The organism is Rahnella victoriana, from assembly GCF_004330295.1.
In the GTDB taxonomy this organism is placed as follows: domain Bacteria; phylum Pseudomonadota; class Gammaproteobacteria; order Enterobacterales; family Enterobacteriaceae; genus Rahnella; species Rahnella victoriana.
On record NZ_SJOJ01000022.1, the window covers coordinates 1 to 57,403 of the forward strand.

The following is a 57,403-nucleotide window of genomic DNA, read 5'->3' on the forward strand; positions in this document are numbered from 1 at the left end:
GCCCTCCCCTTCGCAGGGGAAGGAGCAAAGTCAGTGTGCAGAATATGCGCGAACCTGCCCGCCTAATCCACTCAGCTGTTGCAGTTGCGGCAATGAGGCTTCGAGTTTCTGCTTCGAGGCATCCGGGCCGACGTACAGGCGCGTGATCTGCCCCTGAACCGGTGTGGCCGGAACGGTGTAAGCACGGAAACCTGACAGGCGCAGATTCGCCACAATTTCATTGGCTTTAGCGGCATTTTTCAATGCGCCAAGCTGAACCACATAAGACTGCCCTGCCGGTGCTTTTTCTTCCGGTGCAGGTTTCGGCTGTTCAACCGGTTTAGGTTGTTCGGCAACTGCCTTCGGTTGTTCGACCGGTTTCGGCTGCTCCACAGGCTTCGGTTTCACCGTGGGCTTAGCTTCCACCATCGGTTTAGGTTCAATCGTTTTTGGCTTCTGCGGCGCAGGTTTGACCGGCGCGGTCTGTACCGGTTTTTTCTGCTCAGGCAGTGTGGTGGCCGGCGGAGCTTCTATGGTGGTGTTGCCGGGTGCCACATTGCCCTGATTCGCGGCATTGGTATTGTTGGCTGAACTCTCCGCGTCCGGTTCGCCGTTCATGGCCTGATCGGCACCTTCCGGCGGCTGAGCAGGCAAAGATTGCGTGACCGGTGGCACCGAGTCCTGTTCTTCAACATCACCTGGTTTTGGCACCAATGGAATAGACGCAAATTCGTCTTCGTAATGCTTTTTCTTGCCGTCGAGTAAACCGGGCAAAATGATGACGCCCAGCGCCACCAGAATGACCGTCCCGACCAGACGATTTTGAAACTTACTTGCCACTGGTTTTCCCCGTGTCTAAAGCATCCATTACGTGAGCTACGGTATGGAACGAGCCGCAGACAATCACAATATCCTGAGGAGCCGCCTCCTGCATAGCCTGTTTCCAGGCAGACTCCACATCATCAAACTGGTGCGCCTGAGGCAGATGCGTCGTCAGTTCTTCGACACTGGCCCCGCGCGGTCCTTCCAGCGGCGCGCAATACCATTCATCCACCTGCGGCGACAGGCAAGCCAGCGTACCGGCAATATCTTTGTCTTTCAACATTCCGACGACGGCGCGAACTTTGCCGCCATTTCTCGGCTGTTCCGCCAGACGTCCGGCCAGATACGCCGCCGCATGCGGGTTATGCGCGACATCCAGGATCAGGCGTGGCGATTCACTCACCGTCTGGAAACGTCCCGGCAACGCCGCGCGCTGTAAACCACTGCGTAACGCGGCTTCAGGAACAGCCAGTGCGGAATAATGCAGGGCAGCCAGCGCGGTCGCCGCATTGGCCAGCGGCACATTCGGCAACGGTAAACCTTCCAGCACGTTCACCTCGTTGCCCTGTTCCAGCGCCGCCCAGCGCCACTGTCCGACATCGGCAGAAAAATGCCAGTTCACATCACGGCGATGTAAATCAGCGTGTTTTTCCTGCGCAACGGCAGCAATGGATTGCGGCATATCAGGCTCACCGACCACGGCCGGTTTACCGCCACGGAAAATACCGGCTTTTTCGCGGCCGATGCTTTCGCGATCCGAACCCAGCCAGTCGGTATGATCGAGCGCAATACTGGTGACCACGGCGACACTGGCATCGACGATATTGGTCGCGTCCAGGCGTCCGCCCAGCCCGACTTCGAGGATCACCACACCCAGCTTCGCCTGTTTGAACAGGTGCAACGCCGACAATGTGCCGTACTCAAAATAGGTCAGCGAGATATCACCACGACCGGCTTCCAGCACCGCGAAGGATTCACAGTGCGCGGATCCCGGCAGCTCTTCACCCTGAATGCGCACCCGTTCGGTGTAGCGCACCAGATGCGGGGAACTGTAAACGCCCACGCGGTATCCGGCCGCCATCAGGATGGACTCCAGCGTGGCGCAGGTGGTGCCCTTGCCATTGGTTCCGGCGACGGTAAACACAAACGGTGCTGGCGTCAGTAAATCGAGTTTCGTGGCAACCGCTTTCACGCGGTCGAGGCCCAGTTCAATGGCCTGAGAATGGAGATGTTCGAGATAATAAAGCCACGTGGCCAAAGGCGACGTGGCTTGGGGGATAAGTTGATTTTGCATGAGTCCCGTTCAACCTTGTCAGGTTCACTTCGACACTACATCACCAGACTGTGACAGCAGGCAATGCCCTCTTTGTCAGATCTCACCAACAGAGTAAAAGCACGGGCTGCCTGTTTTGCAGAAAAACAGTGTGGGCGGCACAACAACCGATGGCCGCCCCAATTACTGACCGGCGTTTACCCTGTCTGATCAGGCATCCTGGTTGTCAGCGGCGGAACCGTTGACAGCAACATGGACGTCAGCCACATTCGGCTCCGGTTGCCCGGTCAGTTTCGCCAGCACGCTGCCCAGTTTGGCACGCATATCCGGACGACGTACGATCATATCAATCGCACCTTTTTCGATCAGGAACTCACTGCGCTGGAAGCCCGGCGGCAGTTTTTCGCGCACGGTTTGCTCGATAACGCGTGGACCGGCAAAACCGATCAGCGCTTTCGGCTCAGCGACGTTGATGTCGCCCAGCATCGCCAGACTGGCAGAAACACCGCCCATGGTCGGGTCAGTCAGCACAGAAATGTACGGCAGGCCGCGTTCCTGTAATTTCGCCAGTGCAGCACTGGTTTTCGCCATCTGCATCAGCGACATCAGCGCTTCCTGCATACGGGCACCGCCACTGGCAGAGAAACACACCAGCGGACAGTTATCTTCCAGCGCCTGCTCAACGGCACGCACAAAACGCGCACCCACCACGGACGCCATTGAACCGCCCATGAAGGCAAATTCAAATGAAGCCACCACGATTGGCATGCCGAACAGCGTGCCTTTCATGACGACCATCGCGTCTTTTTCGTTGGTTTCTTTTTGTGCCGCAACCAGACGATCTTTGTATTTCTTGGAATCTTTAAACTTCAGAACATCTTTAGGCTCAAGCTCGCTGCCTAATTCAACCTCACTGCCCTCGTCCATGAAAGTGGCCAGACGCATACGCGCGGTAAGACGCATATGGTGGTCGCACTTAGGGCACACCATGAGGTTGCGCTCAAGCTCGGCGCGGTAAAGGACCTGCCCGCAGCTGTCGCATTTAGTCCAGACGCCCTCAGGAATACTTGCCTTACGGGTTTGCGAGTCGGTGCTCTTACTAAGAATTCGTTCAATCCAGCTCATCGATAACCTTTCTGTTTGAACCCGGCCGAAGCCAGTCCGCTGTTCATGCTGTAACAAGTCCCCTGAAACCTACCCAAAATCACCTGTGCGCGGCGTGATAAAAAACCTCACACACCGCGTCACAGAAGGGTTGTTCGCAGGAACAGACCATAAATTGTCGCTCATTAAACCATAACGGCCAGACACTGTGGATAAAAAACTGGTCTTACCCTCGGGTTTAATGCCTTAAATTTTAACGCGCTTGCGTAAAAAAACGTCAGGGATTACTCCTGCTGACGCTTTTCTTTTGCGGCTGCGCGTTTGTGCCGCCAGATTTCAACCACACCCGGCAGGATGGAAACCACAATGATTGCCACGATCAGTAATTTCAGATTTTCCTGAACAATCGGCAGATCGCCGAAAAGGTAGCCAGCATAGGTAAATAACAGCACCCAAACCAGCGCCCCAATCACGTTATAGGCCGCAAAATGGCGGTAAGACATATGCCCCATACCGGCCACGAACGGCGCAAACGTGCGGACGATCGGCACGAAGCGCGCAAGAATAATCGTTTTGCCGCCATGTTTCTCGTAAAACTTATGCGTCTTGTCTAAATAACTGCGACGGAAAATCTTTGAGTCCGGATTACTGAACAGTCGTTCACCAAACACCCGTCCGATAGTGTAGTTCACCGCATCCCCGAGGATCGCCGCGACAGCCATCAGCAATGCCATCAGATGGACATTCATATCGTTGCCCGGCAACGCCGCCAGCGCACCTGCCACGAACAATAAGGAATCGCCCGGCAGGAAAGGTGTCACCACCAGACCGGTTTCGCAGAACAAAATCAGGAACAAAATCCCGTAAACCCAGACGCCATACTGCGCAACCAGTTCCGCCAGATGCACATCAATATGCAGAATGAAATCTATGACAAAGTGAATAAAGCCCATCAGTTCCTCCACCTCTTCCTGGTCAAAAAACGCCGTTGTGAATAAACGTTAATGCAACAATCGCTAAAAATGTTCCTTAATCTTCCAGGAACAGTGGCCCCATATTTACCTGAGGTAATGAAAATTTTTCCGGATAATCAACCGAGACCAGATACAACCCCTCCGGTTTCCCGGTAGCGGCGGCAAGGTTACGATCTTTTGCCGCCAGCAGGTCGCCCATCCAGCTCACCGGCTGATTGCCCGCGCCGATTTCCACCAGGCTGCCGACAATATTGCGCACCATGTGATGAACAAAAGCGTTAGCTTTGATATCGACCACCACATAGTTGCCGTGACGGCTGACATTCAAATGCATCACGTAGCGCCACGGCGTGCGCGACTGGCACTGCGATGCGCGAAAAGAGGTAAAGTCGTTCTCCCCCAGCAACGCCTGACCGGCAAGCTGCATTTTCTCCACATCGAGCGGCATATGAACGTGGGTCACGCCGGTATGCAAAATCGCTGAGCGGTAACGGTTGTTATAAATAACGTAACGGTAGCGGCGGGCGGTGGCGCTGAAACGGGCGTGGAAATCTTCCGCCACGTTCGCGCACCAGCGCACGGCAATATTTTTCGGCAGATGGGTATTCACCCCCATCGTCCACGCCGCATCTTTACGCAGCACCGGCGTATCAAAGTGCACCACCTGTCCGGTCGCGCTGACACCGGCATCCGTACGACCGGCGCAAAACACCACGATCGGCGTATTCGCGACACGGCTCAGCGCCTTTTCCAGACATTCCTGCACGCTGGCGACGCCCTGCTGACGCTGCCAGCCAAAGTAGGCACTGCCGTCATATTCCACGCCTAACGCCACACGCCCGGCAACCGGTGCCGCGCTGATGTCAGCGATCACATCTTCGGACATAATCAGTACCAGTACTCGTTAATCAGCTTCTCTGCGGTTTCCACCGCCATCAGGGCACCGCCGAAACGCACATTGTCGGCCACTGACCAGAATTGCAGTAACTCAGGAATGCCGTAGTCATTACGGATACAACCGATGCTCAGGTTGGCATTGCCGGACGCATCGCTGACCTGCGTCGGGAAATCATCTTCATCGCTGAGATTAATGTCATCAATTTGTTCCAGTTCGGTGCGCGCTTCATCGGCAGACAGCGGGCGCAAGCCTTCCAGATGCACCACCTGCGCGTGACCGTAGAACACCGGCGACTGCACGCAGCTGACCGAAATCGGCAGGCCATCGTCCTGCAACACTTTGCGCACCTGATCCACCAGCCGGCGTTCCTGACGCACACTGCCCTCTTCATCACTGACCAGCGGTAACAGGTTGAATGCCAGTTGTTTGCTGAAAATACCTTCTTCTGCCGGAATGCCGTTCAGCAGGCGGGCACTTTGTCCGGCCAGATCGTCAACGGCCGCTTTACCCAGCGCCGAAACGGACAGCAGCGACGTGACGTGCAGACGGGACAAACCGGCCTGTTCGGTCAGCGGTTTGATGGCCGTCAGCAACTGACTGGTCAGGCTGTCGGCCACAGCCACGATATTACGGTTGCGGTAATGAGACAGCGCGTCAGGGTTCACGCCCGGCACCACCAGAGGAATGTCATGCTCAAGGGAGAACAGGCCGCTGCTGTCGATCACCAGACACCCCTGATTTGCCGCTTCTTCGGCATACAACGCTGAAGCCTCAGAGCCTGCGACAAAGAACGCCAGCTGAACCTGCGACCAGTCAAATTCAGACGCCTGCTGCACGCGCAGGCTTTTACCGTTAAAACGCACGGTCTGACCGGCGCTGCGTTCACTGGCCAGCGGGAAGAGCTCACCAACGGGGAACTGACGATCAGCCAATAATTCCAGTAACGCATCACCGACTGCGCCCGTTGCGCCAAGCAGCGCAATATTCCAGCCATCAGACATGTTGGTATTCTCCAGAAATAAAAGTACAAAATACAAAGGGGCGGTGAAACTCACCGCCCGGCTATCAGAGTAATATTGCGTGAATGTACAGTGAAAAGATTCAGGTTGGCTTAACTCAACCTAACTGGCTGTTAAAGCCCAGTTTTTTCAGCACATCTGCGGTCGCTGCATCGTCGCATATCACCCGTAAAGAGGACCACTCACGACGTTCTTCATAGAACTTACGCAGCTTGTCGAATTCGCCCGGTTTACCGGCGACACGGCGCAAAGGCCGGTCATCGCGGCGCACATCATACACTAAGTGAATAAGACGCAGCAGTTTGGCTTCGCTCAGCGCGCCACTCAGGGTCACTTCGGCAAATTCAGGCGCAGGGAGCAAGGATTCCAGCGGCACGGTTTGTGGCTGACCGATAAACTGGCTGAATGCTTCGAACACCTGCGTGGTGCCGCGGGCTTTGCCTTCCAGGCTGTAACCGGCGATGTGTGCCGTACCGATAGCCACTTTATCCAGCAGCGCCAGCGATAAATCTGGTTCCGGTTCCCAGACATCCAGCACGGCGGTCAGTTTTTTACTGCCGTTCAGCGCCTCGAGCAGCGCGGCGTTATCCACCACTTCGCCACGGCAGGCGTTAATCAGAATGCGGTCAGCGGGCAGACGCGCCAGTAAATCTGCATCCACCAGATGATGCGTGGCATACGGGCCGGACATATTCAACGGCGTGTGGAACGTCAGAATATCTGCTTCAGCGACCAGTTTTTCCAGCGGCCAGAATTCACCGGCGTCACCGCGATCGGCGCGTGGCGGATCGCACAGCAACGTACGAACACCGAGTGCTTCAAGACGCGCATTCAGACGCGAGCCGACATTCCCCACGCCGATGATCCCGACCGTTTTATCGCGCAACTGGAAACCGTCGCGTTGCGCGAGGATCAGCAGGGATGAGAAAACGTATTCCACTACCGCAATCGCATTACAGCCCGGCGCGGCGGAGAAACCAATCCCGGCGCTGGCCAGCCATGCATCATCCACGTGATCGGTTCCCGCCGTGGCGGTGCCGACAAATTTCACCGGTTTTCCCGCCAGTAAACTTTCGTTCACTTTGGTCACAGACCGCACCATCAGCGCATCGGCATCATTCAGGGCATCTTGCGGAATAGGACGGCCGGGCACAGCCTGCACGTTACCCAGACGGCTAAAAAGCTCGACGGCATACGGCATATTTTCATCAACCAGGATTTTCACGTTTGTCTCCGGCAGCATGGCCTAAAGAAAGAATAGAAAATAAAGAGGGCATTGATTTTGCCACGATACCGGGTCAGATCCCAACTTTCAGGGCACAGGTTTACCTGTCGTTACGAAAACGCTGCGGTGTGGTACCGGAAACCTGCTGAAACATAGCGATAAAGGCAGACGACGAGCTGTAACCCAGTTCGAGTGAGATATCCTGCACCGTCTTCCCCTGCTCAAGCAATGAGATGGAATGCAGAAAACGCAGCCGCTGACGCCACTGCGCAAAGCTCATCCCCAGTTCCTGCTGGCATCGCCGCGACAATGTCCGTTCGGTGGTATACACCTGCGTCGCCCAGTGCGCCAGCGGCGTATTATCCGCCGGATTCTTTTCCAGCGCGCTCAGGATCGGAGCCAGTAATTTATTCTCTGACGTCGGCAGATAGGTGTTCTGACGCGGTGCCAGACTGATCTGATCGAGCAACACGCGGCACATGCGCAAATCCGCCTCACTCTGCGGCTCGGTCATGTTTCGTGAGAAGCAGTCATCAGCGATGGCATTAAAAATGGCCGTGGGCGTCAGCAGACAAGGTTCGGCAGGCAGATGGGTGTCCAGTTCCGGCGCAATATCGATGGCACAAAAACGGGTTGTTTTGCGGTTATAACTGGAATGCTCCACGCCCGCAGGCACCCAGATAGCGAATTCACGCGGGGCCAGATAACGCTGACCGGCCACCAGCATGGCCAGTACGCCGGATTTGACGCAGATAATCTGGCTCCAGGGATGCGAATGGCGCACATACTCCGAATTCCCCTCAACGATTTCGCCGCGAAAAAGCAGCGTAACCGGCATCTTTTCGGGTAATGGCGGATAATAACGGGGTGAGGAAGAACGTGGCGAACGCATAAAAACCTTTTTGTCTGTGAGCCGCACGGGATTGTCCGGATTGCACGACGTATTGTCTGATTATCGTTATATCTAACAAACAAGACAATCGTACACTGACGTGACGATTTACTGAGGAATATTATGTCATGAATGTGCTCTTTCCCCTGCTCGCCGTCCTGATCTGGTCACTGAACGCGGTGGTCAGTAAAGCCTCGGCCAGCGCGATTGATCCGGCTGCCATTTCGTTTTACCGCTGGCTGCTCGCCCTGCTGACGCTGACTCCGTTCATTTTGCCCGGTGTGCTGCGCAACCTTCAGGCGATAAAACAATACTGGTGGAAACTGCTGATCCTCGGCCTGCTGGGCATGGTGCTTTATCAGAGTCTGGCCTATTACGCCGCCCACAGTGTCAGTGCGCTGTTTATGGGGATCCTCAACTCGCTGATCCCGCTGCTGACCGTGCTGATTGGTCTGTTTGTGCTGAGCGTGGTGCCGACCGTCGGCGTGGCGTTGGGCAGTATGATTTCTCTCGGCGGCCTGGTCTGGCTGGTCAGTGCCGGTGATCCAGCGCAACTGCTGCAACACGGGATTGGCACGGGTGAGCTGATGATGTTTGCCGCTTCGGCGTCCTACGCATTGTATGGCGTGCTGACCAAACGCTGGGCGATCCCGCTGCCGAACTGGCAGTCGTTATATGTGCAGATCATTTTCGGTGTGTTACTGCTGCTGCCGAATTTCCTGATGGCGAAGGATGTCAGCCTGACGGTACACAATATTCCGCTGGTGTTGTTCGCGGGGATCCCGGCCTCGATCATTGCGCCGTTTTTATGGATCCAGGGCGTTATTCGTCTCGGCGCCAACAAAGCGTCCATTTTCATGAACCTGTCGCCGATTTTCACCGCCGTGATCGCCGTGTTGTTCCTGCACGAGCAGTTGCACAGCTACCATCTTATCGGCGGGGGTATCACCCTCGCCGGGGTGATCCTGGCGCAGCGTTTGCGTAAACCGCTGTTCAGCCGCGCCGTCCCAGCGGCACAAAAAAATCCCCGCTAAATCCTCGTGCCATCTTCCGGAAAGAAGATGGCACTTGCCTGTTTTCTGCTTTCGCGCCCCGCCAGACATTTTTATCTGCCGTTTTAGGAAACAATCTCCCCAAGAATCTTACTCAGCCTGCTATTCACGGTGTCGATTAATACACTTTGCAGGTATGATGAGCCGCTTCCGCGCTCTGCGCCGTGCTTTTTACTTTTCATTAAGTTCAGGCAACGTTTTAAATTTCCAGCGAAGGACGGTGATATGCAACCTTTGAGCGGCCCGGGCATGCCGGTTGGCGACAACAGAACACAGCCCCAGGGTCAGACCGTTCCGGTTAAAACAGGCGCTGAACTGCCATTAACCCCGGTACAGCGCACCACGCTGGAAAAACTGATCGTCAAACTGATGGCGCTCACGCCGATTAAATCGGCTGAGATCTGGGCGAATTTGCGCCACGACCTGGCGCTGCCGCACGGTGCAGAAATCACCTCGCAGCAGTTCCCGCAGGCCGAAACGCTGTTGCAGGGGAAACTCACGCAAGCGCAGGACAGCCATGCCTCGCGCCAGCTGATGTTGCAACTGACCGAACTGCTGCCGCAGGGCAATAACCGTCAGGCGGTGAGTGACTTTATCCGCCAGAATTTCGGACACACCGTACTCAGCCAGCTGACGCATCCGCAGCTGCAACAGGTGCTGGATCTGATCCAGACCCGTCAGATGAATATCCCGCAACCGCAACAGACGCCGGTGACCGATCGTCCGTTGCTGCCTGCCGAACATAACAGCCTGCAACAGCTTGTCACGCGCCTCAGCGCGGCAACCGGCGAAGCACCGGTAAAAGTCTGGCAGGCGCTGTTTACGCTGGTGGGTGTGAAAGTGGGCGAGCCAATACCGGCGAAGCATTTTCAGGTGCTCAGCCAGTTTTTGCAGGTAAAAGCCTCGCTCAGCCAGCAGACGACGCCACCGACGCTGACAACGCTGCTCAGTGTGCTCAAACAACCTGCCAGCACGCATGAAATCCATCAGCTGACGGAATATGCGGAAAACCGTTTCAGCGCGACATTATCCACGCCGCTGACGCCGGTTCAGGTCAGCGATCTGATTGGTGTGCTGTTCAGCCAGCGGGTTGACCGTTCACCGCGTGCGGATGAAACCGACGATACATTCACGACCGTGTCGCGCACCGACCCGCAACCAATCATGAATCCGTTCATCGCGATGTTGCCGCCCTCCATGCAGGCGATGGGCGGCAAACCGCTGCTGTTTATTGCGTTCGTGGTGGTCGTGCTGCTGTTGTGGTTACTGTTTTAAGCGCGACTTTCAGCAACCGCACTCCTGCGGTGCCTGTTCCGGCGCATACTGTCCGCGTTCTTCACCTGTTGCCAGCGGGTGCTGATCGCGGATCCAAAAATCCAGCCCGCCAATCATTTCCTTTACCCTGAACCCCAGTTTTGCCAGCTTGTACGCGCCCTGCGTCGAGCCGTTGCACCCGATGCCGTCGCAATAGGTCACATACACCACGTGTTTGCTCAGCTCGCGGGTGCTTTCTGCCGTCATATGTTTATGCGGAAAACTGACCGCGCCGGGCACATGACCGCGTGCATAATGTTCAGCAGAACGGGTATCAATAACCACAATGCCGTCGATGCCGTTTTGTAAATCCGCCGCGACTTCCGCCGCATCGGTATAAAAACTCAGTTTGGACAACAAATACGCGGCACTGATTTCCGGTGACGGCGGTGCAAATCCCAACACATAAGACGCCTGTTGCATAAACGCTTCCTCATAAAGTGATGTGTCTGAAAACAGTTTCATCATCGCTGTTTTTGGTCTTATGATTAATGCCAATTTCCGGTTAACACTAAGACCCATTATGCCCGCGCAGCCCCAGCCACCGGATCTGATTACGCTTTTTGAAAATACAGCGACCCCGGCAGGTCTGCGTGACAGGCTGTGTGCCGCGTTGCGGCAGGCCATCAGCAGCGGAGCACTGACGGCCGGAGAGCGTCTGCCCTCTTCCCGTCTGCTGGCCTGCGATCTGAATCTGTCACGGGTCACGGTTGAGGCGGCTTATGCGCAGGTGGAGGCGGAAGGTTATCTTCAGCGTCACACCGGCAAAGGCACCTTTGTCAGCCAGTCTCTGCCCCGCGCGCCGTCTGCACGCAAAAGCAAAGTCGTCAAACCCGGTCTGGCGAGAATATCAGCCAGAGGGCAGAAAATTGTCGCCACCGGCGGATGCCGTGACCCGCAATCCCCCGTCGCCTTTGCCGCCGGTTCGCCAGACCTTCGCGCTTTTCCGCTGAAAATCTGGAAACAGATGACCGCCAGACAATTACGTGTCGAAGGAGAACGTCTGCTGGGATATGGCGATCCGCAAGGGTATTTGCCGCTGCGTGAGGCGCTTGCCCGTTACCTGCAACAGTCGCGCGGGGTGAGCTGCACCGCCGCGCAAATCCTGATCACCACCAGTTCGCAACAGGCATTGCAGTTACTGGCGATGCTGCTGATTGATCCGGCGGATAGCGTCTGGCTTGAGCAGCCGGGGTATCCCGGTGCGCGCAATGCGTTTGCCAGCGCCGGCGCCGACATTTGCGCCATTCCGGTGGATGATCAGGGAATGGCGCCGGATCCCGCATTCCCCATTCCGCGCCTGATATACCTGACGCCTTCGCATCATTACCCGACCGGCGTCAGCCTGAGTCTGCCCCGCCGCTTACACCTGCTTGAGTTTGCCCGGCGGCACGGCAGCTGGATTATAGAAGACGATTACGACAGCGAATTGCATTACGACGGACGGCCGCTTCCCGCCATGCAGGGGCTGGATAAACATCAGCAGGTGATTTATCTCGGCACCTTCTCGAAAGTGTTGTTCCCGTCATTACGGCTGGCCTATGCCGTTTTGCCGCCGGCACTGGTGGCTCCGATGGTCACATTGCGCACCGTGAATGACGGCCACTCTTCACAACTGATGCAGGCGGTGACCGCCGAATTTATGCACACCGGCCATTTCGCTTCTCACCTGCGTTTTTCGCGTCAGCTTTATCACAGCCGCCGCGATCATCTGCTGGCACAGATTGGGCAGAAGATTGACTGGCTGATACCTCAGGTGTCAGCCGGAGGATTGCAACTCGCCGCTCATCTGCCTGCCGGACAAGAACAGTATTTCAGCACGCTTGCCGCACAGGCGGGCATTGAGACTCCGCGTCTTTCGCCGCTGTTTACCGGCAATGGCGGTTCACCGGCGCAGCATCAGGATGGCTGGCTGCTCGGCTTTTCGGCCTTAACGCCGTCTGAAATCACCACCGCGGTAAACCGGCTGGCCTCGCTGAAAGTGCCTGCTATTTCGCAAACAATGCCAGCAGTAACCAGCCAGCCCCGCCGCTGAACAGCAGGAACGGGAAGGAGTAGTAGTGAAAACGGAGCCAGATTTTTTTGTCACCCGCCATGCGCAGTGCGATCAGGTTGGCCAGCGATCCTATCGCCAGCCCGAAACCCCCGGCATTCACGGCGTAAGCCAGCAGCGGGCCGGACGGTAAATAGTTGATCATCAGGATCGTCGCCGGCACGTTGCTGATCACCTGCGAAAGCCCGATGCTGAGAAGATAATGTCCGTAATCCGGCAGCCCGTGAATATGGGTAAACGCAGGCTGCAAGGCGTGCAGCCCGACCAGCAAACGCACATCAATAAACATCACGATAAACACCAAAATCAGCGGCCAGTCGATACGCAGCAGAACGTTACGTGCCAGCAGTAAAAAGCACACCACTACCGCCAGCAGGCCATATAACGCATACCCCAGATCCACACAGGCAATAAACGCCACGTACAGCACCACGCAACTGATCAGCAGACGTTTCTTAAACGGATATCCCTGATTATTCTCCAGCTTTTTCAGGCTGTGCGACGGAAAACACCACCAGGTCACCACGAATAAGGCGGCCAGGGTCACCAGCGCCAGCGGTGCCATCTGCCCGATGAAATGCAGGAATGACTGACCGGACTTATTCCATAACAGGATATTTTGCGGGTTACCGATTGGCGTGAGCAGCGAACCGGCGTTCACCGCCAGCGCTTCAAAGATGATCAGCCGCGTCACCGGCAGCGACGTCAGTTTTTTCAGGGTAATGGTCAGCGGAATAACGATAAACAGCGCGACGTCATTGGTCATAAAGGTCGCCAGCACCGCCGCCGCACTCACCAGGAAAAGCGCCAGCCGCCGTTCATTGTCGATGGCGTTAATCATCTTGCGGCCAACAAAATCAAAGTAGCCGCTGACCTCCACGCCCTTGGTCAGCATCAGCAAACCCAGCAGCGTGACGATAGTGTTCCAGTCGACAAACTGCGGAAACTGCATGATTTTCGCAGGCTGGAACAGTGTCAGAATGACGCCAAGTATGATTAACAGATGCAAAAATCTGTCACGTAAAAAAGGCTTAAAGACTGAGCCGAGTGCCGCCATCAACATGTTTTTTTCTTCGCTGATCAGAATGCGCTGACGTTACCCGAAGAAATTCGCCGCTGCCAGCGAATAACATCGATCAGCAGGAAAATCAGCAGGCTGATGCCCATCACCGGTAATGAAATCGCCAGCCCGAGCGTGATGACAAACACCGGACATTGCAGGCTGAACGGGAGCGATGTCCAGGTTTGCAGCAGCGTCACCGCCGGATTGCTGCCGTCGTTGCTGACGCTTCTGCGCAGCCACCACAAGCGATATCCCCAGGCAATCATCACGCATAATCCGGCACCAAAAATCACCAGAATGGCCTGATTCCAGACGCCGAATAAAATCCCCATATGGGCATCGACGCCCCAGCGGGTCAGTTTGGCGAGCAGCGGAAAATCAGCAAACCGCACGTGATCGACAATCTGCATTGAGCGGGGATTCACCGAAACCGCATCTACCTGCGTCGGCCAGCGGCGATCGACTTCCGTCACCGTCCAGGCTTTTCCTGCATCCCCGGACGGACGGATTTCAATCTTATCTGCCGTGATGCCAGACTCCCGCGCCGCCTGAAGTACCGCGTCGAAAGTCTGTGCGGAAACCGTTACCGCAGGCATTGCGTGCGCGGACATGTCCATGCCGGGCATACCCGCCATCTGCGCATGATGCTCCGCATGTTCGTCAGCCGGTGCGGCCACTGTTTGCCCGTCCAGACGGGTATTCACCGCAGGGGTCATCCAGCCCATGTACGCGCGCAGCACGCTGATATTGTCCCCCGCCCATTGTGACCAGGTCAGACCGGTGGCCGAGAAGAACAGCAATCCGGCGAGTAACAACAGGCCGAGCGTGCTGTGCCAGCGGCGGCTGTGCTGCTGTTTTTCCACTTTCCCGCTGACCTTACGCAACTGACGGGGTTGGCGACGTCCGGTAAACCAGAGCACCACACCACCCAGCGCCGCCACCCATAACCATGACGCGGCCAGTTCGCTGTAAACGCGTCCCGCATCGCCGAGTAACAGGCCGCGATGCAAATCGTCCAGCCAGGTACGGAACGGCAGAATGCCGCTGGTGCCGTACACCGTCATATCGCCTTTCGCCGCCAGCGTGACCGGATCGATGAAAATCGCCCGGGTTTTGGATGCCCCAAGTTGCGGATCAGAAAACATCACCCGCGTGGTCTCCCCGGCAGACGGTGCCGGTCTGACGGCGTAAATTTGTTTCTCCTGACCGGCCACTTTTTGCGCCGCATCCACCTGACGTGATAACGGCTGCGCGGTGCCTTCTGAGCGGGTAAACAGCGCATCAGCATAGAGGTAATTTTCGAACTGAGGCGTCAGCACATACAGGGTGCCGGTGAGTGCGGCGACAAAAATAAACGGCCCGACAAACAGACCAATATAGAAATGTAAGCGGCGCAACAGCGCCAGAAAAGCCGCCTGCGCAGGCAGTTTTTTAGCCGGATAGACAGGTTGGTTCATAAATACGGATCTCAAAATTTCAAATAGCACGCCGTCAACCGCTGTCAGTCTGGCGGTTAACCTGAAGAGAAATGTTGTATTACGCGGTTATGAAAAAACGGGCGGTGCGCGGGGTTGGGAATCCGTGAAGAACAGTGAAGGGATAAGACGTTGTATGAGTGCACGCGGAGGGGCACGGCTGGAGAAATCCAGCGACCACAGCATCGGCATGGCCTGTAAATCAAGCATCGGCAGATGCACCAGCAGCACGCAATATCCGCAGGCGGCATCGCTCATGTCACCGGCAAGCAGCGCCTTAACGGCATCGTGCGGCGCGGATTTACAGGTTTGCTTGTCGCAATGTTCCATCGATGATGAGTGATGGCCTGACATATTCATGTCAGCCATATCTGCGTCCGGCATCTCCATGTCCATATCGGACATCATCATGCCGGGCATCATCATATGCTGCGCACCCTCTGCCACCCGTGATTTGGAAATCACCGGCGCAATAAACAACATCAGTATCGCCACCATCCCGAGCCAGGCCGGGAAGTGCAGGTGTCGATGATGGATGTGTCTGAGTGAGAGCATTATGTCAACAAGGTGAAAATAAGAAGCGGCGAAATTGTACCTGAATTGTAGAGAAACATATCCAAAATCATTCGAGTTGCATCAAGGCGGCTTGAAGGATGATGGATACAAAAAAGCCCGCTCGGAAGCAGGCTTTTATTCAGGTATTAACGACGGAGATTATTTGTCGTTTTTCAGCTTACGCATGACCAGCGTGGCGTTGGTGCCACCGAAGCCGAAGCTGTTAGACATCACCGTCGTCAGCTCGCGCTGAGTCGGTTTAGTGATGATGTCCATGCCTTCTGCCTGCTCATCGAGGTTTTCGATGTTGATGCTTGGCGCGATGAAGCCGTGCTCTGCCATCAGCAGGGTGTAGATCGCTTCCTGAACGCCAGCGGCACCCAGAGAGTGACCGGTCATGGCTTTGGTGGAAGACAGTGCCGGGGTTTTATCGCCGAACACTTCACGGATAGCACCCAGTTCTTTCACGTCGCCGACCGGAGTTGATGTTCCGTGCACGTTAACGTAGTCGATTGGGGTATCCACGCCGTTCATTGCCATTTTCATGCAACGCACTGCGCCTTCACCGGATGGTGCCACCATGTCTGCGCCGTCAGACGTTGCGCCGTAGCCAACGATTTCTGCGTAGATGTGTGCGCCACGGGCCAGAGCGTGTTCCAGCTCTTCGACAACAACCATACCGCCGCCGCCTGCGATAACGAAACCGTCACGCGCTTTGTCGTAGGTACGGGAAGCTTTGTCTGGAGTTTCGTTGTAGCTGGTGGACAGTGCGCCCATGGCATCGAATTCACACGCCATTTCCCAGCACAGTTCTTCACCACCACCGGCAAACACCACATCCTGTTTGCCCAGCTGAATCATTTCTACCGCGTTACCGATGCAGTGTGCAGAGGTGGCGCAGGCAGAGCTGATGGAATAGTTAACACCGCGAATTTTGAACGGGGTCGCGAGGCAGGCAGACACGCCAGATGCCATCGCTTTGGTCACCATGTAAGGACCCACGCCGCGCAGCCCTTTGGCGCGCATACCGTCGGAACCCGCAACCTGGTTGCGTGGAGAACCACCGCCGGAACCTGCGATCAGGCCGGTACGTTCGTTGGAGACCATTTCAGGGGTCAGACCGGAGTCTTCAATCGCCTGCTGCATGGACAGGTAAGCGTAGATCGAGGCATCACTCATGAAACGCACAATCTTACGATCGATAAGGCCTGCGGTGTCTAATTTGACATCACCCCAGACGTGACTACGCATCCCGGCATCTTTCAGCTCTTGCGAGAAGGTGATCCCAGAGCGACCTTCCTGCAGAGATGCAAGAACTTCCTGCTTGTTGTTACCGATGCTCGAGATGATACCCAGGCCAGTAATCACTGCACGTTTCATTTAATACCTCTTGTACTATTCACCATTTGGGATTTCGTCACGCACTCTAGCGTACAGTTGTACGCCGAACAAGTCCGATCAGCAATTCCTTGTGTAAATCGTGGTAAATTTGCGCAGGGTCAAACGCAGCGTTAAACTCCGGCATCGCCTTGAACTGAGAGAGTTTCACGTGAGCCATAACCCGATCACGCCCGCTGAATTAAGCTGGAACGAACAGGGTACACCTGTTTCCCGACATTTTGATGACGTCTATTTTTCCAACCAGAACGGCCTGCTGGAAACCCGTCATGTTTTTCTCAACGGCAACCATTTTCCGGCGCGTTTTGCCGCGCACCCTCGCCCGCTGTGTATCATCGCGGAGACCGGTTTTGGCACCGGTTTGAACTTTCTGTCGCTGTGGCAGGCCTTTGACGCCTTCCGCGAAGCACACCCCGACGCCACGCTGCAACGTCTGCATTTCATCAGCTACGAAAAATTCCCGTTATCTGCCCGTGATCTGGCGACAGCGCACACGCAGTGGCCCGAACTCGCTGCGTATTCCGCACAGCTTTGCGAACAATGGCCGATGGCCTTTTCCGGCTGTCACCGCCTGTTACTGGCAGGCGGACGCATCACGCTGGACCTGTGGTTCGGTGATGTGACTACCCTGCTTCCGGCATGTGACACCAGTATGAATCAGCAGGTTGACGCCTGGTTTCTCGACGGCTTTGCCCCGTCCAAAAACCCGGATATGTGGACGGAAGATTTATTCCGCTCTATGGCGCAAATGACCCGTCCGCAAGGCACCTTTGCCACCTTCACCGTGGCCGGTTTTGTCCGCCGGGGATTGCAGGACGCCGGTTTTGACATCGGCAAGGTGCCGGGGTTCGGCGAAAAACGGCATATGTTAGCGGGCGCGTTACCGGCAGGCATTGACGTACCTCATCCTGCGCCGTGGTATGCGCGCCCGGCGGCGAAAAATGCCACAGAATTTGCGGTAATCGGCGGCGGTGTGGCCAGCGCCGTGTTGTCGCTGGCGTTGCTACGCCGTGGTTACGCAGTCACGCTGTATTGCGCTGATGAAAAACCGGCGCTTGGCGCTTCCGGTAACCGTCAGGGCGCGGTATATCCGCTGCTCAATGGCCGCGGCGACACGCTGGAAAACTTCTTTGCTCATGCCTTCACTTTCGCCCGCCGCCAGTATGCGCAGCTCGAAAAACGGGATGTGCCTTTCGACCACGGCTGGAGCGGCGTCACCCAGCTCGGCTATGACGAAAAAAGTCAGGGCAAAATTGACGGCATTATCAGCGGCGGCTGGCCGGAAGATCTGGCAAAAGGGCTGACGGAAGAAGACGTGGAGGCGCTGTGCGGATTGCCCTGCGGCAGCGGCGGCGTAACCTATCCGCTCGGCGCGTGGCTTTGTCCGGCACAGCTGACGGCTTCGCTGATTGCGCTGGCCGAAACACAGGGTTTAACGGTGCATTATCGCCAGCGCGTGACAGCGTTAAATTCCGACGCAGAGTCTCAGTGGACGCTGACCTTTGCCGACGGCCATGTTGCACGTCATCAGGCGGTGGTGCTGGCCAACGGCGCGGACATTACCGATTTCAGTCAGAGTGAAAAACTGCCGGTTTACGCGGTCAGCGGTCAGGTTTCGCATATCCCGACCACTCCGGCGCTGAGCAAGCTGAAACAAGTGTTGTGTTACGACGGGTATATGACGCCGGTCAGCCCGCAAAATCAGCATCATTGCATCGGCGCCAGCTATCACCGTGCGGATAAAGGCACGGATTACCGGGAAGAGGATCAGCAGCAAAACCGCCAGCGTCTGATCAGCTGCCTGCCGGAACAGCAATGGCCGCATGAGGTGGATGTCAGCGAAGGCGAGGCGCGAAATGGTGTGCGTTGCGCCACCCGTGACCATCTGCCGATGATCGGTTCGGTGTCGGATTACGATGCCCTGCTGGAGAGTTATAAAAAGCTGGATCTGGACATTCAGCGTCATCGCCCGATTGCAGAAGCGCCGGTCTATGAAAACCTGTTCCTGTTTGGCGCACTCGGCTCACGCGGCCTCAGTTCTGCCCCGCTCGGCGCAGAAATTCTGGCGGCGCAGATAGCCGGTGAACCGATACCTCTGGACAGCGACACACTGTCGGCGCTGAACCCGAACCGCATGTGGGTCAGAAAACTGCTGAAAGGCCGCCCGGTCGAATCGCATTAATCCGCCCCTTTTCAGGCAATAAAAAAGCGCAGCCGGTTAACCCGTCGCTGCGCTTTTTTTTTACTGAAAAGAGATTACTGAGGGAGAGATGCCTGATAGAGATTTTCCCACATCCCCTGCACCAGAAGCTGATCGCGCGGCGACAGTTCACCGGCTTTGATGGCTTTGTCCAGGCCGTCCTGAACACGGAGTTTCAGCGCTTCGGCGGTGTGTTCACCGTTTTCTTCCGCTTCTGCCACGGCGACAGTCAGATGGCCCCGCAGATAACCACTGGCAAACAGTTCGTCGTCACTGGCGCTTTCGACCATATCGTCGATCAGCGTTAAAATCCGCGTTTCAAATTCTGCGATCATTACTCTTCCTCTCGTATCCGGTATTTATTCAATCGGCTGCAACGCCGGGAAGTCCGCAGGCGTCAAAGGGGGCGTATTGTAAAACGATTGTAACGCGTTAATAAAGCGCGCCGGTCTTTCAGGAATACCCTGTTCCAGCATGCGCAGCACTTCTTCACGCACTTTGTTCTGGAAACCCACGCGGTCCGGCTCGCAATCGCCGCTCAGGTTGTCGCAACTGACATTGAAACGGAAACCTGCCGCCGCGCAGAACAACCATTCGTAAGACTGGGGTTTGATTTCGACTTTCTCGAATTCACTTTGTGTTTGCGCATCGCGGCCGTCCGGGCAATACCAGTAGCCGAAATCCACTCGTTTACGACGCTCAGCACCGGCCACGCACCAGTGGGAGATTTCATGCATACCACTGGCGTAATAACCGTGCGCGAACACAATGCGGTTAAAGGATTCCTGTTCATCGGCAGGCAGATAGATCGGCTCGTCGTCGCCTTTGACTAAGCGAACGTTGAATTCCTCAAAGAAGCAGGAATCAAAAATGTCGATCAATTGATGATAGTTATGTGTTGCAGTCGAATCTGACATAAAAGCTGTGAAACTCAGTAAGTGAGAAAGGGCGACAATATACCCTTGTTTAAACACCCGATTTCATGACCTCAGGCAAGCATTTTGCTGCTCCTGACATTATAAATGCAGGCTTAACCAGTGCATGATTTCAGTGCCGTGATTATCATAAATTAACTTACAGCTCATCACGACGGAAACGGTCACCACCATCGGGCGGATCATCTTCTGGCCTTTACTCAGCACCATCCGCGCGCCCAGCCGTGCGCCGATAAACTGCCCTGCCATCATCACAAAGCCCAGCACCCACACCACTTTGCCGCCCAGAATGAAAAATAACAGGCCGCCAAAGTTGGAAGTGAAATTCAGCACTTTCGCATGCGCCGTGGCTTTTGCCAGATTAAACCCGCATAAGGTCACGAAAGCCAGTGCGTAGAAAGACCCGGCACCGGGGCCGAAAAAGCCATCGTAGAAACCGACGCAGCCCCCCGCCACCAGCGCATACGGCAGCGCATTCAAACGTCTGGCGCGATCGCTTTCACCCAGACGCGGTGTCAGCAGGAAATACAACCCGATGCAGATGATCAGCAGCGGCAGAACCTGACGCAGCATGTCGGCGCGCAGATGCTGGATCAGGATCGCGCCGATCACCGAACCGACAAAGGTGCAGGCGATATTCAGCTTCTGATCATTGAGATCCACCACCCCGCGCCGCACAAAGTACAGGCTGGCGGAAAAAGACCCGCCTATCGATGACAGTTTATTGGTCGCAATCGCCTGCGCCGGAGGAACCCCCGCCGCGAGCAAGGCAGGCAGGCTGATCAACCCGCCGCCACCTGCTATGGAATCGATGAAACCGGCAAAAAGTGCAACGAAAAATAAAACAACCAGAACCCACGGGGCAACAATCAACCAGTCCATTTTCTGTCAGCTCGCTATGCATGGCGAAGAGTAAGTGAAACCTGTTAAAGAACGTGTTTATCCAGCAGCGCCTGACATGACGGCGGCAGCGGAGGCGGCTCTTTTTTCACCGGCTTGCCTGTCGAAGGCTTCGGAGGCAGGAACCAGCTTTGCAGTTCCGCACCACAGCCATCTCCCGGCGGCGGCGGTGCCTGGTTTTCACATTCCAGATTACCGACCGGGCAACGCAGACGTACGTGCATGTGCGCACGATGACCAAACCACGGACGCACTTTATGCAGCCATTCGCGATCCGTTCCGGCATCGAGGCAAAGTTGCTGTTTGATGGCCGGGTTGACGAAAATCCGCACCACGTCTTTATCCTGCGCCGCCATTTTGATCAGCGTTTCGATGCGTGGCTGCCACTGGCTTGCCACAATGGATTTGCCATTCGCGCTGACCAGATCGATAGGTTGCGGCCTGAGCAGCATTTGCTCACTCCAGCGCTGACGCGGCAGTTGCAGCCAGATGTCCACATCCAGCCCCGACTGATGGCTGGCATGACCGCTGCTGAATCGGCCGCCCGCAGGCATCGCCATATCGCCGATCAGCATGGTGCCCAGCCCTTTTTGCTGCGCCTGCGTGCCGAGACGGGTGATGAACGCCAGCAAATCCGGTTGCCCGAAATAGCGGCGCTGATCGGTGCGCATCACCTGATAATCAGGCGAATTCAGCGGCAATGGCTGCGCGCCTACCTGACAGCCATTGGCATAACTGCCAATGGCCTGCGGGACACCGGCAACCGGCTGGGTGATTTTCTGCCACGGCGTGGCCGCCATCGCAGGGGCGCACAGTGCAAGCGCCAGAAAACTGGCGCAGACAGCACGAAACACAGGAAGCGTACGTGAGGATTTCATCGGTTGGATTACCAGCGTGGCACGGTGGAATGAACGTCGCCGTTCTGAGCGCGCTGACGCAGCAAATGATCCATCAGCACGATCGCCATCATCGCTTCAGCGATCGGCACCGCGCGGATACCGACACAGGGATCATGACGGCCTTTGGTGATCATCTCTACCTGCTCACCTTCACGGTTGATGGTGCGACCCGGAACGGTGATGCTGGACGTCGGTTTCAGCGCCAGATGGGCAACCACCGGCTGACCGCTGCTGATCCCGCCGAGAATGCCCCCCGCGTGATTGCTTTCAAAACCGTTCGGTGTGATTTCGTCACGGTTCTCGCTGCCGCGTTTGGCAACCACAGCAAAACCGTCACCGATTTCCACGCCTTTCACCGCGTTAATGCTCATCAGTGCATGCGCCAGATCGGCATCCAGACGGTCAAACACCGGCTCGCCGAGACCGACCGGCACGTGATCCGCCACAACCGTGATTTTGGCACCGATGGAATCGCCTTCTTTTTTCAGCGCGCGCATCAGTTCATCCAGCGCTTCCAGCTTGCTTTCATCCGGGCAGAAGAACGGGTTGGTTTCGACCAGATCCCAGTCTTTCAGCTCGCAGGTGATATCGCCCATCTGGGACATATAACCGCGCACCTTAACGCCGAATTTTTCCAGCAGGTATTTCTTCGCCACGGCACCCGCCGCCACACGCATGGCGGTTTCGCGGGCAGAAGAACGGCCGCCGCCACGGTAATCGCGCACGCCGTATTTCTGCTCGTAGGTGTAATCCGCATGTCCCGGACGGAACACGTCTTTGATGGCACTGTAATCCTGCGAACGCTGATCGGTATTCTGGATCACCAGACCGATGCTGGTGCCGGTGGTCACGCCTTCAAACACGCCCGACAGAATTTTCACTTCGTCGGCTTCGCGGCGTTGCGTGGTGTAACGCGAAGTGCCCGGACGACGACGGTCGAGATCGTGTTGCAGGTCTGCTTCGGTCAGCGCAATGCCCGGCGGCACGCCGTCAATAATACAGCCCAGTGCCACACCGTGGGATTCGCCAAAAGTGGTGACGCGGAAAAACTGCCCAATACTGTTCCCTGCCATCACGGCTCCTTAACCATTATGTTGATGGATTGCAGAATAGCCGGCGCTATGCCGGCCATCATTGTCAGAGGCGACTTTTAGTCTTTGTATGCGTGGAATGTTTCCGCGCAATCGAGGAGTTGCTGTTTGGTCAGCATAAAGACACCGTCGCCGCCGTTTTCAAATTCCAGCCAGGTGAACGGGATCTCAGGATATTGATCCATCAGATGCACCATGCTGTTGCCCACTTCACAAATCAGCACGCCGTTGTCGGTCAGGTAATCCGGCGCACAGGCCAGAATGCGGCGGGTCAGTTTCAGACCGTCAGTGCCGGAAGCCAGACCCAGAACCGGCTCGTGGCGATATTCCTGCGGCAGATCTGACATGTCTTCTTCGTCCACATACGGCGGATTGGTCACAATCAGGTCGTATTGCAGCGGAGGCAGTTCGCGGAACAGGTCAGAGCGGATTGGCGTAACCCAGTTCTCGATGCCATGCGTGTCGATGTTGCGTTCTGCGACGGCCAGCGCATCGGCAGAAATGTCGACAGCGTCAACTTCGGTTTCCGGGAATGCATAAGCGCAGGCAATAGCGATACAGCCGCTGCCGGTACACATGTCCAGAATGTGCTGCGGTTGCTCACTCAGGATGCCGGAGAAACGGTTGGTGATCAGTTCACCAATCGGCGAGCGCGGCACCAGAACGCGTTCATCGACATAAAATTCCATGTCGCAGAACCAGGCTTTATTGGTCAGATAGGCCACCGGGATGCGCTCGTTAACGCGGCGGATCACACGTTCAACGATACGGTGACGCTCGCTGGAGGTCAGGCGCGCGGTGTGCATATCTTCAGGAATGTCCAGCGGCAAAAACACGCTTGGCAAGACCAGTTGCACTGCTTCGTCCCACGGGTTATCGGTGCCGTGACCGTAATAGACATTGGCCGCGTTCAGGCGGCTGACGGTCCAGCGCAGCATATCCTGAATGGTATGCAGTTCACTGACAGCTTCGTCGACGAAAATTTTGTCCAATTTTATTCTCCAGGCAGTGCACGGGTTTTTAACAGACGTTTAACCCATTATTTGCCGCATAGTTTGCCACGAAGCCCGCCACAAATCAGCAGCTAGTCAACGCACTTGCGCGATGTCTCGAAGAATTTAACCCTGAGTTTTCTTTAAACCGCAGGGCGACGGAAGGTACACTGTGTGAATTGAGCGAAAATGACGATGAAAAGATGAAGAAAAAACACCTGCTCAGCCCGGAAGAAGCCGCGTTATTCCGCGAGGCCGTACCGGGCGTCAAGCGCCTGAAAAACGATACGATTACTCACCGTCCGCCACGGAAAAAGGTGGCCGAACTGTCACCTAAAAAGCTGATTCAGGAGCAGGTGGACGCAAGTTATTATTTTTCTGATGAATTCCAGCCGATGTTGCAGGAAGAAGGCCCGGTTCGTCACATCCGGCCAGACATCAGTCATTTTGAACTGAAAAAATTGCGGCGCGGTGATTACTCACCCGAGCTGTTTCTCGATTTGCACGGTTTAACGCAGAAAGAAGCCAAACAGGAACTGGGCGCGCTGATCGCCGCCTGCCGTCGCGAACATGTCCACTGCGCCTGCGTCATGCACGGTCACGGCAAGCATATTCTCAAACAGCAAACGCCTTTGTGGCTGGCACAGCACCCTGACGTCGAAGCCTTCCATCAGGCCCCGAAAGAACTCGGTGGCACCGCCGCCCTGCTGGTGCTGGTGGAGCTGGACGACAAAATCAGCTGACCCCACCCCAACCATCAGAAACGAGAAAGGCACAGCCGAAGCTGTGCCTTTCTTTTGTCTGTCGCTGAACTGTCTGTCTCAGAACAGATCCCCTAAATAATTCGGATTGCAGGAAGGCGGCAAGTGAACGCATCCCCGGGAGCATAGATAACTATGTGACCGGGGTAAGTGAGCGCAGCCAACGCATCTGCAATGCGAAGTATGACGGGGATTATACTTTGGCCATGACCTGGCATGGGCTGAACTGCCAGTCAAACGTCCCCTGACCGGTTTCCCCGTTCAGCTCGATGCTGGCCATGGCTGATGTGGCAAACATCGGCGGGCAGACGCCCGGACACAGTTCTGCCACCAGATAACCGACCAGCGGCAGGTGAGAGACCACCAGCACGGCACTGACGCCGGTCAGCGCCAGATGTTGCAGTTCACTGGCGACCAGAGCAGGATCACCGCCCGGCGTCAGCTCTTTCAGAATATCAATTTCAACGTTTTCAGGCAGAGCCAGACACTGGCGCACTTTTTCAAGTGTCTGCTGCGCACGCAGGTACGGACTGACCAGAACACGGTCAATGTTGACGCCACGGCCATTCAGCCAGGCAGCCATATGTACTGATTCGTCACATCCGCATTCGCTTAACGGGCGAACTGAATCGCTTGCAGCTTCGAGAACTGCATCACCGTGACGCATAATTACAACTTGCATATTGCACCGCTTTTGTTAACAAAAATAGCGCTATACAGAAACGCCTTGCGTGCTGTATCACCCGTTGCCCAGCATGTCAGTCACCGCAGAGGTGACCGTTCTCATTACAAGATAGCTGTAAGGCAGTACATCCACTTAACGCGCTGTGCCCACATGCTTTGCATGGTAAGCATCAGCGGTCGGGCATTTTGCCTGAAAGTTCACGTAAAGAAAACGCTGTTTTTTACACCAACCCTTACCGGTTGTAAACCATTGTGCTGATTATTTAACCACTCGGGTTGTAGATCAATCGTTTGGCTTTGTTTCTGTACAAAGTCAGCCTCACCATAAAAAAGATCCCGCCGGCATATGTCTGGCTGCAAGCAGGATCTGTTCCAGATTCGCGCGAAATTCAGCAATAAGCAGTGACCGCAATCACACTTCACTGACCTTTTCGCGTGCCTCGCGCGCTGAACAGAATCCTTCCCCCTGCTCTGCGCGACGTAATAATCCTTCGCAGGGCGCAAAACGTTCGCCATATTGCTGCGCCAGTTGCTCAAGGGTTTTCACCACCTTGGCCACACCCAGCGATTCGATGTAACGGAACGGGCCACCGCGGAATGGCGGGAAACCAATCCCGAACACAGCCCCGAGATCGCCATCGCGGGCACTGCGGATCACGTTCTCATCGAGGCATCGTACCGCTTCGTTGAGCATCAGCATCACGCAACGGCGGGCGATCTCTTCTTCCGGTTGCTGCGCTTTTGGCGTGACATTCAGCAGGCGATAGACCGACGGATCGACCTGTTTTTTCTTCGCCGCCCGTCCTTTCTGGCTGTAAAGGTAGAAACCTTTGCCGTTTTTACGCCCTTTGCGGTCGTCTTTAAGCACCGCATCAAAGCCGGACGGTGCGGCAAACCGCTCACCGAACGCCTCTTCCAGAATCGGTACGATTTTGGTGCCGACATCAATCCCGACTTCGTCCAGTAACTGAACCGGTCCGACCGGGAAGCCGAAATTCACCAGCGCGCTGTCGATGTGATCGACAGGTTCTCCCGCCAGCAGGCAACGGGCCGCCTCATTGATATAAGGGGCAAGAATACGGTTTACATAGAATCCGGCGCTGTCGCCCACCACAATCGCTGTTTTCCCCTGTTTCTTCGCCAGCGCCACGGTGGTGGAAATCGTCTGTGCGCTGGTGCCTGCGTGGGGGATCACCTCCACAAGCGGCATTTTATCCACCGGGCTGAAATAGTGCAGACCAATGACCTGTTCAGGTCTGGCGGCCTGCTCTGCGATGCGATGGATCGGCAGGGAAGAGGTGTTTGAGGCGAAAATCGTGTGCGGTGCGGCATTTTGTTCGATTTCTGCCACCATTGATTGCTTGAGTGACAAGTCCTCAAATACGGCTTCCACCACGATATCGATGCGCGCAAACCCGCTGTAATCAGTGGTGCCGGAAATCAGCATCATCTGACGCTGCTGCTCGTTGCGGGTCAGCCTGCGGCGATGCACTTTTTTCTCCAGCAGATCCCAGCTGTATTTCAGCGCATGGCGGATGCCTTCGTGGTTAATGTCTTTGATGCGCACCGGCAGACCGGCTTTGGTGGCGGTCACGTTGGCGATACCGCCGCCCATCAGGCCGCCGCCGAGAATGCCCACACGGCGCACCGGCAGGGGTTCGGCGTCTCCGCCCTTTTCTTTCTTCAGCGCAGTAGAAGCAAAAAACAGGCCGCGCAACGCGGCGGATTCCGGCGTCATCACCAGTTCGCCAAACGCGTTGGCTTCGGCCTGATAGCCGTTACCGCTGCCCTGATCCAGCCCGGTTCTTACCACATCAATGATTTTTTCGGTCGCCGGATAATTGCCATGCGTTTTGGCACGGGTTTGTTTGCGCACAAAATGGAACAGCACGCTTTTGCCCAGCGGCCCCCCTGCCAGCCGCGCCTGCCACGGTAATGGCGGACGCGATTTACGTCCCTTCGCGACACGCTCCAGCGCCGTTTGCAGCAAAATAGAGTAAGGAACGGCATCATCCACCAGCCCCATCCGCAGCGCCTGTTTGGCGCGAACGCTGCGACCGGTCAGCATCAGCTCCAGCGCTTTTGGCGCGCCGATCAGACGCGGAAGGCGCTGTGTGCCGCCGGAACCCGGCAGTAAGCCCAGTTGCACTTCCGGCAGACCAAGTTGGGTTTTGTCATCCAGCGAGCACACTCGGGAATGACAGGCCAGCGCCAGCTCCAGTCCGCCGCCCAGACAGGCACCGTGAATGGCCGCCACCACCGGCACAGAAAATGAGGCAATGTGCGACATCACCGTCTGACCTTTCTGCGCCAGTTCACTGGCTTCGGCGGCCGTCCTGCAACCGGAAATCATGGTGATATCGGCACCGGCAATAAACGAGTCCGGCTTGCCGGAAATCAGCACCAGACCTTTCAGATTCGGATACTGCTGCGCTTTTTGCAAAATGGCGCAAATTTGCTGAGCAAATTCAGCCTTTAAGGTGTTCACCTTTTCGCCCGGAACATCAATAGTGATGATGCCGATATGTTCTGCGGTAAACATCAGTGAGAAAGCGGAAACCGGTTCAGTCGCTTCGGTTTCTGCGGGTTGTCGGTTTTCCATCGTGTCCCTCATTGCGCGGCCTCCACAATCATCGCCCCGCCCAGGCCACCCGCTGCGCACGCTGTGGTCAGCCCGTATTTTCCGCCACGGCGGCGTAATTCATGCAGCGTTTGCGTAATCATTCGTGCGCCGGTTGCGGCAAATGGATGCCCGTACGCCAGCGAACCGCCCAGAACGTTAAATATATCCCAGTCTATTTCGCCAACCGCCTGACTGCGCCCGAGTTTTTCACGGGCAAATTCATCACTGGCTAACATTTTGATATTCGCCAGCGTCTGCGCCGCGAACGCCTCGTGCATATCGATCAGATCCAGATCGCCCAGCGTCAGTCCGGCGCGATCCAGCGCCAGCGGCGTGGCATAAGCCGGGCCGAGCAGCATATCTTCCCAGACGTCGATGGCGGCGAAGGCAAAACTTGTCAGATAACCCAGCGGTTTCAGACCCAGTTCCCGCGCACGCGATTCACTCATCATCAGCACCGCCGCCGCGCCATCGGTCAGCGGCGTGCTGGTGGCGGCAGTGACCGTGCCGTGTTTGCGGTCAAACGCCGGACGCAATTTCGCGTACTGGCCGATTTCAGAGTTGAGACGAATATTGTTGTCTTTTTGCAGCACCTCGCGGTACGGCGGCACCTGCGCGGCCATCACCTGAGAGGTCAGATACCCCTGCTCCCACGCCTGCGCGGCCAGTGTATGCGAGCGGTGCGCCAGCTCATCCTGTTCCGCACGGCTGATGTGATGACTTTTCGCCATTTGCTCGGCCGTATCGCCCATCCGCAAACCGGTGGAATATTCCGCGACCGCCGGTGGCACCGGCAGTAAATCGCGCAGTTTCAGTTTGCTGAAAATGGAAAGGCGCTGCGACAGCGTGCGCGCTTTATTCACGTCCACCAGTGCGCGGACGAGACGTTTACTGACGCCAATCGGCAACACCGAGGAGGAATCCGCTCCGCCCGCGATCCCGACACTGACTGTGCCGCTGAGAATGCTTTCCGCCACGTTCGCTACCGCCTGAAAGCTGGTGGCACAGGCGCGCGACACACTGTAGGCATCGGTCGAAACATTCATGCCGGTGCCCAGCACAATCTCACGCGCAATATTCGGCGCCTCCGGCATCTGCACCACCTGGCCGAAAACCAGCTGGTCGATGTCTTTCGGGTCTATCCCACTTTTTGCCAGCAGCTCACTGACCACGATTTTGCCGAGATCGACAGCAGGAATGCCGTGATAGGCGGTGGCCTGTTTCGCAAACGGCGTACGCAAGCCATCGACAATCGCAATGCGATCGCCCTCACGCGTTACCAGTGGAATGACTTTGTTCATACACGCTCCTGAGAAAAAATAGGGTCTTAAGAGGTCAGACCTGATAACTCAGTTTTAACCATGTATTTACATTTGGCAAAGCGAAAGGCAGTGAAGTGCGAGCAACAGCAAATTTTTCTGAAATAAGAAGGAGAAGAAATGCGACAGGCAGGAATAGCGGACAAAAAAATACCGCTTATATAAGCGGTATTACAATTTAAAACTTCCCCTAAATAATTTGAGTCTCAGAAAGGCGGCAATCGAAGTAATCCCGATGAGCTGACATAAGTCAGTGATTCGGGTTACTGAGTGCAGCCAACGCATCTGCGGCTCAAAGTATGACGGGGATTAGCGCAAGGCTAACTGGAAGATCATGGTCTCAGCCTGACAGCTAAAGGTGAAATCGATATTCAGCTCAACGCCGCCTTCGACTTTTTCCAGACGGCTGGTGATTTCGCATGGCTCGGATTCTACATCGCGCGCACGTTCGGTCAGGGTTTGCAGCATTTCTTTCGCCTGTGCTTCATTTTCGAAAACGCGGCTGTAAGAGGCGGTGCAATCGGTGTTGTCCATGATGGTACCCACATCAACACAACAGCAGGCGGCGGTTTCTTCCGCGCCACATTTGTTGATGGAATGCAGAGGTTGGGTGGATTTGGAGGACATAGTTACGTCAGACATCATTTTCTCCCCGGCATCAACGGCAACATCCACCGTCTGGCCTGTTTGCGAATAAAGAATTTATTTTCAGCCTGTATTTTACGCCACCGCCCTGACAACACACGACAACTTACTTTTTATGTGGCTTTGGGGTGATCCAGATCACGTAAATACAAGCAATCGGTTAAAACTAAGTCTGCCTTCTCACTTTAACGTTTCTTAATTGAACTTTTATTGTTGGTTTTTTGTTAAGTGGATCCAATTTCTTGCATCAAGTAAGAAATATCAATGAAACATTATTGCAACTACACCACAGGTCAGACCTATACTTCGCTCACTGGTCTGATTTGTCAGACTGATAACGGACCCTACAATCCCGCGCTCATTGTTACGTCATGTAACATTGTTTGATAAAAAACATAAAATTGAGGTTTTGGTCATGAACCAGAAAAACCTGTTTAAAAGATCAGCTCTGGCAGCTGCAGTGGCAATTGTTTCCTCCAATGTATATGCAGCAGGTTTTCAGTTAAATGAATATACCGCTGCGGGCTTAGGTCGCTCCTTCTCTGGTGAAGGCGCTATCGCTGACACCGCAGCGTCCGGTAGCCGTAACCCGGCAACCATGACCATGTTCGATCGCCCTTCCTTCTCGGCAGGCGCGATTTATGTCGACCCGGACGTCAGCGTGACGGGGAAATCCCCGGTCACCGGTGCCAGCACCAGTGATGATAATATTGCGCCAAATCAGTGGGTGCCGAATATCCACTTTATTATGCCTCTGGACGATCAATGGGCGGTTGGCGCATCAGCCACCTCCAACTACGGTCTGGCGACAGAATTTAGCGATAATTATCCGGCAGGCCCGATCGGCGGTGAAACAGACCTCACCACCATCAACACTAACTTAAGTGTGGCTTACCGTTTGAACCAGAATTTCAGCTTCGGTGTCGGCTTTGATGCCGTCTACGCGAAAGCGAAAATCCGTCGTACCGCCGGTGAGCTGGTTCCGCTGCAAACGGGTGGCCTGCTGCCAGCCGACACGGAAGCCGCCAAGCTGAAAGGTAACGAATGGGGCTACGGCTGGAACGCCGGTATCTTGTATGAAGTGGATGATAATAACCGTTACGGTTTCACCTACCGTTCAGAAGTGAAAATCGACTTTGACGGCGAATACCGCAACGGCATTCCGCAGGCGTTAGGCGGCACGGGCGGTCATACCGTTCCGGGTTCTCTGACCCTCAACCTGCCAGAAATGTGGGAATTGTCCGGTTATAACAAAGTCGCACCGAAATGGGCGATTCACTACAGCCTGGCTTACACCAGCTGGAGCCAGTTCCAGGAGCTGAAAGCCACCGGTTCTGACGGTCAGACCCTGTTCCAGAAAGACGAAGGCTACCATGATGCGTACCGCATCGCGTTGGGTACCACGTATTACTACGACGAGAACTGGACTTTCCGTACCGGTATAGCCTTCGATGACAGCCCGGTTCCGGCAGATAACCGCACCATTTCTATCCCGGATCAGGATCGCTTCTGGATTTCCGCGGGTACCACTTACGCCTTCAATAAAGATGCGTCAGTGGATGTCGGTGTCTCCTATATGCACGGCCAGACAGTGAATATCAGCGAGAAAGTGGCAGACGGTGTACCGAACTATGAGTTCGAAGCGAAAGGCACCGCGATGCTGTATGGCGCGAACTTTAACTATAGCTTCTGATAAGCCAAAGTTACGCCAGAGAGAAAAAAAGCGCCGGAAGGCGCTTTTTTTATGCACAAGAAACGGTTATTCCGCATCGATATCTTTCAGGTCGCCCTGAATCAATGCCGCGTTCGGGTTTTCCTGCGGCGTCAGCTGACCGCCTCTCGCCAGGAAATCATGACGCTGGAAGTACGCTTCACGGATAAACAGATACGGATCAGAAGAGTTACGGATCAGGCCATCAGAATCGAGCAGTTCAGCACGGGTTTCGACGCCTTCCAGTACCCATTTACCGGCCGACATCCAGAAGGTCAGGTAGCTGAGCATCGGGTACAGATCATCGACCAGATCGCCCCCTTCATCACGAATGGTCGCGCTGCCATAACCCGGCAGAACCACATACGGACCGTAGCCGACACCGTAATGTCCCAGCGTGCTGCCGAAGCCTTGTGCTTCCTCGCGCGCCAGTTTCGGATTCGCCATGCCCGCCACGTCAATCAGACCGCCCATCCCCAGAAGCGTGTTCAGGAAGAAACGGTTGAAGTGGATCGCCGCACGGTACGGATCGCCTTTCAGCAAGGAGTTGACCATGCTGGCCGGTTCATCAAGGTTGCTGAGGAAATTGCTGGTACCGTTACGCGCCGGTTGCGGCACGTAATCACGCCATGCGACGGCAACAGGCCGCACGAGGTACGGATCCATATAGTTGTAGTTAAAGTCGAACATCACCCGGTTGAAACCTTCGAGCGGATCAGAACGTCCTTGCTGTTCGCTGTCCGAAGATCCGGACGTGCCGGCACAACCGACCAGCAAAACTGTCGCAAACGCCAGCCCAGTCAGGCGTAAGTTCATGGATATCTCCCTGTTTTTGATCGTCGGTTCCTTATTATGGAACCTGCTGATTAATGTCGATGCTGACCTGACCGTTACCGGTAAAATCGATCAGCGGACTGTCGCCGTACCAGTCACCTGAGGCCGGGGTTGCCAGACCATTTTGTGAAATACGAACGCGTACTTTTAATTGATGCAGCGAAGAAAGCAAGCGTTCCGGCATCATTGCGTTGCTGTCATCGACAGTGATCGCCAGCGGGAAGCGGCTGAGCGGCAGCTTTTTAACCGCTACCGGCACCGGACTGCTGCCATCTGTCACGGAAATAAAGACCGTGCCATTCTGCGGAAGTTTCGTCTGTGCGTCAGCAGAAAGCGTCACATTGACCGCCAGTTTAGCCTGATCCAGACCGGCTTTCTGTTTTGCCTGCGCAATGCTGGCGTTAACCATTTCCAGACGCTTATCCCCGGCAGGCAGGATTTTCTGCATAACTTCCCACGCGCCAATGGCTTGCGGGTAATGACCCTGTTCATATTCATTATAGGCCAGCAGGCTTAGCACACGCAGATCGCCCTGAGATTTTTCCAGCATACTGCGTAACAGATTGCCGCCGGTAAGGTTATCCTGCGGATCCGACGAGCGGGTCAGCACTTCGGCATAACCGAGTTTGACGGACATATCGTTTGGCGCGAGCTGATACGCATGGGCATACGCCTGCGTGGCGGTGGCGGCATTGTTGAGCGCCATCCCGACCCGGCCAAGCATCACCCAGTCCTGAATATTATCCGGATTGGCCTGCAAATCGGTACGCAATCCGAGCCCCAGATCCTGCACATCCGTGGCGGTCAGCGGCGCGCCGTGATCGTCAGCAATGCGGTGGCGCAGATCAGGCATGTGTTGCATCACCTGATTCCACGCACTCACCTGCCCCAGACCACCGGCGTAGAGATACAGCCCCAGCGTGATGATCACCAGCAGAATACCGCCCGGCACCAGCGTCCAGCGGCCTATCGGCTGAACCGCAACCGGTGCCTGTCCGGCAGGAATGTCCGTCAGCAGGTTTTCCTGTAACTCCTGAATATGCGCCGGACGCTCATCCACCACGCCCTGCGCTTCGTCTTCTTCCAGCTCACTCAGACGGTGATGGTAAAACGCTTTGTTCAGCGCATCGCGGGAGGTATGTTCCGCCCGGTCGCCACGCACCACCGGCACAATAAACAGTGCCAGCGCGATAACCAGCATCACAATAATGCACAGCCAAAAAATGCTCATGATCCTTTCCCGTCGCTGTCTTTAAGTAACTGCGCCAGGCGCTGTCTCTCTTGTTCTGACATGTCTTCTGTTGTGTTTATCGTGCGCACCCTACCACGGCGGGAACGCATGAAAATCATTCCCGCGCCAATCACAATCACCAGCACCGGACCGAGCCACAAAATGATCGTCGAGGGCGTGACCGGCGGTTCGTAAGTGACGAAATTACCGTAACGCGCCACCATATAGGCCACGATTTGCTGGCGATCCTGCCCTTCATTGAGCAGCTGAAACACCTTGGTGCGCATATCGGCGGCGATGATCGAATCCGACGCCGCGATATTGGTGTTCTGGCATTTCGGACAGCGCAGCTGCGCGGTGATGTCGCGGTAAGCCTGTTCCTGCTCCGGCGATGTGAACTGATACGTATCAATCGACGCAAAAGCACTGACACTCAGCAGCATGCCCAGCAGCAACGCGGGCAGTGATGAAATCAGTCTCATACGCTGCCTCCGTATTTTTTGTACAGCGGCAAGACTTCGCTCTGCCAGACCTTTTCATTCAGGTCACCGGCATGGCGATAGCGGATGATGCCCTGTCCGTCGATCAGGAACGTTTCCGGCGCACCGTAAACCCCCAGATCTAACCCCAGCATGCCGTCGCCGTCGTACAGACTCAGCATGTAAGGATTACCCAGCGTATTCAGCCAGTTGACCGCTTTCTGCCGGTCGTCTTTATAATTCAGCCCGACCACGCGTACACCTTTGGCGGCGAGGGTATTCAGATAATCATGTTCGGCGCGGCAGGTCGGGCACCACGTCGCCCAGACATTGAGCAGCATCGGTTTGCCGTCGCGCAGTACCGACTGATCGTAGGTTTTCCCCGCCTGCGCCAGCGATTCCAGTTTGAACACCGGCACCGGTTTGCCGATCAGGGCAGATTCCAGCAAGGTCGGATCATCGCCGTTGGCATTGCGGGTCAGTTGCACCAGAAAGGCTGCGGCCAGCGCCAGAAACAAGATCAGCGGAATAAAGAGGAGTTTACGGTTCATGCTTCTTCAGCCTCCGTCAGACCTTGCTTCTTAAGCTTTTTGCTCATGCGATAGCGCGGATCGAGAATACACAGCACGCCGCCCGCCGCCATAAACAGGCCGCCGAGCCAGATCCAGCGGACAAAAGGTTTGTAGTACAACCGCACAGCCCAGGATCCGTCGTCCATCTCTTCACCCAGCGCGGCGTACAGGTCACGCGCCAGATTGCCGTCGATGGCCGCTTCGGTCATCATGCTGCGCGCCACGCTGTAGAAGCGTTTTTCAGCGTGCAGCGTGGTGACTTTTTTGCCGTTCTGAGTGACGTCAATATTCGCCTCACCGCCGGTATAGTTCGGGCCGGTAATGTCACGAACATCGCGGAAAATAAAGTGATAGTCATGAATATCCACGGTATCGCCGGACTTCATGCGCACATCGCGCTCCACGCTGTAATTCTGGCTGAAGGCGATGCCGATCACCGTGACCGCCACGCCGAGATGGCCAAGCACCATGCCCCAGTGACTGCGGGAAAGTTTGGTCAGACCGCGCCAGAATGAATGACGGTGCGTGGCGCGTTCGTGCAGTTCCATCAGCGTAAGGACGATCACCCACACCGACATCAGCATACCGACCACGGTCATGCCGACAATTTTATCCTGCAACAACCACGGCAGAAGAATCGACAAGACCAGCGTGACGACCAGCGCCAGGCCCAGACGACGCCACAGTTTGCTCGGTTCATCACGACGCCAGCGCACCAGCGGCCCGATCCCCAGCAGCAGCGCCAGCGGTGCCATCAGCCAGGTAAACATCGTATTAAAGAAGGGTTCGCCGATAGAAATACTGCCCAGCCCGAGCTGTTTGTGGATCAGCGGCAGCAACGTACCGAGCAGCACCACCAGCATCGCCGCGACCAGCAACACGTTGTTGCCCAGCAGATAGCTTTCGCGAGAGTGTAATTCGTGACGGCTCGGCGCGCGCACCGAGTTACCTTTGAAGGCATACAGCAGCAGCGAGCCGCCGATCACAATCACCAGATAAGCGAGGATAAACATGCCGCGCGCCGGATCCGAAGCAAACGAGTGAACGGAGACCAGCACGCCGGAGCGCACCAGGAAAGTGCCGAGCAGACACAGCGAGAACGCGGTGATCGCCAGCAGTACCGTCCAGGCTTTAAACGTCCCGCGCTTTTCGGTCACCGCCAGCGAGTGGATCAGCGCCGTACCGGCCAGCCACGGCATAAAGGAGGCGTTCTCAACCGGATCCCAGAACCACCAGCCGCCCCAGCCTAATTCGTAATACGCCCAGGCGGACCCGAGCACAATGCCGATAGTCAGAAACACCCACGCGGCTTGTGTCCACGGACGCGACCAGCGCGCCCATGCGGTATCCAGACGACCGGCCATCAGCGAAGCAATCGCGAACGCAAAGGCCACGGAGAAACCGACGTATCCCATGTACAGCAAAGGCGGATGGAAAATCAGGCCGATATCCTGCAACACCGGATTCAGGTCGCTGCCGTCTACCGGGAAATTCGGCAAAGAGCGGATAAACGGATTCGACGTCAGCAAAATAAACAGCAGGAAACCGCCGGTGATCATGCCCATCACCGCCAGCACGCGCGACACCGCATCCTGCGGCATACGGCGGCTGAACAGCGCCACGGCGAGCGTCCAGCAACTCAGCAATAACACCCACAGCAGCAGCGAACCTTCGTGTGCGCCCCAGGTGGCCGCCACGCGGTAATATACCGGCAGACGGGTGTTGGAGTTATTGGCGACATACGCGACGGTAAAATCATTCACCACAAACGCATGCACCAGAATAATGAAGGCCAGCACGATGCAGGCGAACATGCCGTACGCCAGCGGACGCGCCATCGCCATCATCCGGCTGTCCTGACGGGCAGCGCCCCACTGCGGATAAATACTCAGTAACACCGCCAGACCTAACGCCAGACAGAGTGCAAATGTTCCCAGTTCCGGCATCATGAGCGGTCATTTCCTTTATCGTTGCCCACATAGGCCGAAGCCGGCCCTTTGTGGTTTTCTTTCATGGCGTCGGCAACTTCCGGCGGCACATATTTTTCATCGTGTTTCGCCAGAACCTGAATGGCATTCACCACGTTCCCCGGTTCCATCACGCCCTGCGCCACCACGCCCTGCCCTTCGCGAAACAGATCCGGCAGGATGCCGTTGTATGTCACCGCGATCGCACCGCGCGCATCATAAATTTTAAAACTGACCTGCAAACTTTTCGGATCACGCTTCACGGAACCGGGCATCACCATACCGCCGATACGCAGGCGCTGGCCGACGGTCGGCATTTCGTGGTCTTCACCTTTGCCCTGCAATATTTCACTGGGTGTATAAAACAAATCAATATTCGAGCGCAGCGCGTACATCACCAGTGAGATGCTCAGGCCAAGGCCGATCAGCACCACCAGCGCCAGCGACAGCCGCTTTTTACGACGTGGATTCACAATAACTTCTCCGGGGAAGTGTCCGGTTCCAGCGGTGACGTCTGCGCGTCTTGCTGTTTTTTAGACTGAGACTGACTGATACGTTTTTCACGCGCCTGACGACGATGAACCTCGCCTAGGATCTGCCGGTGCTGCACAAAGGTATGCACCACCAGCGCAATCAGGGAAATCAGGGTGGCGGCGACCGACAGCCAGACATAAAAGGCATAGCCGCCCATCGCAAAGAAATCATGCCAGCTTGAGAATGCAGGGCTCATCCGCGATGCTCCTTATTCAGCAAGCCAGCCACCCACGGACGCAGACGTTCCTGAACCAAAATCAGGTTACGCAAACGCATCAGCGTCAGGGTAATAAAGAAGAACAGATAACCGAAGATCGCCCAGCGCAGCGGATAACGCATGCTCGGGTCGATGGTCTGCTGCATGTTAGTGGAACCCTGATGCAGGGTGTTCCACCACTGTACGGAATAATGGATGATGGGAATGTTTACCACGCCGACCAGCACCAGAATACCGGCGGCACGTCCGGCCAGACGGCGGTCGTCGAAGGCGTTGTACAGTGCAATCACACCGAGATACAGGAACAGCAACACCAGTTCGGAGGTCAGACGCGCATCCCACACCCACCAGGTGCCCCACATCGGCTTGCCCCATGCGGAGCCGGTGACCAGCGCGATAAACGTGAACACCGCGCCGACCGGTGCCATCGCAGCCACCGCCAGATCCGACATTTTCATCTGCCACACCAGGCCGATAAAGGCCGCGATCGCCATCGCGCTGTAAATGCCCATCGACCAGATCGCCGCCGGGACATGGATATACATTATCCGGTAACTGTTACCTTGCTGGTAATCCGGTGGCGCATAGCCAAAACCCCATACCCAGCCGATCAGCAGGCAGGCAAAACCCAAAATGCCGAGCCAGGGAATGAACCGGCCACAGACGTGGTAAAGCCGTTCAGGCCTTGCGAGTTGATGTAACCATTTCCACATTGTTATCGTTGCTCACTATAAAATGTCACTGTGTGATATGCCGTGGAACCTCGGTGGGTTCTTGCGCGGTCAGCCTTCAATCACCCGCACTTATTGTTGGCGTCTCTATTGTTCACTATAGAGAAGTGTGATGTTAGTCAAAGGTTGCGTTTTTTCTTCTCTATTGTAACGACACGTAAAATAATTCTGTGCTACTGGCCAGCGTCCAGGTTAACCCTGACTAATTCGAGTTGCAGAAAGGCGGCAAACGACGCCATCCCGATGAGCTTACACAAGTAAGTGATTCGGGTGGCGAAGCGCAGCCAACGCATCTGCGGCTCGAAGCATGACGGGTTAGTGAACACTGACTCGCAGAGCAGCGGCCGTCGCGAATGGCGCTAGCGTCGCACTGCCCGCCAGCATCGCACCAAGAATGGCCAGATAACCGCCAATGGGCATCGACATCGAGGCGGCATCAATCGCGCCGGTGGCAAAAATAAGCACCGGAATGTACAGCGGCAGCACCAGAAGACTGAGCAGAACGCCGCCCTTGCGCAACCCGACGGTCAGCGCCACACCAATCGCGCCGATAAAACTCAGCGTCGGCGTCCCCAGTAAAATCGTCAGTGCGACGGCTTTCCAGGTGTCAAAATCCAGTGAAAGCAGCAAAGCAATCAGCGGAGAGAGGATCAGTAACGGCAAACCGGTCACCACCCAGTGAGCACATACTTTCCCCAGAACCGTGAGTGCCAGCGGCGAAGGCAGTAACAACAGTTGTTCAAGCGAGCCGTCCAGGTAGTCGTCACGGAACAACCTTTCCAGCGCCAGCAACGAGGACAGCAGCGCGGCGACCCAGACAATGCCGGGTGCAATGCGTGCCAGTAATTTAGGCTCGGGGCCGATCCCGAGCGGGAACAGCGTAATCACAATCAGGAAGAACCACAGCGGGTTAATAATTTCAGCGCTTTTGCGAAAGGCGATTTTCAGCTCGCGGCGCAGGACTTTCGTAAACATTCCTATTCTTTCCCTTTCGCGTCACACCGGCTCAGCACTGGTCAGACGAAGTTTTCGCACGTCGCGGTTCACACCCTGCAAATCCTGATGCGTGGTCAGCAGCACCATTCCGCCCTGCTGCGCATGTTGCTCAAACAGGGCAATCAGTGTGGCAACGCCCTGTTTATCAATCGCGGTCAGCGGTTCATCGAGGATCCACAGCGGCGCTTCACTCAGCCATAAACGCGCCAGCGCGACACGGCGTTGCTGTCCGGCTGACATCTGCGCCACCGTCACATCTTCGTAGCCCAGCAAACCGACATTCTCCAGCGCCTGATAAATAGCGTCGGCATCGGTTTTTCCGGTCACTGACTGACAGAAGGCAAGGTTTTCAAACGCAGTGAGCACTGACTTTACGCCGGGCTGATGGCCGAGGTACAGAAGTTGCTGATGGAAAATATCGCGCTGACGGCGGGTACTCACGCCCTGCCAGCGGACTTCACCGGCGTCCGGAGAGGACAACCCGGCAAGAATACGCAGTAAACTGGTTTTACCGGCGCCGTTACGGCCTTCAATCTGCACCATTTCACCCGGTTCGATAGTGAAACTTAAGCCGCTAAACAAGGTTCGCTCATCGCGAACACAGCTCAGGTTAAGGGCTTCAAACATGGTGATGTCTCTTATTTTTCACAAGTGCGCATCATATCACAGGCACCGGACGTGACGCAGCTTAGGGGACGACAGTTTACAGGGTTGAAATCCCTGAAATCCAGCAAACATTCCGTAAAATGTCCCATAAGGTTCATGGGTTAACGGTTTGTAACTTTTTTGTATACCTGCTCATAATCTCCCCGCCTCGCCTATGCTTATTCAGGAACACCAATAAAACTGACTTGCCGTACTTTTGGGGAACAACAATGACTGAAGAAAAAAAGCATCGCGATGATAACGATGTCGACAGCGACGAACACGCGCAAGGCAAAGAGATCGAGACCGGTGAGGAGAATTTGCCGTCGAAAGCGGCCGCCGTACATGAAGTCATCCGCATGGAAGGAGAGAAAGAACTCGAGCGCGACGGACAGGCGCTGCTGTGGTCAGCCATTGCCGCCGGGCTGTCGATCAGCGCCTCGCTGATGGCGAAAGGCATTCTTCACGCCCGTCTGCCCGATACGCCGGAACGTTTTTTTATCGAAAACCTCGGTTATACCGTCGGGTTCATTATTGTGATCATGGCGCGCCAGCAGTTATTTACCGAAAACACTGTCACCGCTGTTTTGCCGATCATGCAAAAACCGACCGGCAGGAATATCCTGCTGCTGCTGCGTTTATGGGCCATCGTGCTGGCGGGTAACGTGATTGGCGGCGGGCTGGCGGCGCTGGTCTTTCATCTGGTGCCCTTTTTCGATACGGCGACCGACGAGGCATTCCGCACCATCAGTCTGGAAATCATGGAGAAAGACGCCGAAGGCATGTTTGTCGGCGGCATGGTCTCCGGCTGGCTGATCGCGACGATGGTCTGGATGATCCCCTCCGCCGGTACCGCCAAGCTGTGGGTGATCATGCTGATGACCTATATGGTGGCGATTGGCGACCTGACGCACATCGTGGTTGGCTCGGTAGAAATCCTGTATCTGGTGTTCTCCGGCGCCATCCCCTGGTATGAATTTATCTGGCCTTTCGCCCTGCCGACGCTTGCCGGAAACATCTTCGGCGGCACCTTTATCTTCGCGCTGATCAGCCACGCGCAGATCCGTAACGATATGAGTAATCAGAAGAAAGCGAAGGCGAAAAAAGAGGAACAGGAAGCCGCGAAAAAAGAGGCCGCAAAACCCTGACTGGCGAGGAAACAACCAAACGGCAGTCTGACGCCTTATTATTCTGAGAAAAATGGGTATACTACGCGGGCGCTTTCCACAGGCGCCCGTGTCTCCTTAGTTAAACGGATATAACAAGCCCCTCCTAAGGGCTAGTTACAGGTTCGATTCCTGTAGGGGACACCATTTTAGTGCTCATAATATCCCCCACAAACCCAATCACCAGCCCGGAACCGCCCCGCCGTTAAAGATCTTCTCCGCCGCTTTTGCCACTTCCGGCGACTGATAGGATTTCAGAAACTCCTGCACATTTTCCGCGTCTTTATTATCGGGACGTGAAACCATAATGTTCACGTACGGCGAGTTTTTATCTTCGATGAATACGCTGTCATGCACCGGCGATAAACCGGTTTGCTGGATGTAGGTGGTGCTGATGATCGCCACATCGACTTTCGGGTCGTCCAGTACGCGGGGGAGTTGCGCGCCTTCCAGTTCCATAATATTCAGATGATGCGGGTTTTCGGTGATATCCAGTGCCGTTGGCAGCAGGCCCTTGCCTTCTTTCAGCGTGATCAGGTTCTCTTTTTGCAGCAGCAGAAGCGCACGGCCTAGGTTAGTCGGATCATTTGGGATCGCCACGGTTGCGCCGTCTTTCAGTTGATCCACGGTTTTGATTTTTTTTGAGTAGCCCGCCATCGGGAAGACAAAGGTATTGCCGACGGTCACCAGATGGTAGCCATGAGCTTTGTTATCCTGCTCAAGGAACGGACGGTGCTGGAAAACGTTAGCATCGAGTTCGCCATGTTCGGTGGCATCATTGGGCAATAACGCGCCGCTGAAACCAACCAGCTCAACGTCCAGCCCGTATTTGTCTTTGGCGACCTGTTTCGCGACTTCTGCCACATCCTGCTCAGCGCCGTTAATCACCCCGACTTTGATATGCCTGGCATCACCGCTTTTTTGATCACATCCCGCCAGCAGCAATCCCGCCAGCAAAACCACGGCACCAGTACGTAAATGAGGGAAGGTCAGTTTCACTTTTTTTCCTTAAAAAATAACCGCTAAAGAGTAATGAACTGACTATAGCAGGAGGTTTGGCGCGGTTTAAAAAACCAATAAAGCATCGTTTATAAGATAAAGTTATATAGACAATACCATCGATTTCCTCATAACTCATGTGGCGCGCACTTCCTTTGCTTTATTTATGAAATTTGTGACTCAAAAATGTTTCATTCATTTGCAAAAAGATGGGGATAAACTGTATTTTAATATCAACCTCATAGGATGTGGCAATATAAAATGGATAATCCCTACTAATAACGATTACAGGCCACGAATTTTATAATTTCAAAGCTTTTCTTTTCTTAACATCCTAAACGATTTAAAAGATATAATTAAAGGACCAAACATTGTAATGATTAAAAAAGCGACAGCGCAGGTGAATATCAGAGAGATCAATTCTGGCTCTTCCACATCCTGATAATTCAACACGATTGTGAGCACAAAAATAATCACAACCAGACTATGAGACAGTATCAATTTAAGAAAAACGGCTGATAACTCCGACAGAAGTGCTGAGGGTGTTATGCTTAACTTCTTCGCCCGGTTGCTTACCCACTCGATTTCACTATTGCGAAACCCGGATGTTTTCATTGATACCAACAACGCTTTGTTTTTCATTATTTTCATCCTTAAAAATAACAACCACAGAAAGAGTAAAAGTATAACATAATCAATTTTGAGAAAATGCTTAACTCAATAAATCTGCTACGTTTGTCTCAAAATTGTTTGCGAAAAAGACAACCTTCGCTGTTCAAATTCCGTACTACATCCAGATCTTTTCCTTATATCATTCATAAACAGTTTGCCCTCCCCGCCTCTTTTCGGAAAGAGTAGGATTATCAGAAATAACCAATGAGAGCCTGCAGGAATGGAAATTATTGAAGCCGAAGAACAGCATATCCCCGCGATGCAGAAAATTTATGCCTGGCACGTGCTGCACGGCACTGCGTCGTTCGAGACTCAGCCCCCTGACGTACGCGAGATGGCAAGCCGCCTGAAGAAGATTAATGAAGCGGGGCTGCTGTGGCTGGTGGTGTTGCATGAGGGAGAAGTGAAAGGTTATTGCTACCTCGGGCGTTATCGCGAACGTTACGCCTATCGTCACACGCTGGAAGATTCGATCTACATTGACCCCGCTTTTCAGAAACGCGGCGCGGGTAAGGCGTTGCTGCGCCGGGCAATCGACTGGGCTGAAACCCATGGCTTCCGGCAGATGATCGGCAATGTCGGTGACAGTGAAAATAAAGCCTCGATTAACTTACATCTCGCGGCCGGTTTTCAGATAAAAGGCACCCTGCATTGCGTCGGATTTAAGCATGGCCGCTGGCTGGATACCGTCTTTATGCAGCGTGCGCTGGGAGAAGGGAATCAGACGTTGCCAGCGCAGGAAGGCTGACGTAAAAGAAAACGGGCAGTCTCTCTGCCCGTTTTTTTACCGCTTACTCAATCGCTAATTTTTCCCTCGCGGTTTTGCGTGTCGCTCTTCCGCCCCACACTTCGTCGTACTCGTAACCGGTCAGGTCTTTAATGACCTTGCGTGATACCTCGTCACAATCTTCCTGCGCGCCGCCCAGTTTGAGGCGTGCGGTTTCTTTGATCAGAATTTTATGCGTTTCCCGCGTCAGCTTGAATTTGAAGGTCATGTAGAAACTGATCGCCAGCAAGGCGCCGGTGGCGAAGATCATCAGCCCGATAATCGCATGCAGTGCGCTGAGCGGTTGCGCGCCCTGCCCTTTCACAAATCCACTTTCTTCCAGCACCAGCCCGATGATCATAATGGCAATAGCGACAGTACTTTTACGGGTAAACACCATCACACCGGCAAAGATCCCCTCGCGACGTTTTTTGGTCACGATCTCGTCGACATCCGGAATAAAGCTGTAAATATTCCAGGGAATATAATAAAGCCCTGAACGTCCGAACCCCAAAATAACGAAGATGGAAGTGAAGAGAATTAACGGCACCGTGATTTTGGTGATGTAAATATAAAACAGCGCAGCCAGAACGAAGAATATACAGCCGTAGGCGATACGCAGCGCCGCAGAGGGCGAAAGATTCAACCGTTCCATGACCATCATATAGACAATGGTGGAAGGTACTGAAACAAACGCGGCAACGCTTAAATATCCCGAAACAGCCCCGACATCCTGATGCAGGCCATAAACCACATAATAGGTAAAGACGGCACCAAATACGTCCATCGCGGTGAAAGAAGCGATATAAATAATAATATGCTGGCGGAACATGCGGATATTAAAGGACGAGATAAAATCCAGCACCAGACTTTTCAGGTGGTGCCACAGGCTGCCGCCGGTTTCCATTTCCGGTTCCGGTTCATTGGGATCCCGTACATCTTTGGCTTCCCAGGTACACATCCAGGTGGTGAAGACCGCCAGGCAAAATACCGTGGCGAAAAACATACCGGTATAGGTATAAGTCATCGGATTATCTTTACCGGTATACATCATGATCACGCCCGGCACCGACACCGCCAGAAAACCGCCGAGCTGCGAGCAAATCATCCGCACACCCGCCAGACGGGTACGTTCGCCAAAACGGTTGGTCATCTCTGCGGCCAGCGTTTCCCACGGCACCAGCACCATCGCTGAAAGTAACTCAATCGACAGATAAGTGCCGAGATAATACCAGTAGCCCATGTCCTTAACCCAGACCAGCGCATACAGGAACATCAGCGGCGAACTGATCAGCAGGAAAAAGCGACGGCGGCCAAACCGTTTACCGAGCCAGGTATTGCCGAAGTGGTCGGTGATATAGCCCATGATCGGACTTAATATGGCGTCGATCACACGGGCGATGGCAAAAATAGATCCCGCTTCCAGAACGGACAATCCGCAATACGTGGTATAGAAGAATAAAAGCCAGGTACCGATAACGGCGAATGCACCGCCACCAAATAAGTCGGTTACGCCATAGCCTATTGCTGTGCCGTAACCTACTCTGCGTTCAGTAGGTTTCATTATTATTATCCTGTGAGGTAAGGTTATTTTAAATTATTCAATCAGCCAGCGTGATCCATTTCCCTGATTGTGAGGAGCGGTAAATTGCCCCGATAATATTCAGAGACACTTCGGCTTGTGATACAGAGGTATAATTTTTTTCTTCAGGATGACGAACGGAATAATAAAAATTCGAGACTGCCTGACGGTGACTGTCGCCCCAGTAGCTTTTTGCTCCCCCTGACGGGCTGTCATCACTGACCAGCAGTGTTTTATTTTCTCCTTCAATCAGCCACAGCGCATTGTGGTGCAACTGCAGCAGTCCTTTTTCACAATGAATTTCCAGCAGCAACGGCGAATCGGTGCTGTGGCAGTTGGTGGCATAAAACATGCCGCGTGCGCCGTTGCCCATTTTCAGACTGGCCATCGCGGTGTCTTCGTTTTCAGTCACATCGCTGAGAAAGGTTCTTTCCACCACGCCTTTCAGCGCCTGAACGCCACCGGCAAACCACTGCATTAAATCCAGCGTGTGGATGGCCTGATTGATCAGCAGGCTGCCGCCCTCGGTGGCAAAACGCCCGCGCCACAGGCTTTCGGTGTAATAAGCACCGCTGCGCGACCAGGTCAGCACCGCTTTGATACTCAGCATGTTGCCCAGTTGGCCGCTTTCCAGCAGCGTTTTAATTTTCCGGCTCGAAGGGTTCAGGCGGTTCTGATAACAGACGCCAACCAGCCCCGCCGCCTGGGTCTGTGCGAGTTTAATGGCGCTGACTTCACCGATATTCAGCGCCACTGGTTTCTCAGTGAAAACATGCTTTCCCGCCGCCAGCGCGGCAAGAATAGCCTCCTTATGCAGATGATGCGGCAGGCAGATATGCACCACGTCAATCTGCGGATCGCACAACATTTCGTGATAATCCGTATAAAAATCACAGCCATATTCCTGCGCCAGCGCCCGGCCTTTGCCAATATCGCACTCGGCAATCGCCCGTAACTGGCAGTCCGGCTCATGCCGGATCGCCGCCACATGGCAGGTATGGATAGCGCCGCAGCCAATCACCGCCGTCTGGAGAGTTTTCATGATCCGCCCCTTCTCAGTGCGTTTCGTTTGCCAGCATTTGCGCACGGACGCACAGCTCGGCAGCTTTAAACGCATGCTCCTGCGTCATGGCGTGTTCGGTACGGTTCAGGCAATCCAGGATCATCTGACCAAAGAACGGGAAGCCGACATTGCCGGAAACCGGATAGCGGAATTCGCCCTGCTGATTGACCAGATACACCACGTCCTGCTCGCCGAGCGTGAGATCGACATATTTGCGGATCTCGATATACCCCTCAGTGCCGAGCAGCGTCAGACGGCCATCGCCCCAGGTGCTCAGCCCTTCCGGCGTGAACCAGTCGCAGCGGAAATAACCGCGTGCGCCGTTTTCGCCTTCCAGCATGGTGTCGCCAAAATCTTCAAAGTGCGGATATTGCGGATGATTGAAATTCAGTGCCTGAGCGGCTACCACGCGGGCGTTGTGGTTGCCGGTGTAAAACAGGAACTGCTCAATCTGGTGGCTGCCGATATCACACAGAATGCCGCCAAAACGTTCTCTCTCGTAGAACCAGTCAGGACGCCCTTCTCCCTCGCGGTGCGGACCGGTACCGAGGGTTTGGATCACCCGGCCGATGGCCCCCTGCTGCACCAGTTGTCCGGCAAATACCGCGCTTTCGACATGCAGGCGTTCGCTGTAATACACGGCATATTTGCGTCCGGTTTCCGCTACTTTCGCCTTCGCCTGTGCCAGTTGTTCCAGCGTGGTCAGCGGCGCTTTGTCGGTGAAATAATCTTTGCCGGCCGCCATGACTTTCAGCCCCAGCGCGCAGCGTTCAGCGGGAATGCCCGCACCGGCGACCAGTTGCACTTCCTTGTCATCAAGCAGCGTCTGCAACGAATCCGCGACCTTCACCTGCGGATACTGCGCGACAAATTTCTCCACTTTGGCCGGATCAGGGTCGTAAACCCACTTGAGGCTGGCCCCCGCCTCAATCAATCCGTTACACATGCCGTAGATATGCCCGTGATCCAGTGCCGCTGCGGCAATCACGAACTCTCCCGGTTTCACAACCGGCTGCGGTTTGCCCACCGGCGCATAGTTCATTCCGTCTTTATTGCTCATGTTCAGGCTCCTTTATCCATGTTTTTACCCAGCGGGATCGCGTCTTCATTGGCGAAGTTTTCTACAGAGGCGGATTTTTCATAAAAATGCGGTGCCAGCGAAACCAGTCCGCCGGTCTGATAGAACGGATCGGCAGGGGTCAGCGGCAGAGAAACGATGCTGCGGGTAATGGCGGATTTATAAATCGCGGCGATCAGCTCCAGTGAACGCTTGCCCTGAATGCCGTCTATCAGCGGTGCGGTGCCGGTTTCCAGCGCCGTCAGGAAATTGTCGATCTGACCGGTATGCAGGGTATAGGTCAGTTTGTGGATCGACTGGTAAATGTCTTCCAGCTGATTCTCGTGATCCGTATCGCGCGCATCGATCGGGAAACCGTTAGGCGCGGAAATGCTGGCGTATTTGTCCCACGGGGCTGAAATTCGGGCTTTCTCACCCTGAATCACAATCTTCTGATCTTCGCCGTGATGCACCACGGAGGCGGTCAGCTGGGTCAGCGCGCCGGTGTCATATTTGAAAATGGCCGCCGACAGATCTTCCACTTCCGCATTATCGTGTGCGGCATTGGTGATCATGGAAACCACTTCGGAAGGGAAGCCGAGCATCCACTGAATAGCGTCGATATGGTGAACGGCATGGTTGAGGGTGCAGCCACCGGCTTCTTTTTCCCAGGTGCCGCGCCACCATAAATCGTAATAGGAATGCCCGCGCCACCAGAAAGAATCCACCTGCGCGTGGCACACCTTGCCCGCCTCGCCGGAATCGATCACTTTTTTCAGCCGCCAGAACGCATCGGTAAAACGGTTCTGCGCAATGATAGACAGCGTTTTGCCGCTCTCGTTTGCCGCGCGGATCATCGCGTCACATTCCTGCAAAGACGCCGCCATCGGCTTTTCGCACAACACATGTTTGCCCGCGTTGAGCGCATTAATGGAAATTTCCGCATGGACATACGGCGGCGTACAGACGTCAAAAACGTCGATGTCCGCCTGATTGAGGATATCCTCATGGCGGGCGTAGACCTTCGCATTCGTCAGGCCGTAATGGCGTTTTTTCTCTTCGGCTTTCTCCGGATAAATATCTACCAGCGCAACAATCTGGCAACGGTCAGCAAACTCTAAATATCCCTGAATATGGTTATGGGAAATATTACCCGTACCAATAATTGCTATTTTCAGCATTATCTTACTCCTAATATTGAACCGGACAGCGGGCTGATTTACGCCGCACAAAGGACGTCACCGTATTGAATTATTTAAAGATTCAGCGCGGATAAAACCCTTATTTTTTGTTTCTGAGATTTATATTCTGGAGAGTAGTAACGGATTTTTTTTCCAACAACCGCTATTTGTGACAGGAATTGCAGTGCCGTTTGCGGGATTTGCTATCATTCTGAATAGCCCATCAATTACAAGCAGTTAAGCGTGGTAATAAGTCCATCTGCATATGAGGCGTTGATCACAAAATGACGGGAAAATTAAAAATCAGGCAAATTGCCGAGTTAACCGGGCTTTCTCCGAGTACAGTTTCCCGGGTGCTGGCAGGGAAAGCCAATGTCAGTCCGCAGGCAAAAGAGAAAGTATTTACCCATGCGCGTTCAATGGGTATTTTGCGCGACATTCCGGCCAGCCGGTTGTTAATGAATTGTCTGCTGATCTGTGCGCCACCGGCCGCTTTCTCCCCGCATGAAGATCGTTATTATTATGAAGTCATTCAGGAAATCACCGCGGAAGTGGCACGCTTTGATATTCATGTGCGCAGGTGTGCGCTGACCGTGAATGATCCGGACATCGCCGTGTTTATGCAGGCGCTCAGTCAGGGGGATGTCGACGGGATTATCATCATCGGCATTGATGACGTCATGCTGTACCGGCTGGCGGCGGAATCCAACAAGCCGGTGGTGATGATCAATGCCAAAGACAGCGAAATGCGCCTCGACTGTGTTTCCGCCGATCACTATTCCATTGGTTACAGCGCCGCCAACTATCTGTTTGTCAGAGGCCATCGTCCGGTTTTATTGTTCACTGACCTGCGGCGTGAAACCATGATGCAGCGTCTCGACGGCTTTAAACGTGCCTGTCTCGAGCACCATGTGGCATTCGACGAAGCCCTGCATTTGCTGGTCAATCATGGCAACGGAGGGGAACAGGCGCGGGAAACGATTGAGAAGTATCTCCGGGAACATCAGCGGGCAAACATGCCGTCAGCCATCGTATGCGGAGGCGATCAGATCGCACAGGCCACCGTAGACGCCCTGACTAAACACGGCTTTAAAGTCCCGGAAGATATTTCCGTGATGAGTATCGATTTCGCGCACGATATGAAAACACCGGCAGCGGAAAGTTTTACCGCCGTGCATCTGCCCTGCCGCGAACTGGGTATCGAGGCGGTGTATATCCTGCAAAGCCGCCTGATGCGGGCAACGGGAGCGAAATTCAACCTGCTGTTACAGGGCAAAAACCACACCGGCCAGTCGGTGGCCGATGTGAAATGGAAACGTAAAGGGCTGTATTCCGCCGCCGGTTAAGCCACGCACCCGGGGGCACATTCTCAGCGTCGCGCTGTTTCATCTCCTGCTAGACTTTTGAGTCTTAACCTCAAAAAAGAAGCGGAGATTGCCATGTCAGAACAGTATCAGCCACCTGAAGTCTGGACCTGGAATAAAGATGAAGTCAGCAAATTCTCAAACATTAACCGCCCGGTAGCCGGCCCGACACACGAGAAAACGCTGCCGGTGGGTAAACACCCGCTTCAGCTTTATTCGCTTGGCACGCCAAACGGTCAGAAAGTGACGATCCTGCTGGAAGAGTTGCTGGCGCTGGGCGTCAGCGGTGCGGAATACGATGCGTTTATCATCCGCATCAACGAAGGCGATCAGTTCTCCAGCGGTTTTGTCGATGTTAACCCGAACTCGAAAATCCCGGCGCTGCTGGACAATTCCACCACGCCGCCGATCCGCGTGTTTGAATCCGGCAATATCCTGCTGTATCTGGCGGAAAAATTTGGCAAATTCCTGCCGAAAGATCTCGCCGGACGCACAGAAACCCTCAACTGGTTGTTCTGGCTGCAAGGCTCCGCACCCTATCTGGGCGGCGGTTTCGGCCATTTCTATCACTACGCGCCGGTGAAAATCGAATACGCCATCAACCGTTTCACGATGGAAGCCAAACGTCAGCTCGACGTGCTCGACAGACAACTGGCAGACCATAAATTTATCGCCGGAGAAGAATACACCATTGCCGATATTGCCATCTTCACCTGGTACGGCAGTCTGGCGCAGGGCGGCCTGTATGAGTCCGCTAAATTCCTCGATATCGATTCTTATAAGCACTTCCAGCGCTGGGCAGCGGAAGTGGCGAGCCGTCCGGCGGTCAGACGCGGGCGCATCGTTAACCGCACCTGGGGCGACGAACAGCTGGAAGAGCGCCACGATGCTTCAGATTTCGATGGCGTACTGAAATCATAACCTACGCCTGACACGCAAAAAGGGCGGGATCGCAGGATCCCGCCCTTTTTTTATCTGCCTGAAAATCAGGCACTTTCTGTTTGCGGTTCGAGATATTTTTTAAACCAGGCAAGGGTTCTTTCCCACGCCAGTTCGGCGGCCGCTTTGTCATAACGCGGCGTCGAATCATTGTGGAAACCGTGGTTCACACCGGGATAAATATGCGCCTCATAGACTTTATTATTGGCCTTCAGAGCCGCCTCATACGCAGGCCAGCCCTCGGTGATCGGCTTATCCAGCTCCGCGTAATGCAGCAATAACGGTGCTTTAATTTTCGGCACATCTTCCGCTTTCGGCTGACGGCCGTAGAACGGCACCGCCGCCGCCAGCTCCGGATACGCCACGGCCGCCGCATTCGCCACACCTCCGCCGTAACAGAAACCGGTGATGCCGACTTTGCCGGTCGCCGTCTCGTGGTGCATCAGAAATTCCACTGCCGCAAAAAAGTCGTTCATCAGTTTGGTGGGATCAACCTGTTTTTGCAGCTCACGGCCTTTTTCGTCATTGCCCGGATAACCGCCGACCGAACTAAGACCGTCCGGTGCCAGCGCAACATATCCGGCTTTCGCCACCCGCCGGGCGACATCTTCGATATAGGGATTCAGCCCGCGATTTTCATGCACCACTACCACACCCGGCACTTTACCGGTGGCCTTTGCCGGGCGCACCAGATAGCCTTTTACGCTGCCGTGCCCCTGCGGCGACGGATACTGGATGTATTCCGCCACGATGTCCGGGTCGGTAAATTCAACCTGCTCCGCATAGGCATAATTGGGCGTCATCAGCGTGGTCAGCGCGGCGAGAGAAAGTCCACCCGCGACAAATTTCGCCGAGAGATCGAGAAACTCACGCTTGGTCATTTTGCCGTGTACATAAAAATCAAAATATTCGAGGAGTTCAGGAGGGAAATCTTTAGCTGTCATTCGCGTCATCTTCAGGCTCCGTTCCGTACAAGTGAAGGATAAATAATGGCCTGTTTTTGACGATTTTGTAAGCCGGTGGTGAAATCGGGCACGTTTCTCAGGAAAGTCCAAAACCTTTTTGCCCCCTGAGGATGCTAAACTGCTGACAGTCAGGAGGAGACATCATGAACAAAACTCTCGCAGGTCTGAGTAAAGAAGAAATGGATAAAGTGAGCGCCGGTCTGGCCGCCGGAACGGTGGCGGTGCGTGAGCGCAATCATCTGCCGGTGAATGCGGACGAAGTGGAAATGGAGCAGCCGGAGCATCTGCGCGCTTATTTTCGCGAACGTCTGGAACACTACCGCCAGCAGCCCGCTAAAAAATAATCCCGCTGCCGCTTACTGACGCGTCGCGAAAAAATCCGTGATCGCCTGAGTCAGATAACGGGCCGCGTCGCCGGGCTGCATCTGGCTCTGGTGCAGGCTGATACCCACCTCGCCCGGTTCGGGCAATTCATTCAACAGGCGTACTGCGGCGGGTTTACCGAAATCCGTGCGCACGGTGATGCCTAATCCCGCCGACATCGCCGCCCAGATCCCGCTCAGGCTGCGGCTGGTAAAGGCGATCCGCCACGGAATGCCCGCCTTATCCAGCGCCGCCGTCGCCGCACTGCGCATCAGGCATGGCGCTTCGAACACCAGTAATGGCAGTGGTTCACCGCTCTCCTGATAATGCTTCAGGGCGAAATTTTCAGGGCCAATCCAGCGCAACGGGATCCGGCCGAGCGACTGACTTGACGGAAAGAGCGGCGCGTCATCGCCCTGCCAGCACACCGCCAGATCGAATTCGTTATGGCGGATACCGTCGAGCAGCTGCTGATTACGGGTGATGCTGGCCGAAACCTGGACCTGCGGGTGCGCGCGGGTGAATGTCCCGAGGATGGCCGGCAACAGGGTTTCGCCGAAATCCTCCTGCATACCCAGATTCAGGCTGCCGCTGAGCGAGCTGGCCAGCAGCGCGGCACTCAGTTCGTCATTCAGGCTGAGCAACCGGCGGGCGTAGCTCATCATCACTTCCCCGCGCCCGGTGAGGATCAGATGCCGTCCGGATTTTTGTACCAGCTCCGTCCCCGCCTGTTGCTCCAGCTTTTTTAATTGTGCGCTGACCGCAGAGGTCGAGCGCCCCAGCCGGTCTGCCGCCAGCACAAAACTGCCCAGTTCAATGCCGGTGACAAAAGTGCGCAGGGCTTCTGCATCAAAAGTTAAGGGCCGTTTTGCCACGCTTCATCATCCCGTTTTTATGGATTAACACTGCTGATATTTTCGATATTTCGGATAATCATAACGTCTTATGCTCCTTTCCACACTGATAAAAAGGAGCCTGATATGGACAGCAATACTTCCCAGACACTGACACTCGATGCTATGGCGCGTCTGACCCCCAAATTCGCCGAAGTGACCGAACAGGTGCTGTTTGGCGATATATGGCAACGCCCCGGGCTGTCGCCCCGAGACCGCAGCCTGATCACCGTTGCCGCGCTGATTGCCCTCAACCGCAGTGAACAACTGCCCTTTCATCTGAGCCTTGCGGTTAAAAACGGGGTCACGCAGGCCGGGCTTTCAGAGATGATCACTCATCTGGCGTTTTATGCCGGCTGGCCCGCAGCGGCGTCTGCCCTGACCCGTTTTGCCAGCCTGAACGACCAATAACCGGAGGAGTTTACGATGCCTTTTACCCGCATATCATTGCCTGAACACCGCGCTGAAATCTGGCAGGATCAGATCTCCGCCATTTTACAGGCGGCGCTGGTGCATACTTTTTCCGTGCCGAAAAATGACTGTTTTCAGCTGTTCGAACCGGTCAGCCGCCGCCGGCGGGTGATCAACCCGACCTATTTAGCGGGCGAAAATGACCGCCGTTCAGACGATTTTCTGCTGTTTCACATTACGGCGGGCAAACCGCGTAACTCATATCAGAAACAGGAACTGTACCGTTATCTGGCGGATAAACTGCATGCGGCGCTGGGCATTTCCCCCGCCGACGTGATGGTGGTGGTGAGTTTCACCCAACCGGAAGACTGGTCATTCAGCCAAGGTGAAATGTTTATGCCAGAAGGGGAAAGACTGCCCGCAGACAGCCAGTAACATCAATGCGCCGCAATACCCAGTTTTTTCATTCTCGATAACAACGTCGTACGTTTTAACCCAAGCCGCTGCGCCGCACCACGCGGCCCGGCGACCACGCCGTTGGTTTCTTTTAACACCTGAAGAATGCGCTCGCGCTCGTCATCCTCACTCATATGCGGTGCGGGCGCCGCGTCCGCCACGCAAGGCATGATTACCGGCTGAGACACCGGCATCGGGTAATTCAGCTCCGGCAGTTGCAAATCCAGCACCGTACCGCGCGTCAGCAGCACGGCGCGTTCAATGACATTTTCCAGCTCGCGCACATTGCCCGGCCACGGCATACGGCTCAGCAGACGCAGGGTCTCCGCCGGAATACTGTCGATGGTGCGTTTCATGCGTTTGGCGATTTTGTAGGTAAGGAATTTCACCAGTTGCGGAATATCTTCCGGACGTTCCCGCAGCGGCGGGATCACGATCGGGAACACGTTCAGCCGGTAATAGAGATCGCTGCGGAATTCTTTATCGGCCACCATCTGGCGTAAATCGCGGTTGGTCGCCGCGATCATCCGCACATCGACCGAAATCAGTTTATTGCCGCCGACCCGTTCGAACTCCTGCTCCTGCAAAATACGCAGTAATTTGGGTTGCAGTTCAATGGGGATTTCCCCCACTTCATCAAGGAATAACGTGCCTTTGTCCGCCAGTTCGAAGCGCCCCATGCGTTGCGCGGTTGCGCCGGTAAAGGAGCCTTTTTCATGGCCGAACAAATCACTTTCCATCAATCCGGCAGGCATGGCGGCACAGTTCATTTTCACCATGCGCTGATCGCGGCGATCACCAAGATTATGGATCGCACGGGCGATCAGCTCTTTTCCGGTGCCGGTTTCACCGAGGATCAGTACCGAACAGTCGCTTTTCGCCACGATCTCGACCTGTTTCAGCACCGCCGACATACTGGAACTGCGCCCGACAATATCACTGAAATCCGGATTGTTGCTGTTGATCTGCTCGGTCAGATACAGATTTTCGTGTTGCAGCTTTTCCTTCAGGCTTTTGATTTCCTGATAGGCCAGCGCGTTATCCACGGCGATCGCGATGCGTTCCGCGATTTGCTGTAACACCCGCAGATTGGCGGAATTAAAATTGTCCGGCTGACATTGCGCCAGTTTCAAAACACCCAGCGTTTTATGGCCGAAACACAGCGGCAGGATGCACAGCGTTTTCGTCTGGTCACGCCATAACAACTGGAAAAGCGTGCTCTCATCACTCTCCGGTTCTTCGGCGGGCCGCACGTTGGTCAGCAGCATTTCGCCGTTTTTCATCACCTGCTGTTCAAGGGAACCGGCCAGCGTCATCCGCGACTGTTCGCGCTCCGCCACATGCGTCTGCACGTAATGGGTGGCGTAAACACTGGCCTGTTCACTGTCTTTATTCGCATCGCACAGCACAATGCTGATGGCGTTGATATGAAAGAAATGGTGAATGGTTTTGGCAATTTCGCCCGTCAGTTCATCAAGATCCAGTTTGGAGAGCACCGCGTTGGTGATTTCCACCAGAATGCGGAAATCGTCCCGCTCATGGCGCAGCATGGATTGCTGGAACAGCGCATTCTCACGCAGCTGAATTTGTTCCACCGCAATGGCCGCCAGCATACAAAGTTCATACAGGCCATTTTTGTCTTCTTCACTGAACGGCGTCGCATGCTGACGGGTAAATTCACAGCCGCCGAGTAAGCCGGAAGTGGCCAGCAACGGCACCAGACAATAATCCGTAAAGACCGGATAAAGGTTAAGGGCCGCCAGTTGCGGATAGCGAAGATGCAAGGCTTCACTGCGCCAGACCTGCGTTTTCGGATTGCTCAGCAGGGCATGTACCGGTCCGGTCGCCAGCAGGGTTTCGTCTTCATAACTGACCGGCTGATGGTGCGGATCGATACCGTAAAAGCTGACACGTTCACTGTTTTGATCAAACAACACCAGCGTCACCGCGTCGGCAATACCGGCCCCCTGAACCACCTGGGTCAGGGTCTCCAGCAGCGACGTCATGGTCTGTTGCAGCAACAGCGTGCGTGTCAGTTCCAGTAATCCTTTATGTTTTGTGGTGCTCATTGTTGCGCTCTGCATACCGTGGGCTCTGGCTCTTGATTTAAAGCGTTCTGAAAAAAACGATTAAGAAAGTTTACGCCTTCGTGACGGCGCGCTCCCCTGATGAGATCAACAAATGCGGGGTAACGGCTCCGCATGGGGCAACATAAGCTGGCGGGAGACGCCCAGCGCACCGCGCAGACACACCTGCGGATTTTCGGTCACCTCACCGATGGTCACCGCATCCGCGCCCAGCGGATGTTGCCGCAGCAGGTTCAGCACTTTCTGTTCTGCCGCCGCAGAGACCACCGCCACCAGCTTGCCTTCGTTGGCAAAGTTCAGCGGTTCCAGCCCCAGCAGCTCGCAGATCCCGCGCACGGCGGGTTTAACCGGCAGGGCCGTTTCATCAATGCAGATTCCGAATCCACTGGCCGCGCTGAATTCATGCAAAATCGCATTCACCCCGCCGCGTGTGGCATCGCGCAGCGCATGAACCCCGGGCAGGACACGAAGCGGTGCGATCATCGGTGCCAGCACCGCACAGTCACTTTCCACGCCCAGATCCATCCCCAGCTGTTCACGAAGATTGAGGATCGCCGCGCCGTGATCGCCCAGCGTGCCGCTGACGATCACTTTATCCCCTGCCTTTATCGTGCCGGCCGCCCATCTGACCGCCGTCGGGATCACGCCGATCCCCGCCGTGTTGATAAAGATTTTGTCGGCCGCACCGCGCTGAACCACTTTGGTGTCACCGGTCACAATAGCAATGCCCGCATCGCGGGCAGTCTGCGCCATCGCACTGACGATTTTCTGCAAGTCATCCAGCGGCAACCCTTCTTCCAGGATGAACCCGCAGGACAGAAAGGCCGGTGTCGCGCCGCTCACGGCCAGATCGTTCGCCGTGCCGCATACTGCCAGTTTGCCGATGTTGCCGCCGGGGAAAAATATCGGATCAATGACATAGCTGTCGGTGGTGAACGCCAGGCGATCGCCCTGCGCGCTGAGGCTGGCCAGTGACAGCCGCGCGCCGTCTTCCCGCTCATTGAGCCAGGGATTATCGAACGCGCTGAGAAACAGGTGTTCGATCATCTGCTGCATGGCACGGCCGCCGCTGCCATGCGCCATCGTGACGACTTCTTTGCGATCACTCATCCTGCCATACCTTTTGTTGTGCATGTTCCGGCTGTTGCTGCGCCGGGGTTTCCTGATGCCGGTACTGATACCACGCCGCGCAAGCCCCTTCGGAAGAGACCATCAGCGCGCCGAAAGCGTTATGCGGCGTACAGCCTGTGCCAAACAGCGGGCATTCGTGCGGCTTGCAACGGCCGGTCAGCACCTCGCCGCAACGGGATCGCGGATCATCGGCGACCGGCTGTGCCTGCGGATTAAAACGTCGTTCGGCATCAAACCGGGCATACG

General features: G+C 55.1%; 57 protein-coding genes and 1 tRNA gene (1 of these 58 cut by a window edge). 14 read left to right on the plus strand and 44 right to left on the minus strand.

Features of this window, described 5'->3' with window-relative positions:
• Positions 1-30: 30 nt before the first annotated feature.
• The 8 genes from dedD to EYY67_RS17710 all read right to left on the minus strand — a co-directional run bounded on the left by dedD (position 31) and on the right by EYY67_RS17710 (position 8,186).
• On the minus strand, positions 31-819 hold the full coding sequence (dedD, locus tag EYY67_RS17675; RefSeq protein ID WP_131694017.1) for a cell division protein DedD: 789 nt from the start codon (positions 817-819) through the stop codon (positions 31-33).
• The gene (folC, locus tag EYY67_RS17680) at positions 809-2,095 is read right to left on the minus strand and encodes a bifunctional tetrahydrofolate synthase/dihydrofolate synthase (RefSeq protein WP_131694018.1); all 1,287 of its coding nucleotides are present in this window, start codon (positions 2,093-2,095) and stop codon (positions 809-811) included. Before folC ends, dedD begins: the two co-directional genes overlap by 11 nt.
• A 189-nt stretch (positions 2,096-2,284) precedes the next feature.
• Positions 2,285-3,199, minus strand: coding sequence for an acetyl-CoA carboxylase, carboxyltransferase subunit beta (accD, locus tag EYY67_RS17685; protein WP_095922868.1), 915 nt, complete (start codon positions 3,197-3,199; stop codon positions 2,285-2,287).
• A 263-nt stretch (positions 3,200-3,462) separates the two neighbouring features.
• Positions 3,463-4,131 (minus strand): DedA family protein, encoded by a 669-nt coding sequence (locus EYY67_RS17690; protein ID WP_095925182.1) that lies wholly within the window; start codon positions 4,129-4,131, stop codon positions 3,463-3,465.
• A 76-nt stretch (positions 4,132-4,207) separates the two neighbouring features.
• On the minus strand, positions 4,208-5,038 hold the full coding sequence (gene truA, locus EYY67_RS17695) for a tRNA pseudouridine(38-40) synthase TruA (protein WP_131694019.1): 831 nt from the start codon (positions 5,036-5,038) through the stop codon (positions 4,208-4,210).
• Between the two features lie 2 nt (positions 5,039-5,040).
• Positions 5,041-6,051, minus strand: coding sequence for an aspartate-semialdehyde dehydrogenase (locus EYY67_RS17700; RefSeq protein ID WP_095922870.1), 1,011 nt, complete (start codon positions 6,049-6,051; stop codon positions 5,041-5,043).
• 115 nt (positions 6,052-6,166) lie between these two features.
• Positions 6,167-7,294: a 4-phosphoerythronate dehydrogenase PdxB gene (pdxB, locus tag EYY67_RS17705; RefSeq protein ID WP_095922871.1), complete on the minus strand. Its 1,128-nt coding sequence runs from the start codon at positions 7,292-7,294 to the stop codon at positions 6,167-6,169.
• A gap of 100 nt (positions 7,295-7,394) precedes the next feature.
• Positions 7,395-8,186 carry an AraC family transcriptional regulator gene (locus tag EYY67_RS17710; protein ID WP_131694020.1) on the minus strand — a complete coding sequence of 264 codons (792 nt, stop codon included), beginning with the start codon at positions 8,184-8,186 and terminating at the stop codon, positions 7,395-7,397.
• Positions 8,187-8,314: 128 nt separating this feature from the next.
• On the opposite strand from EYY67_RS17710, the gene EYY67_RS17715 reads away from it, so the two are divergent.
• Both EYY67_RS17715 and flk read left to right on the plus strand, forming a co-directional pair.
• A complete protein-coding gene (locus EYY67_RS17715; RefSeq protein ID WP_119822588.1) occupies positions 8,315-9,220 on the plus strand; it encodes a DMT family transporter in 906 nt (301 codons plus the stop codon).
• Between the two features lie 243 nt (positions 9,221-9,463).
• Entirely contained in the window at positions 9,464-10,513 is a 1,050-nt protein-coding gene (flk, locus tag EYY67_RS17720; protein ID WP_095922874.1) for a flagella biosynthesis regulator Flk, read from the plus strand.
• A gap of 9 nt (positions 10,514-10,522) precedes the next feature.
• Here flk and EYY67_RS17725 read toward each other — a convergent pair whose 3' ends face one another.
• Positions 10,523-10,975 carry a rhodanese-like domain-containing protein gene (locus tag EYY67_RS17725; protein WP_131694021.1) on the minus strand — a complete coding sequence of 151 codons (453 nt, stop codon included), beginning with the start codon at positions 10,973-10,975 and terminating at the stop codon, positions 10,523-10,525.
• A 100-nt stretch (positions 10,976-11,075) separates the two neighbouring features.
• Between EYY67_RS17725 and pdxR the strand changes: the two genes are divergently transcribed.
• Positions 11,076-12,587, plus strand: a complete 1,512-nt coding sequence (gene pdxR, locus EYY67_RS17730) for a MocR-like pyridoxine biosynthesis transcription factor PdxR (RefSeq protein WP_131694022.1) — start codon at positions 11,076-11,078, stop codon at positions 12,585-12,587.
• Here the strand turns inward: pdxR and EYY67_RS17735 are convergent.
• The 4 genes from EYY67_RS17735 to fabB form a co-directional block, all read right to left on the minus strand.
• A complete protein-coding gene (locus EYY67_RS17735; RefSeq protein ID WP_131694023.1) occupies positions 12,541-13,668 on the minus strand; it encodes an SLC13 family permease in 1,128 nt (375 codons plus the stop codon). The two genes, pdxR and EYY67_RS17735, sit on opposite strands and share 47 nt — an antisense overlap.
• A gap of 17 nt (positions 13,669-13,685) precedes the next feature.
• Positions 13,686-15,125, minus strand: a complete 1,440-nt coding sequence (locus tag EYY67_RS17740; RefSeq protein WP_119822592.1) for a PepSY-associated TM helix domain-containing protein — start codon at positions 15,123-15,125, stop codon at positions 13,686-13,688.
• Positions 15,126-15,212: 87 nt separating this feature from the next.
• On the minus strand, positions 15,213-15,698 hold the full coding sequence (locus tag EYY67_RS17745; protein WP_131694024.1) for a DUF2946 domain-containing protein: 486 nt from the start codon (positions 15,696-15,698) through the stop codon (positions 15,213-15,215).
• A 159-nt stretch (positions 15,699-15,857) separates the two neighbouring features.
• Positions 15,858-17,078 (minus strand): beta-ketoacyl-ACP synthase I, encoded by a 1,221-nt coding sequence (fabB, locus tag EYY67_RS17750; protein WP_095922883.1) that lies wholly within the window; start codon positions 17,076-17,078, stop codon positions 15,858-15,860.
• Between the two features lie 169 nt (positions 17,079-17,247).
• On the opposite strand from fabB, the gene mnmC reads away from it, so the two are divergent.
• On the plus strand, positions 17,248-19,278 hold the full coding sequence (mnmC, locus tag EYY67_RS17755; protein ID WP_131694025.1) for a bifunctional tRNA (5-methylaminomethyl-2-thiouridine)(34)-methyltransferase MnmC2/FAD-dependent 5-carboxymethylaminomethyl-2-thiouridine(34) oxidoreductase MnmC1: 2,031 nt from the start codon (positions 17,248-17,250) through the stop codon (positions 19,276-19,278).
• Between the two features lie 74 nt (positions 19,279-19,352).
• Here mnmC and EYY67_RS17760 read toward each other — a convergent pair whose 3' ends face one another.
• The 6 genes from EYY67_RS17760 to prmB form a co-directional block, all read right to left on the minus strand.
• A complete protein-coding gene (locus tag EYY67_RS17760) occupies positions 19,353-19,631 on the minus strand; it encodes a YfcL family protein (protein ID WP_013574543.1) in 279 nt (92 codons plus the stop codon).
• Between the two features lie 24 nt (positions 19,632-19,655).
• Positions 19,656-20,213, minus strand: coding sequence for an elongation factor P hydroxylase (locus EYY67_RS17765; protein ID WP_131694026.1), 558 nt, complete (start codon positions 20,211-20,213; stop codon positions 19,656-19,658).
• 99 nt (positions 20,214-20,312) lie between these two features.
• The gene (locus EYY67_RS17770; protein WP_131694027.1) at positions 20,313-21,113 is read right to left on the minus strand and encodes a sulfite exporter TauE/SafE family protein; all 801 of its coding nucleotides are present in this window, start codon (positions 21,111-21,113) and stop codon (positions 20,313-20,315) included.
• 44 nt (positions 21,114-21,157) lie between these two features.
• Positions 21,158-21,931 carry a penicillin-insensitive murein endopeptidase gene (gene mepA / locus EYY67_RS17775; protein ID WP_119822980.1) on the minus strand — a complete coding sequence of 258 codons (774 nt, stop codon included), beginning with the start codon at positions 21,929-21,931 and terminating at the stop codon, positions 21,158-21,160.
• 86 nt (positions 21,932-22,017) lie between these two features.
• Complete coding sequence (gene aroC / locus EYY67_RS17780) at positions 22,018-23,103, minus strand: chorismate synthase (protein WP_095922887.1); 1,086 nt, start codon at positions 23,101-23,103, stop codon at positions 22,018-22,020.
• Positions 23,104-23,180: 77 nt separating this feature from the next.
• The gene (prmB, locus tag EYY67_RS17785; RefSeq protein WP_095922888.1) at positions 23,181-24,113 is read right to left on the minus strand and encodes a 50S ribosomal protein L3 N(5)-glutamine methyltransferase; all 933 of its coding nucleotides are present in this window, start codon (positions 24,111-24,113) and stop codon (positions 23,181-23,183) included.
• Positions 24,114-24,316: 203 nt separating this feature from the next.
• Here prmB and smrB point away from each other — a divergent pair, with 203 nt between their 5' ends.
• Positions 24,317-24,856, plus strand: coding sequence for an endonuclease SmrB (gene smrB / locus EYY67_RS17790; protein ID WP_095925184.1), 540 nt, complete (start codon positions 24,317-24,319; stop codon positions 24,854-24,856).
• 211 nt (positions 24,857-25,067) lie between these two features.
• Here smrB and sixA read toward each other — a convergent pair whose 3' ends face one another.
• The 4 genes from sixA to EYY67_RS17810 all read right to left on the minus strand — a co-directional run bounded on the left by sixA (position 25,068) and on the right by EYY67_RS17810 (position 30,142).
• Positions 25,068-25,556, minus strand: a complete 489-nt coding sequence (gene sixA, locus EYY67_RS17795) for a phosphohistidine phosphatase SixA (protein ID WP_095922889.1) — start codon at positions 25,554-25,556, stop codon at positions 25,068-25,070.
• Between the two features lie 414 nt (positions 25,557-25,970).
• Positions 25,971-28,172: a fatty acid oxidation complex subunit alpha FadJ gene (gene fadJ, locus EYY67_RS17800; protein ID WP_131694028.1), complete on the minus strand. Its 2,202-nt coding sequence runs from the start codon at positions 28,170-28,172 to the stop codon at positions 25,971-25,973.
• Positions 28,169-29,482, minus strand: coding sequence for an acetyl-CoA C-acyltransferase FadI (gene fadI / locus EYY67_RS17805; protein WP_131694029.1), 1,314 nt, complete (start codon positions 29,480-29,482; stop codon positions 28,169-28,171). The genes fadJ and fadI overlap by 4 nt, the downstream gene beginning before the upstream one ends.
• 327 nt (positions 29,483-29,809) lie before the next feature.
• Positions 29,810-30,142 carry a YfcZ/YiiS family protein gene (locus EYY67_RS17810; protein ID WP_095925185.1) on the minus strand — a complete coding sequence of 111 codons (333 nt, stop codon included), beginning with the start codon at positions 30,140-30,142 and terminating at the stop codon, positions 29,810-29,812.
• Between the two features lie 418 nt (positions 30,143-30,560).
• On the opposite strand from EYY67_RS17810, the gene fadL reads away from it, so the two are divergent.
• Complete coding sequence (fadL, locus tag EYY67_RS17815) at positions 30,561-31,838, plus strand: long-chain fatty acid transporter FadL (protein WP_131694030.1); 1,278 nt, start codon at positions 30,561-30,563, stop codon at positions 31,836-31,838.
• A gap of 66 nt (positions 31,839-31,904) precedes the next feature.
• On the opposite strand, the gene mlaA is transcribed toward fadL, so the two are convergent.
• The 10 genes from mlaA to ccmA all read right to left on the minus strand — a co-directional run bounded on the left by mlaA (position 31,905) and on the right by ccmA (position 40,044).
• Positions 31,905-32,672, minus strand: coding sequence for a phospholipid-binding lipoprotein MlaA (gene mlaA, locus EYY67_RS17820; RefSeq protein WP_095922893.1), 768 nt, complete (start codon positions 32,670-32,672; stop codon positions 31,905-31,907).
• 34 nt (positions 32,673-32,706) lie between these two features.
• Positions 32,707-33,921, minus strand: coding sequence for a c-type cytochrome biogenesis protein CcmI (gene ccmI / locus EYY67_RS17825; protein WP_131694031.1), 1,215 nt, complete (start codon positions 33,919-33,921; stop codon positions 32,707-32,709).
• Complete coding sequence (locus tag EYY67_RS17830) at positions 33,918-34,403, minus strand: cytochrome c-type biogenesis protein (RefSeq protein ID WP_119822598.1); 486 nt, start codon at positions 34,401-34,403, stop codon at positions 33,918-33,920. The genes ccmI and EYY67_RS17830 overlap by 4 nt, the downstream gene beginning before the upstream one ends.
• Complete coding sequence (locus EYY67_RS17835) at positions 34,400-34,951, minus strand: DsbE family thiol:disulfide interchange protein (protein WP_119822599.1); 552 nt, start codon at positions 34,949-34,951, stop codon at positions 34,400-34,402. The genes EYY67_RS17830 and EYY67_RS17835 overlap by 4 nt, the downstream gene beginning before the upstream one ends.
• Positions 34,948-36,921: a heme lyase CcmF/NrfE family subunit gene (locus EYY67_RS17840; RefSeq protein WP_095922897.1), complete on the minus strand. Its 1,974-nt coding sequence runs from the start codon at positions 36,919-36,921 to the stop codon at positions 34,948-34,950. Before EYY67_RS17840 ends, EYY67_RS17835 begins: the two co-directional genes overlap by 4 nt.
• Positions 36,918-37,412, minus strand: a complete 495-nt coding sequence (gene ccmE, locus EYY67_RS17845; RefSeq protein WP_095922898.1) for a cytochrome c maturation protein CcmE — start codon at positions 37,410-37,412, stop codon at positions 36,918-36,920. The genes EYY67_RS17840 and ccmE overlap by 4 nt, the downstream gene beginning before the upstream one ends.
• Positions 37,409-37,669, minus strand: a complete 261-nt coding sequence (ccmD, locus tag EYY67_RS17850) for a heme exporter protein CcmD (protein WP_095922899.1) — start codon at positions 37,667-37,669, stop codon at positions 37,409-37,411. The genes ccmE and ccmD overlap by 4 nt, the downstream gene beginning before the upstream one ends.
• Positions 37,666-38,403, minus strand: a complete 738-nt coding sequence (locus tag EYY67_RS17855; protein WP_131694032.1) for a heme ABC transporter permease — start codon at positions 38,401-38,403, stop codon at positions 37,666-37,668. The genes ccmD and EYY67_RS17855 overlap by 4 nt, the downstream gene beginning before the upstream one ends.
• Positions 38,404-38,736: 333 nt before the next feature.
• Positions 38,737-39,396 carry a heme exporter protein CcmB gene (gene ccmB, locus EYY67_RS17860; protein ID WP_131694033.1) on the minus strand — a complete coding sequence of 220 codons (660 nt, stop codon included), beginning with the start codon at positions 39,394-39,396 and terminating at the stop codon, positions 38,737-38,739.
• 21 nt (positions 39,397-39,417) lie between these two features.
• Positions 39,418-40,044, minus strand: coding sequence for a cytochrome c biogenesis heme-transporting ATPase CcmA (gene ccmA / locus EYY67_RS17865; protein WP_119822603.1), 627 nt, complete (start codon positions 40,042-40,044; stop codon positions 39,418-39,420).
• A 248-nt stretch (positions 40,045-40,292) separates the two neighbouring features.
• On the opposite strand from ccmA, the gene EYY67_RS17870 reads away from it, so the two are divergent.
• Positions 40,293-41,210, plus strand: a complete 918-nt coding sequence (locus tag EYY67_RS17870) for a formate/nitrite transporter family protein (RefSeq protein WP_119822604.1) — start codon at positions 40,293-40,295, stop codon at positions 41,208-41,210.
• Between the two features lie 90 nt (positions 41,211-41,300).
• Positions 41,301-41,375 (plus strand) — tRNA-Arg (locus EYY67_RS17875).
• Between the two features lie 33 nt (positions 41,376-41,408).
• Here the strand turns inward: EYY67_RS17875 and nlpA are convergent.
• Together nlpA and EYY67_RS17885 are read right to left on the minus strand one after the other, a co-directional pair.
• Positions 41,409-42,227, minus strand: coding sequence for a lipoprotein NlpA (gene nlpA / locus EYY67_RS17880; RefSeq protein WP_131694034.1), 819 nt, complete (start codon positions 42,225-42,227; stop codon positions 41,409-41,411).
• Positions 42,228-42,536: 309 nt separating this feature from the next.
• On the minus strand, positions 42,537-42,869 hold the full coding sequence (locus EYY67_RS17885) for a hypothetical protein (protein ID WP_131694035.1): 333 nt from the start codon (positions 42,867-42,869) through the stop codon (positions 42,537-42,539).
• Between the two features lie 250 nt (positions 42,870-43,119).
• On the opposite strand from EYY67_RS17885, the gene EYY67_RS17890 reads away from it, so the two are divergent.
• Complete coding sequence (locus EYY67_RS17890; RefSeq protein ID WP_095922909.1) at positions 43,120-43,647, plus strand: GNAT family N-acetyltransferase; 528 nt, start codon at positions 43,120-43,122, stop codon at positions 43,645-43,647.
• A 43-nt stretch (positions 43,648-43,690) separates the two neighbouring features.
• Here the strand turns inward: EYY67_RS17890 and EYY67_RS17895 are convergent, their stop codons facing one another.
• From EYY67_RS17895 to EYY67_RS17910, 4 genes are read right to left on the minus strand one after another with little or no spacing between them, the layout of a single operon-like run.
• Positions 43,691-45,229 (minus strand): MFS transporter, encoded by a 1,539-nt coding sequence (locus EYY67_RS17895; RefSeq protein WP_131694036.1) that lies wholly within the window; start codon positions 45,227-45,229, stop codon positions 43,691-43,693.
• A 37-nt stretch (positions 45,230-45,266) separates the two neighbouring features.
• Positions 45,267-46,289: a Gfo/Idh/MocA family protein gene (locus tag EYY67_RS17900; RefSeq protein WP_119822607.1), complete on the minus strand. Its 1,023-nt coding sequence runs from the start codon at positions 46,287-46,289 to the stop codon at positions 45,267-45,269.
• Between the two features lie 13 nt (positions 46,290-46,302).
• A complete protein-coding gene (locus EYY67_RS17905; RefSeq protein WP_131694037.1) occupies positions 46,303-47,370 on the minus strand; it encodes a Gfo/Idh/MocA family protein in 1,068 nt (355 codons plus the stop codon).
• 2 nt (positions 47,371-47,372) lie between these two features.
• Entirely contained in the window at positions 47,373-48,548 is a 1,176-nt protein-coding gene (locus tag EYY67_RS17910; RefSeq protein ID WP_119822609.1) for a Gfo/Idh/MocA family protein, read from the minus strand.
• A gap of 284 nt (positions 48,549-48,832) precedes the next feature.
• Between EYY67_RS17910 and EYY67_RS17915 the strand changes: the two genes are divergently transcribed.
• Both EYY67_RS17915 and yghU read left to right on the plus strand, forming a co-directional pair.
• A complete protein-coding gene (locus tag EYY67_RS17915; protein WP_095922914.1) occupies positions 48,833-49,894 on the plus strand; it encodes a LacI family DNA-binding transcriptional regulator in 1,062 nt (353 codons plus the stop codon).
• 93 nt (positions 49,895-49,987) lie between these two features.
• Positions 49,988-50,833: a glutathione-dependent disulfide-bond oxidoreductase gene (gene yghU, locus EYY67_RS17920; protein WP_095922915.1), complete on the plus strand. Its 846-nt coding sequence runs from the start codon at positions 49,988-49,990 to the stop codon at positions 50,831-50,833.
• A gap of 65 nt (positions 50,834-50,898) precedes the next feature.
• On the opposite strand, the gene yghX is transcribed toward yghU, so the two are convergent.
• Entirely contained in the window at positions 50,899-51,804 is a 906-nt protein-coding gene (yghX, locus tag EYY67_RS17925; RefSeq protein ID WP_119822611.1) for a YghX family hydrolase, read from the minus strand.
• Between the two features lie 155 nt (positions 51,805-51,959).
• On the opposite strand from yghX, the gene EYY67_RS17930 reads away from it, so the two are divergent.
• Positions 51,960-52,160 (plus strand): DNA polymerase III subunit theta, encoded by a 201-nt coding sequence (locus tag EYY67_RS17930; protein ID WP_119822612.1) that lies wholly within the window; start codon positions 51,960-51,962, stop codon positions 52,158-52,160.
• A 12-nt stretch (positions 52,161-52,172) separates the two neighbouring features.
• On the opposite strand, the gene EYY67_RS17935 is transcribed toward EYY67_RS17930, so the two are convergent.
• Positions 52,173-53,054, minus strand: a complete 882-nt coding sequence (locus EYY67_RS17935) for a LysR substrate-binding domain-containing protein (protein WP_119822613.1) — start codon at positions 53,052-53,054, stop codon at positions 52,173-52,175.
• 105 nt (positions 53,055-53,159) lie between these two features.
• Here EYY67_RS17935 and EYY67_RS17940 point away from each other — a divergent pair, with 105 nt between their 5' ends.
• Both EYY67_RS17940 and EYY67_RS17945 read left to right on the plus strand, forming a co-directional pair.
• A complete protein-coding gene (locus tag EYY67_RS17940; protein WP_095922919.1) occupies positions 53,160-53,483 on the plus strand; it encodes a carboxymuconolactone decarboxylase family protein in 324 nt (107 codons plus the stop codon).
• Between the two features lie 15 nt (positions 53,484-53,498).
• Positions 53,499-53,918, plus strand: a complete 420-nt coding sequence (locus EYY67_RS17945) for a tautomerase family protein (RefSeq protein WP_131694038.1) — start codon at positions 53,499-53,501, stop codon at positions 53,916-53,918.
• 2 nt (positions 53,919-53,920) lie between these two features.
• Here the strand turns inward: EYY67_RS17945 and flhA are convergent, their stop codons facing one another.
• The 3 genes from flhA to hypD form a co-directional block, all read right to left on the minus strand.
• Complete coding sequence (gene flhA / locus EYY67_RS17950; protein WP_415838626.1) at positions 53,921-56,008, minus strand: formate hydrogenlyase transcriptional activator FlhA; 2,088 nt, start codon at positions 56,006-56,008, stop codon at positions 53,921-53,923.
• 105 nt (positions 56,009-56,113) lie between these two features.
• A complete protein-coding gene (gene hypE, locus EYY67_RS17955) occupies positions 56,114-57,136 on the minus strand; it encodes a hydrogenase expression/formation protein HypE (protein ID WP_095922923.1) in 1,023 nt (340 codons plus the stop codon).
• On the minus strand, positions 57,129-57,403 hold the 3' portion of the coding sequence (gene hypD, locus EYY67_RS17960; protein ID WP_131694040.1) for a hydrogenase formation protein HypD. It continues 892 nt past the right edge of the window; only the last 275 of its 1,167 coding nucleotides appear in the window; its start codon lies off the right edge, out of view — the gene reads right to left on this strand; it ends in the stop codon at positions 57,129-57,131. Before hypD ends, hypE begins: the two co-directional genes overlap by 8 nt.

Coding starts and splice junctions, on each gene's coding strand:
- folC (WP_131694018.1), bottom strand. CDS start 2,095: ATGCAAAATCAACTTATCCCCCAAGCCACGTCGCCTTTGGCCACGTGG.
- accD (WP_095922868.1), bottom strand. CDS start 3,199: ATGAGCTGGATTGAACGAATTCTTAGTAAGAGCACCGACTCGCAAACC.
- EYY67_RS17690 (WP_095925182.1), bottom strand. CDS start 4,131: ATGGGCTTTATTCACTTTGTCATAGATTTCATTCTGCATATTGATGTG.
- truA (WP_131694019.1), bottom strand. CDS start 5,038: ATGTCCGAAGATGTGATCGCTGACATCAGCGCGGCACCGGTTGCCGGG.
- EYY67_RS17700 (WP_095922870.1), bottom strand. CDS start 6,051: ATGTCTGATGGCTGGAATATTGCGCTGCTTGGCGCAACGGGCGCAGTC.
- EYY67_RS17710 (WP_131694020.1), bottom strand. CDS start 8,186: ATGCGTTCGCCACGTTCTTCCTCACCCCGTTATTATCCGCCATTACCC.
- EYY67_RS17715 (WP_119822588.1), top strand. CDS start 8,315: ATGAATGTGCTCTTTCCCCTGCTCGCCGTCCTGATCTGGTCACTGAAC.
- flk (WP_095922874.1), top strand. CDS start 9,464: ATGCAACCTTTGAGCGGCCCGGGCATGCCGGTTGGCGACAACAGAACA.
- EYY67_RS17725 (WP_131694021.1), bottom strand. CDS start 10,975: ATGCAACAGGCGTCTTATGTGTTGGGATTTGCACCGCCGTCACCGGAA.
- pdxR (WP_131694022.1), top strand. CDS start 11,076: ATGCCCGCGCAGCCCCAGCCACCGGATCTGATTACGCTTTTTGAAAAT.
- EYY67_RS17735 (WP_131694023.1), bottom strand. CDS start 13,668: ATGTTGATGGCGGCACTCGGCTCAGTCTTTAAGCCTTTTTTACGTGAC.
- EYY67_RS17740 (WP_119822592.1), bottom strand. CDS start 15,125: ATGAACCAACCTGTCTATCCGGCTAAAAAACTGCCTGCGCAGGCGGCT.
- EYY67_RS17745 (WP_131694024.1), bottom strand. CDS start 15,698: ATGCTCTCACTCAGACACATCCATCATCGACACCTGCACTTCCCGGCC.
- fabB (WP_095922883.1), bottom strand. CDS start 17,078: ATGAAACGTGCAGTGATTACTGGCCTGGGTATCATCTCGAGCATCGGT.
- EYY67_RS17760 (WP_013574543.1), bottom strand. CDS start 19,631: ATGATCGCAGAATTTGAAACGCGGATTTTAACGCTGATCGACGATATG.
- EYY67_RS17765 (WP_131694026.1), bottom strand. CDS start 20,213: ATGTCAGATTCGACTGCAACACATAACTATCATCAATTGATCGACATT.
- EYY67_RS17770 (WP_131694027.1), bottom strand. CDS start 21,113: ATGGACTGGTTGATTGTTGCCCCGTGGGTTCTGGTTGTTTTATTTTTC.
- mepA (WP_119822980.1), bottom strand. CDS start 21,931: ATGGCGGCCACGCCGTGGCAGAAAATCACCCAGCCGGTTGCCGGTGTC.
- aroC (WP_095922887.1), bottom strand. CDS start 23,103: ATGGCAGGGAACAGTATTGGGCAGTTTTTCCGCGTCACCACTTTTGGC.
- smrB (WP_095925184.1), top strand. CDS start 24,317: ATGAAGAAAAAACACCTGCTCAGCCCGGAAGAAGCCGCGTTATTCCGC.
- sixA (WP_095922889.1), bottom strand. CDS start 25,556: ATGCAAGTTGTAATTATGCGTCACGGTGATGCAGTTCTCGAAGCTGCA.
- fadJ (WP_131694028.1), bottom strand. CDS start 28,172: ATGAGGGACACGATGGAAAACCGACAACCCGCAGAAACCGAAGCGACT.
- fadI (WP_131694029.1), bottom strand. CDS start 29,482: ATGAACAAAGTCATTCCACTGGTAACGCGTGAGGGCGATCGCATTGCG.
- EYY67_RS17810 (WP_095925185.1), bottom strand. CDS start 30,142: ATGTCTGACGTAACTATGTCCTCCAAATCCACCCAACCTCTGCATTCC.
- fadL (WP_131694030.1), top strand. CDS start 30,561: ATGAACCAGAAAAACCTGTTTAAAAGATCAGCTCTGGCAGCTGCAGTG.
- mlaA (WP_095922893.1), bottom strand. CDS start 32,672: ATGAACTTACGCCTGACTGGGCTGGCGTTTGCGACAGTTTTGCTGGTC.
- ccmI (WP_131694031.1), bottom strand. CDS start 33,921: ATGAGCATTTTTTGGCTGTGCATTATTGTGATGCTGGTTATCGCGCTG.
- EYY67_RS17830 (WP_119822598.1), bottom strand. CDS start 34,403: ATGAGACTGATTTCATCACTGCCCGCGTTGCTGCTGGGCATGCTGCTG.
- EYY67_RS17835 (WP_119822599.1), bottom strand. CDS start 34,951: ATGAACCGTAAACTCCTCTTTATTCCGCTGATCTTGTTTCTGGCGCTG.
- EYY67_RS17840 (WP_095922897.1), bottom strand. CDS start 36,921: ATGATGCCGGAACTGGGAACATTTGCACTCTGTCTGGCGTTAGGTCTG.
- ccmD (WP_095922899.1), bottom strand. CDS start 37,669: ATGAGCCCTGCATTCTCAAGCTGGCATGATTTCTTTGCGATGGGCGGC.
- EYY67_RS17855 (WP_131694032.1), bottom strand. CDS start 38,403: ATGTGGAAATGGTTACATCAACTCGCAAGGCCTGAACGGCTTTACCAC.
- ccmB (WP_131694033.1), bottom strand. CDS start 39,396: ATGTTTACGAAAGTCCTGCGCCGCGAGCTGAAAATCGCCTTTCGCAAA.
- ccmA (WP_119822603.1), bottom strand. CDS start 40,044: ATGTTTGAAGCCCTTAACCTGAGCTGTGTTCGCGATGAGCGAACCTTG.
- EYY67_RS17870 (WP_119822604.1), top strand. CDS start 40,293: ATGACTGAAGAAAAAAAGCATCGCGATGATAACGATGTCGACAGCGAC.
- EYY67_RS17885 (WP_131694035.1), bottom strand. CDS start 42,869: ATGAAAAACAAAGCGTTGTTGGTATCAATGAAAACATCCGGGTTTCGC.
- EYY67_RS17890 (WP_095922909.1), top strand. CDS start 43,120: ATGGAAATTATTGAAGCCGAAGAACAGCATATCCCCGCGATGCAGAAA.
- EYY67_RS17895 (WP_131694036.1), bottom strand. CDS start 45,229: ATGAAACCTACTGAACGCAGAGTAGGTTACGGCACAGCAATAGGCTAT.
- EYY67_RS17900 (WP_119822607.1), bottom strand. CDS start 46,289: ATGAAAACTCTCCAGACGGCGGTGATTGGCTGCGGCGCTATCCATACC.
- EYY67_RS17905 (WP_131694037.1), bottom strand. CDS start 47,370: ATGAGCAATAAAGACGGAATGAACTATGCGCCGGTGGGCAAACCGCAG.
- EYY67_RS17910 (WP_119822609.1), bottom strand. CDS start 48,548: ATGCTGAAAATAGCAATTATTGGTACGGGTAATATTTCCCATAACCAT.
- EYY67_RS17915 (WP_095922914.1), top strand. CDS start 48,833: ATGACGGGAAAATTAAAAATCAGGCAAATTGCCGAGTTAACCGGGCTT.
- yghU (WP_095922915.1), top strand. CDS start 49,988: ATGTCAGAACAGTATCAGCCACCTGAAGTCTGGACCTGGAATAAAGAT.
- yghX (WP_119822611.1), bottom strand. CDS start 51,804: ATGACGCGAATGACAGCTAAAGATTTCCCTCCTGAACTCCTCGAATAT.
- EYY67_RS17930 (WP_119822612.1), top strand. CDS start 51,960: ATGAACAAAACTCTCGCAGGTCTGAGTAAAGAAGAAATGGATAAAGTG.
- EYY67_RS17940 (WP_095922919.1), top strand. CDS start 53,160: ATGGACAGCAATACTTCCCAGACACTGACACTCGATGCTATGGCGCGT.
- EYY67_RS17945 (WP_131694038.1), top strand. CDS start 53,499: ATGCCTTTTACCCGCATATCATTGCCTGAACACCGCGCTGAAATCTGG.
- flhA (WP_415838626.1), bottom strand. CDS start 56,008: ATGAGCACCACAAAACATAAAGGATTACTGGAACTGACACGCACGCTG.
- hypE (WP_095922923.1), bottom strand. CDS start 57,136: ATGAGTGATCGCAAAGAAGTCGTCACGATGGCGCATGGCAGCGGCGGC.